This is a genomic window from Burkholderia sp. Tr-20355, assembly GCF_017104685.1.
GTDB classification, from domain to species: Bacteria; Pseudomonadota; Gammaproteobacteria; order Burkholderiales; family Burkholderiaceae; genus Burkholderia; species Burkholderia seminalis.
Window position 1 is genome coordinate 1 of the sequence record NZ_JAAGPK010000046.1, and the last position, 50,195, is coordinate 50,195.

Annotated in this window: 42 protein-coding genes and 1 pseudogene; 22 read left to right on the forward strand and 21 right to left on the reverse strand. The window is 69.4% G+C overall.

Going from position 1 to position 50,195, the window contains the following annotated elements:
• The 3 genes and pseudogenes from G3N62_RS14800 to G3N62_RS14810 form a co-directional block, all read right to left on the reverse strand.
• Nucleotides 1–248, reverse strand: a pseudogene (locus G3N62_RS14800) (hypothetical protein); the annotation flags it as partial.
• Nucleotides 245–1,018: an RNA polymerase sigma factor gene (locus G3N62_RS14805; protein WP_080287995.1), complete on the reverse strand. Its 774-nt coding sequence runs from the start codon at nucleotides 1,016–1,018 to the stop codon at nucleotides 245–247. The pseudogene G3N62_RS14800 and the gene G3N62_RS14805, both read right to left, overlap by 4 nt.
• A gap of 226 nt (nucleotides 1,019–1,244) precedes the next feature.
• On the reverse strand, nucleotides 1,245–1,544 hold the full coding sequence (locus tag G3N62_RS14810) for a YXWGXW repeat-containing protein (protein WP_034191652.1): 300 nt from the start codon (nucleotides 1,542–1,544) through the stop codon (nucleotides 1,245–1,247).
• 324 nt (nucleotides 1,545–1,868) lie between these two features.
• Between G3N62_RS14810 and G3N62_RS14815 the strand changes: the two genes are divergently transcribed.
• The 3 genes from G3N62_RS14815 (at nucleotide 1,869) to yddG (ending at nucleotide 5,069) form a co-directional block, all read left to right on the forward strand.
• The gene (locus tag G3N62_RS14815; RefSeq protein ID WP_124669938.1) at nucleotides 1,869–3,554 is read left to right on the forward strand and encodes a metallophosphoesterase family protein; all 1,686 of its coding nucleotides are present in this window, start codon (nucleotides 1,869–1,871) and stop codon (nucleotides 3,552–3,554) included.
• Between the two features lie 103 nt (nucleotides 3,555–3,657).
• Nucleotides 3,658–3,939: a hypothetical protein gene (locus G3N62_RS14820; RefSeq protein WP_124669937.1), complete on the forward strand. Its 282-nt coding sequence runs from the start codon at nucleotides 3,658–3,660 to the stop codon at nucleotides 3,937–3,939.
• Nucleotides 3,940–4,124: 185 nt separating this feature from the next.
• The gene (gene yddG / locus G3N62_RS14825) at nucleotides 4,125–5,069 is read left to right on the forward strand and encodes an aromatic amino acid DMT transporter YddG (protein ID WP_148094411.1); all 945 of its coding nucleotides are present in this window, start codon (nucleotides 4,125–4,127) and stop codon (nucleotides 5,067–5,069) included.
• 69 nt (nucleotides 5,070–5,138) lie between these two features.
• Here the strand turns inward: yddG and G3N62_RS14830 are convergent, their stop codons facing one another.
• On the reverse strand, nucleotides 5,139–5,771 hold the full coding sequence (locus G3N62_RS14830; protein ID WP_034191268.1) for a LysE family translocator: 633 nt from the start codon (nucleotides 5,769–5,771) through the stop codon (nucleotides 5,139–5,141).
• 118 nt (nucleotides 5,772–5,889) lie between these two features.
• Nucleotides 5,890–6,786, reverse strand: a complete 897-nt coding sequence (locus G3N62_RS14835) for a LysR family transcriptional regulator (protein ID WP_034191267.1) — start codon at nucleotides 6,784–6,786, stop codon at nucleotides 5,890–5,892.
• Between the two features lie 274 nt (nucleotides 6,787–7,060).
• Here G3N62_RS14835 and G3N62_RS14840 point away from each other — a divergent pair, with 274 nt between their 5' ends.
• Nucleotides 7,061–7,906 (forward strand): sulfite exporter TauE/SafE family protein, encoded by an 846-nt coding sequence (locus G3N62_RS14840; protein ID WP_034191266.1) that lies wholly within the window; start codon nucleotides 7,061–7,063, stop codon nucleotides 7,904–7,906.
• 366 nt (nucleotides 7,907–8,272) lie between these two features.
• Here G3N62_RS14840 and G3N62_RS14845 read toward each other — a convergent pair whose 3' ends face one another.
• Nucleotides 8,273–9,223, reverse strand: coding sequence for a LysR substrate-binding domain-containing protein (locus G3N62_RS14845; RefSeq protein ID WP_124669935.1), 951 nt, complete (start codon nucleotides 9,221–9,223; stop codon nucleotides 8,273–8,275).
• A 109-nt stretch (nucleotides 9,224–9,332) separates the two neighbouring features.
• On the opposite strand from G3N62_RS14845, the gene G3N62_RS14850 reads away from it, so the two are divergent.
• The 3 genes from G3N62_RS14850 (at nucleotide 9,333) to G3N62_RS14860 (ending at nucleotide 11,539) form a co-directional block, all read left to right on the forward strand.
• Nucleotides 9,333–10,652, forward strand: a complete 1,320-nt coding sequence (locus G3N62_RS14850; protein ID WP_124669984.1) for a D-serine ammonia-lyase — start codon at nucleotides 9,333–9,335, stop codon at nucleotides 10,650–10,652.
• A 53-nt stretch (nucleotides 10,653–10,705) separates the two neighbouring features.
• Nucleotides 10,706–10,960, forward strand: a complete 255-nt coding sequence (locus tag G3N62_RS14855) for a hypothetical protein (RefSeq protein WP_027791787.1) — start codon at nucleotides 10,706–10,708, stop codon at nucleotides 10,958–10,960.
• Nucleotides 10,961–11,239: 279 nt separating this feature from the next.
• Complete coding sequence (locus G3N62_RS14860) at nucleotides 11,240–11,539, forward strand: DUF4148 domain-containing protein (RefSeq protein WP_069704701.1); 300 nt, start codon at nucleotides 11,240–11,242, stop codon at nucleotides 11,537–11,539.
• Nucleotides 11,540–11,636: 97 nt separating this feature from the next.
• On the opposite strand, the gene G3N62_RS14865 is transcribed toward G3N62_RS14860, so the two are convergent.
• The 3 genes from G3N62_RS14865 to G3N62_RS14875 form a co-directional block, all read right to left on the reverse strand.
• The gene (locus G3N62_RS14865; RefSeq protein WP_034191263.1) at nucleotides 11,637–13,412 is read right to left on the reverse strand and encodes a GGDEF domain-containing protein; all 1,776 of its coding nucleotides are present in this window, start codon (nucleotides 13,410–13,412) and stop codon (nucleotides 11,637–11,639) included.
• A complete protein-coding gene (locus G3N62_RS14870) occupies nucleotides 13,409–14,539 on the reverse strand; it encodes an extracellular solute-binding protein (RefSeq protein WP_034191651.1) in 1,131 nt (376 codons plus the stop codon). The genes G3N62_RS14865 and G3N62_RS14870 overlap by 4 nt, the downstream gene beginning before the upstream one ends.
• A gap of 181 nt (nucleotides 14,540–14,720) precedes the next feature.
• Complete coding sequence (locus tag G3N62_RS14875; RefSeq protein WP_124608847.1) at nucleotides 14,721–15,443, reverse strand: FadR/GntR family transcriptional regulator; 723 nt, start codon at nucleotides 15,441–15,443, stop codon at nucleotides 14,721–14,723.
• A gap of 266 nt (nucleotides 15,444–15,709) precedes the next feature.
• Between G3N62_RS14875 and uxuA the strand changes: the two genes are divergently transcribed.
• The 6 genes from uxuA to G3N62_RS14905 all read left to right on the forward strand — a co-directional run bounded on the left by uxuA (nucleotide 15,710) and on the right by G3N62_RS14905 (nucleotide 22,654).
• A complete protein-coding gene (gene uxuA, locus G3N62_RS14880; RefSeq protein ID WP_176730020.1) occupies nucleotides 15,710–16,771 on the forward strand; it encodes a mannonate dehydratase in 1,062 nt (353 codons plus the stop codon).
• Nucleotides 16,772–16,842: 71 nt separating this feature from the next.
• Nucleotides 16,843–18,153, forward strand: coding sequence for an MFS transporter (locus G3N62_RS14885; protein WP_124669934.1), 1,311 nt, complete (start codon nucleotides 16,843–16,845; stop codon nucleotides 18,151–18,153).
• A 128-nt stretch (nucleotides 18,154–18,281) separates the two neighbouring features.
• Nucleotides 18,282–19,715 carry a PLP-dependent aminotransferase family protein gene (locus G3N62_RS14890; protein WP_124669933.1) on the forward strand — a complete coding sequence of 478 codons (1,434 nt, stop codon included), beginning with the start codon at nucleotides 18,282–18,284 and terminating at the stop codon, nucleotides 19,713–19,715.
• A gap of 101 nt (nucleotides 19,716–19,816) precedes the next feature.
• Nucleotides 19,817–20,212: a hypothetical protein gene (locus G3N62_RS14895; protein ID WP_049031645.1), complete on the forward strand. Its 396-nt coding sequence runs from the start codon at nucleotides 19,817–19,819 to the stop codon at nucleotides 20,210–20,212.
• Nucleotides 20,213–20,417: 205 nt separating this feature from the next.
• Nucleotides 20,418–22,202: a nitrite/sulfite reductase gene (locus G3N62_RS14900; protein WP_124669932.1), complete on the forward strand. Its 1,785-nt coding sequence runs from the start codon at nucleotides 20,418–20,420 to the stop codon at nucleotides 22,200–22,202.
• Nucleotides 22,199–22,654, forward strand: a complete 456-nt coding sequence (locus tag G3N62_RS14905) for a DUF934 domain-containing protein (RefSeq protein WP_124669931.1) — start codon at nucleotides 22,199–22,201, stop codon at nucleotides 22,652–22,654. The genes G3N62_RS14900 and G3N62_RS14905 overlap by 4 nt, the downstream gene beginning before the upstream one ends.
• 79 nt (nucleotides 22,655–22,733) lie before the next feature.
• Here the strand turns inward: G3N62_RS14905 and G3N62_RS14910 are convergent, their stop codons facing one another.
• The 4 genes from G3N62_RS14910 to G3N62_RS14925 all read right to left on the reverse strand — a co-directional run bounded on the left by G3N62_RS14910 (nucleotide 22,734) and on the right by G3N62_RS14925 (nucleotide 28,469).
• A complete protein-coding gene (locus tag G3N62_RS14910) occupies nucleotides 22,734–24,014 on the reverse strand; it encodes an AcvB/VirJ family lysyl-phosphatidylglycerol hydrolase (protein ID WP_124669930.1) in 1,281 nt (426 codons plus the stop codon).
• Nucleotides 24,011–26,605 (reverse strand): bifunctional lysylphosphatidylglycerol flippase/synthetase MprF, encoded by a 2,595-nt coding sequence (mprF, locus tag G3N62_RS14915; RefSeq protein ID WP_124669929.1) that lies wholly within the window; start codon nucleotides 26,603–26,605, stop codon nucleotides 24,011–24,013. The genes G3N62_RS14910 and mprF overlap by 4 nt, the downstream gene beginning before the upstream one ends.
• Nucleotides 26,606–27,036: 431 nt before the next feature.
• Nucleotides 27,037–27,471: a hypothetical protein gene (locus G3N62_RS14920; RefSeq protein ID WP_069704691.1), complete on the reverse strand. Its 435-nt coding sequence runs from the start codon at nucleotides 27,469–27,471 to the stop codon at nucleotides 27,037–27,039.
• An 83-nt stretch (nucleotides 27,472–27,554) separates the two neighbouring features.
• Nucleotides 27,555–28,469, reverse strand: coding sequence for a LysR family transcriptional regulator (locus G3N62_RS14925; protein WP_034191251.1), 915 nt, complete (start codon nucleotides 28,467–28,469; stop codon nucleotides 27,555–27,557).
• Between the two features lie 95 nt (nucleotides 28,470–28,564).
• On the opposite strand from G3N62_RS14925, the gene G3N62_RS14930 reads away from it, so the two are divergent.
• Nucleotides 28,565–29,008: a heme-binding protein gene (locus G3N62_RS14930; RefSeq protein WP_124669928.1), complete on the forward strand. Its 444-nt coding sequence runs from the start codon at nucleotides 28,565–28,567 to the stop codon at nucleotides 29,006–29,008.
• A gap of 4 nt (nucleotides 29,009–29,012) precedes the next feature.
• Nucleotides 29,013–29,789 (forward strand): SDR family oxidoreductase, encoded by a 777-nt coding sequence (locus G3N62_RS14935; protein ID WP_034191249.1) that lies wholly within the window; start codon nucleotides 29,013–29,015, stop codon nucleotides 29,787–29,789.
• 45 nt (nucleotides 29,790–29,834) lie between these two features.
• Here the strand turns inward: G3N62_RS14935 and G3N62_RS14940 are convergent, their stop codons facing one another.
• From G3N62_RS14940 to G3N62_RS14955, 4 genes are read right to left on the reverse strand one after another with little or no spacing between them, the layout of a single operon-like run.
• Nucleotides 29,835–34,022 carry a bifunctional nitrate reductase/sulfite reductase flavoprotein subunit alpha gene (locus tag G3N62_RS14940; RefSeq protein WP_124669927.1) on the reverse strand — a complete coding sequence of 1,396 codons (4,188 nt, stop codon included), beginning with the start codon at nucleotides 34,020–34,022 and terminating at the stop codon, nucleotides 29,835–29,837.
• A gap of 16 nt (nucleotides 34,023–34,038) precedes the next feature.
• Nucleotides 34,039–34,383, reverse strand: coding sequence for a nitrite reductase small subunit NirD (nirD, locus tag G3N62_RS14945; protein WP_034191247.1), 345 nt, complete (start codon nucleotides 34,381–34,383; stop codon nucleotides 34,039–34,041).
• A 31-nt stretch (nucleotides 34,384–34,414) separates the two neighbouring features.
• On the reverse strand, nucleotides 34,415–37,000 hold the full coding sequence (gene nirB, locus G3N62_RS14950; RefSeq protein ID WP_124669926.1) for a nitrite reductase large subunit NirB: 2,586 nt from the start codon (nucleotides 36,998–37,000) through the stop codon (nucleotides 34,415–34,417).
• Between the two features lie 21 nt (nucleotides 37,001–37,021).
• The gene (locus G3N62_RS14955) at nucleotides 37,022–38,347 is read right to left on the reverse strand and encodes an MFS transporter (protein ID WP_059556614.1); all 1,326 of its coding nucleotides are present in this window, start codon (nucleotides 38,345–38,347) and stop codon (nucleotides 37,022–37,024) included.
• 608 nt (nucleotides 38,348–38,955) lie between these two features.
• Between G3N62_RS14955 and cobA the strand changes: the two genes are divergently transcribed.
• From cobA to G3N62_RS14990, 7 genes are all read left to right on the forward strand, one after another.
• Nucleotides 38,956–39,717 (forward strand): uroporphyrinogen-III C-methyltransferase, encoded by a 762-nt coding sequence (cobA, locus tag G3N62_RS14960; protein ID WP_049030155.1) that lies wholly within the window; start codon nucleotides 38,956–38,958, stop codon nucleotides 39,715–39,717.
• A 120-nt stretch (nucleotides 39,718–39,837) separates the two neighbouring features.
• On the forward strand, nucleotides 39,838–40,434 hold the full coding sequence (locus G3N62_RS14965) for an ANTAR domain-containing protein (RefSeq protein WP_034191244.1): 597 nt from the start codon (nucleotides 39,838–39,840) through the stop codon (nucleotides 40,432–40,434).
• 5 nt (nucleotides 40,435–40,439) lie between these two features.
• Nucleotides 40,440–41,492 carry a CmpA/NrtA family ABC transporter substrate-binding protein gene (locus tag G3N62_RS14970; protein ID WP_034191243.1) on the forward strand — a complete coding sequence of 351 codons (1,053 nt, stop codon included), beginning with the start codon at nucleotides 40,440–40,442 and terminating at the stop codon, nucleotides 41,490–41,492.
• 124 nt (nucleotides 41,493–41,616) lie between these two features.
• On the forward strand, nucleotides 41,617–42,216 hold the full coding sequence (locus G3N62_RS14975; RefSeq protein WP_124669925.1) for a uracil-DNA glycosylase family protein: 600 nt from the start codon (nucleotides 41,617–41,619) through the stop codon (nucleotides 42,214–42,216).
• A 61-nt stretch (nucleotides 42,217–42,277) separates the two neighbouring features.
• Nucleotides 42,278–43,060 (forward strand): YkgJ family cysteine cluster protein, encoded by a 783-nt coding sequence (locus tag G3N62_RS14980; RefSeq protein WP_124608838.1) that lies wholly within the window; start codon nucleotides 42,278–42,280, stop codon nucleotides 43,058–43,060.
• 91 nt (nucleotides 43,061–43,151) lie between these two features.
• Entirely contained in the window at nucleotides 43,152–44,093 is a 942-nt protein-coding gene (locus G3N62_RS14985; protein ID WP_059556617.1) for a helix-turn-helix transcriptional regulator, read from the forward strand.
• 126 nt (nucleotides 44,094–44,219) lie between these two features.
• Nucleotides 44,220–44,918: a fumarylacetoacetate hydrolase family protein gene (locus G3N62_RS14990; RefSeq protein ID WP_124669924.1), complete on the forward strand. Its 699-nt coding sequence runs from the start codon at nucleotides 44,220–44,222 to the stop codon at nucleotides 44,916–44,918.
• A gap of 55 nt (nucleotides 44,919–44,973) precedes the next feature.
• Here the strand turns inward: G3N62_RS14990 and G3N62_RS14995 are convergent, their stop codons facing one another.
• The 4 genes from G3N62_RS14995 to G3N62_RS15010 all read right to left on the reverse strand — a co-directional run.
• Nucleotides 44,974–45,519: a DUF4303 domain-containing protein gene (locus tag G3N62_RS14995; RefSeq protein WP_124669923.1), complete on the reverse strand. Its 546-nt coding sequence runs from the start codon at nucleotides 45,517–45,519 to the stop codon at nucleotides 44,974–44,976.
• A 124-nt stretch (nucleotides 45,520–45,643) separates the two neighbouring features.
• The gene (locus G3N62_RS15000; protein ID WP_124669922.1) at nucleotides 45,644–46,855 is read right to left on the reverse strand and encodes an MFS transporter; all 1,212 of its coding nucleotides are present in this window, start codon (nucleotides 46,853–46,855) and stop codon (nucleotides 45,644–45,646) included.
• Between the two features lie 227 nt (nucleotides 46,856–47,082).
• Nucleotides 47,083–48,663: a trypsin-like peptidase domain-containing protein gene (locus tag G3N62_RS15005; protein WP_206141249.1), complete on the reverse strand. Its 1,581-nt coding sequence runs from the start codon at nucleotides 48,661–48,663 to the stop codon at nucleotides 47,083–47,085.
• Between the two features lie 215 nt (nucleotides 48,664–48,878).
• A partial coding sequence (locus G3N62_RS15010; protein ID WP_241013100.1) for a PLP-dependent aminotransferase family protein occupies nucleotides 48,879–50,195 on the reverse strand: 1,317 nt, incomplete at its 5' end.

Consider the following 50,195-nt stretch of genomic DNA (forward strand, 5'->3'; position numbering starts at 1 on the left):
CCACGCCGGCGCGCGCGCCGCGGCGCGGGCGCCGTCGCGACGATACGCTCGACCAGCGACGGCGCGGGCGGTGCGACCGTGTCGCACGCGAGCCACGCATCGAGGTCGGCCGCGTCGTCCAGCGCCAGCAGCGCTTCGCGCGGGTTCGCCTGCGCCCATGCTTCGGCGGCCGCTCGCTCGCCGGCCGGCCAGCGCCGCGCGTCGGAGCCGTACGCGGCGACGATGGTACGAAATCGTTCGGGTGTCATCGCTTGTCCTCGCTAGGTGGGTCGCCGGCCAGCTGCGCGCGCAGGTTGCGCCTCGCACGGGCAAGCAGGCTTTCCAGCGCATCGACGGTGATGCCCATCAGGTTGGCCGCTTCCACATTCGACATTTCCTGATAGTACTGGAGCACCAGCGCTTCCCGCTGCCTCGGCGGCAACGCGGCCAATGCCTGCCGCACGCGCGCGTCGCGCGAACGCAACTCCGCATGCGCGGCCGGCTCCGGTTGCGTGTCGGGCACGTCCGGCAGCGTATCGACGGGCTCCTCGCGGCGGCCGCGCAACCGGTCGTAGCAGAGATTCAGCACGACGCGATGCAGCCACGTATCGAAGCGCGCCTCGCCTTCGCGCCAGCGCGGCGCATGGTTCCAGATTCGCAAGAACGTCTCCTGCGCGACGTCCTCGGCTTCGTTCCGGTCGCCGAGCATGCGCGTCGCCAATGCGAGCAGCCGCGGCAGCTTGCGCGCGACCAGCACGCGCACTGCCGATGAATCGCGCGCGCCGACGCGCGCGACGAGTTCCGCGTCCGGATCGCGGTCGTCGCGATCGTTCAACGCCGCCCGCTCCGTCTCGCGGCGCGCGGGCGCCGCCCTGTGCCGGCAGGGATACCCGCCGCCCGGCTGAAGCTCATCGTCGTGCTCTCCTTGCATGCGTCGGGCCATCACCGGACGGCGCCACGCCGACTGTTCGTCGACGCCGTGCGCATCGCACACGGCGTCGGCCACGTCCGCTTCATCGACATCCGGTTCGCGCGGCATATCGATCCTGTCTGCCGGCCGCGCGACCGGCGGCCGGCGCGCTCAATATACGACGACCGGCGCGGGCCGGTAATACACCGGTCGGGCCGGCACCACGACGCAGCCGGCCAGCACCACGGCTGCGGCCGCCAGGATCACGATGGTTCGGAAAGGCATCGCTTCGACTCATGATGTTGCATGAAGAATCCGTCGCGCCGGCACGGCGTGCCGCGCGACGTCGTACGCATCAGGCCCAGTGGCCGGGCACCCAGCGCCAGGCCGGCCCGCGCGCGGCCCAATGCCCCGGTACCCAGTGATAACCGACACGCACCACTTGCCAGTGGCCCGGAATCCACACGTAGCGCCCTTGCCGCCAGTGCCAGTGCCCCTGGTCCCAGACGTAGCCCGCACGCGGCGCGGGCATCACTTCGACGCGTGGCGGCGGCGGGGCGACAGGCGCGACGATCACGGCCTGCGCGAACGACGCGGATGCCGCCAGCGCGGCCACGCAGGCCACGGCAAATCGCAATGGAACGGAAAGTTTCATGAAAGACTCCGAAGTAACGGGCATCGACCGGTTGCGGCCGTTCATGCGTTAAACGGCGCGGGCGAAGCGATTCCGTCGCGGAATCCGCAAATAAATTCCAGACGGACCGAACGGGATTCGGCGCGGGTCGGACGCCACGCCGCGCGATCGCGCGCGTATCGGCTGCCGCCCAGCCGGGTTGCGGCGCTGTCACAACGCGGCAAAACTGCCCTTCGACAATGCATGCGACCGGGATCCCGCTCGTTTCCGGTCCATGCCCCGGCCGCGCTCGCGCACGGCCCCACGGTTCCACCTCTCGCGTCCCCACCCACGAAAACACCGACCATGTCGAACCAGGACACTCTCCCTGATCAGCCGAACGAGCTGGCCGCTTCGGTATCGCGTCGCGGCTTCCTGAAACTTGCCGGCGTCTCCGGCCTCGCCACCGCCGCCGGTGGCCTCGCAGCCGCGCGCGCCGCCGCGTCGAATCCGGACGGCACGCCCGAACAGGTCCACCTGACGTGGGGCAACGACCCGGCGTCCGAGGTCGTGATCTCGTGGGCGTCGCTCGCGCCGGCCGTCAATCCGCGTGCGCGCATCGTCGCCGACGGCGAGCCGCCGCGTACCGTGCACGGCGTCCAGCGCCTGTACACCGACGGCCTGAACGGCGAAACCGTGTTCACGTACCACGCGCGCGTGCACGGGCTGAAACCCGATACGCGCTACCGCTACGAGATCACCGCCGACAACGACGGCAACGCCGCGCAGCCGTTCTCCGCCAATTTCTCGACGGCGCCGCGCGGCCGCGCGCCGTTTCGCTTCACCAGCTACGGCGATCTCGCGACGCCGAACGGCGCGTGGGTGCTGTCGTCGCCGCAAAGCCGGTTCGCGGTGCAGGCCGTCGAGCAGTTCCAGCCGCTGTTCCACCTGCTGAACGGCGACCTCTGCTACGCGAACCTGAACCCCGCGCACCAGCCCGAGGTGTGGCGCGATTTCGGCAACAACAACCAGACGTCGGCCGCGAATCGCCCGTGGATGCCGTGCCCGGGCAATCACGAGATCGAGTTCAACAACGGCCCGCAGGGGCTCGACTCGTATCTCGCGCGCTATTCGCTGCCGGAGAACGGCACGCACTTCCCGGGCCGCTGGTACAGCTTCCGCGTGAGCTCGGTGCTGTTCGTGTCGCTCGACGCCGACGATGTCGTGTACCAGGACGCCGCCGCGTTCGTCGGCGGCCCGGCGCCGCTCGTGCCGGCCGCGAGCACGGGCCGCCCGCCGATCGAACCCGGCACGTCGTTCTACGTGCGCGGCTACAGCAACGGCGAGCAGACGCGCTGGCTCGAACGCACGCTGCGTCATGCCGCGCATGACGACGACATCGACTGGATCGTCGTGCAGATGCACCAGGACGCGCTCAGTTCGTCGAAAACGGGCAACGGTTCGGACAAGGGCATTCGCGAAGCGTGGCTGCCGCTGTTCGACCGCTACGGCGTCGATCTCGTGCTGTGCGGCCACGATCACGACTACGAGCGCAGCTACCCGGTGCGCGGCTGCAATCACCGCGCGGGCGTCGACGCGACCACCGGCGAAGTGGTCGAGACGCTGCAGCCGCGTCCGGTCGGCTCGAACGACCCGGACCGCACCCGGTTCGACACGAGCCACGGCACGATCCACCTGATCCTCGGCGGCGGCGGCACCAGCGCGCCGCTCGACGTGTACGGCGAGAATCCGTCGACCGGCTTTGCGCGTGCGAAGGTGTTCACGAAGCCGAACCGGCCGGTGCCGGGCACCGCGCCGAACACGTTCGTGCGCCAGCCGGCCGATGCGCTCGAGGATGCGATCTGGTCCGCGCGCCGCGACACGGGCACCGGCTACGGGATCGCCGTGTTCGACCATGACCCGGGCAAGCCGGGCGGCCACACGACGATCACGATGCGCTACTACCACGCGCCGGGCGCCGACCAGCACCCGAGCGCGCAGTACGAACTGTTCGAAACGATCGAACTGAGCAAGAAGCGGCACGAACGGTGATCGTGCGGGCGCCCGCCGCGGCGGGCGCCGGTTGCACGGCCATCGAGGGACGGGATGCCGCGGCACGGGTTAGACTGCGCGGCTCGCCCCCCGGCCCACGAAGATGAGTTTCGAATACCGCATCCACACGATCCCGTCGGCCAACGCATTCGATGCCATCGCGAATGCGCTGCGGCAAGCGCATCGCGGCATCGACATCGATCGCAATCGACAACGGCTCGAGGTTCGGGGCGACACCGCCGGCTGGCCGCTGATCGGCCTGACGACCGACGAAGAGGGATTCTTCCTCGTCACGACGCTCGGGCCGACACGGGATGCGATGCTCGACTCGATCGGGCGCGCGTTGTCGGCGATCGGCGCCGCATGGCGTATCGACGACGCGTGATCGACTCGCGCACCCGAATCGGCCGTACACGCCAGTCCGGCTGCATCGCCGCAACGGCATCGCCCCGTTAAAATGCGCGGTTCCGTCGAAATCATCCCCATTGCATCGCCGCGCGCGATGACGACGCGCGCGAGCGGCCCCGTATCATCCGAAATCGAATTGGCATGTTGAAACAGGTAGGACGCATGAAACGCAAGAGCAGGGCAACGCTCGCCGGGCTCGGCGCGGTATTGTTATGGGCCTCGGTGGTCGCGCTCGTTCGCGGCGTCAGCGAAAGCCTCGGCGCGACCGGCGGCGCCGCGATGATCTATACGGTGGCGTCCGTGCTACTGGTGTTTTCAATCGGCTTCCCCGACCTGAGCAGGTTCCCGAAAAGCTATCTGCGCTGGGGCGGCCTGCTGTTCGTGTCATACGAGCTGTGCCTCGCGCTGTCGATCGGCTATGCCAGCAACGGGCAGCAGGCGATCGAAGTCGCGATGGTCAACTATCTGTGGCCGAGCCTCACGCTGGTCGCCGCCATCGTATTCAACAAGCAGCGCGCGAACCTGCTGGTCGTACCGGGTGTCCTGCTGTCGATGCTCGGCATCTGCTGGGTGCTCGGCGGCGACCGCGGCCTCGATCCGGCCGGCATGCTGCGCAACGTCGCGGACAATCCGCTGAGCTACGGCCTCGCATTCGTCGGCGCGCTGATCTGGGCAGCCTATTGCACGGTGACGGCGCGCCTCGCCGGCGGCAAGAACGGCGTCACGCCGTTCTTCATGCTGGTCGCCGCGGTGCTCTGGATCAAGTTCGCGATCGAAGGCGGCGGCGGCATGACGTTCAGCTTTCACGCGGTCCTGTATCTCGTGCTGGCAGCGTCGGCGCTGGGGTTCGGCTATGCGGCCTGGAACACCGGCATCATGCATGGCAACGTGACGGTCATCGTCGGTGCGTCGTACTTCACGCCGGTGCTCGCCGCCGCGCTCGCCGCGACGCTGCTGCATGCGCCGCTGTCTGTCGAATTCTGGCAAGGCGCGTTGATGGTGTGCGGCGGATCGATCCTGTGCTGGCTTTCGACGCGCAGCCGACGCAACGACAAGGCCATGCCCGTTCGGGTCGGCAAGAAGGCCGAAGGCAATTGCCACGGTTGATGCTGCCCGGCGCGATCGGCGCAAGGCCGGCCGGCAGCCGGCCGTTCCCCAAGCGCCCGCCTTCGCGCGCTAGCTTCGCGACTCCAGCGCGATCCGCACGGCGAGTCCGGCCAGCACGGTACCCATCAACCAGCGCTGGGCCGACGCCCAGAGCGGCCGCCCCGCGAGAAAGCCCGCGATCGAACCGGCCATGCACGCGATCAGCGCGTTCACGCTGACGCTCACCGCGATCTGCACGCAGCCCAGCACCAGCGATTGCGCGAGCACGCTGCCGTGGCCCGGCGACATGAACTGCGGCAACAGCGACAGATACATCACCGCGATCTTCGGGTTCGCCAGGTTCGTGACGAAACCCATCGCGAACAGCCTGACGCGGCTGTCGTGCGGCAATTGCCGGACCTGGAACGCGGAGCGGCCACCGGGTTTCAGTGCCTGCCACGCCAGGTACGCCAGATACAGCGCGCCGGCGAAGCGCAGCGCGTCGTATGCGTACGGCACGGTCATCACCAGCGCGGTGATGCCCAACGCCGCGCACAGCATGTAGAACACGAACCCCAGCGCGACGCCGCCGAGCGACACGAGCCCGGCGCGGCGGCCCTGGCAGATCGAGCGCGACACCAGGTAGATCATGTTCGGTCCGGGCGTCAGCACCATGCCGAGCGACACGAGTCCGAATGCAAACAGGGTGGGCAAGGCCGGCACGGCAATCTCCTTCGGCGCAACGATGACGAGGTCCGATCAATGTATTGCATTCCGGCAATCATCGGCATGAATAAACTGCACGTCGCCCATGAGCGCCGTTCATCGCACCGGCTGCGCGCTACCTGCCCTTTTTCGCGCGTGCGTGGATCGCCTTCCCTGCCTTCGCACGTTGTGCGTCGACGAGTTTCACGAATTCATCGGTTACCGCGTTGCCGGCCGTATTCCAGGCCAGCCGCACGGAACGATGCAGCCGCGGCGACAGTTCCAGCACGCGGCCGCCGAACGGCGTGTACGTGAGCGTGATGCGCGGCACGATCGATACGCCCATGCCGGCCTCCGCCATCGACAGAATGGTGCGCATCTCGACCACGTTGAACGCGGCCCGCAGCGGCGCGCCGCCGCGCGCGAAGTAATCCGCGATCAGCGGCCCGCATCCGGCCTTCGAAAAAATGAACGGCGCCGCGGACAACTGCCTGGCCGACACGCGCTTGCGGCCGGCGAACATGCCGTCCGCCGCCACCGCGACGAAATCCTCGTCGAGCAGCGGCAGGTTGTGCGCGAACGTCTTCGTGCCGGCCACCACGCCGACGTCGGCGGTCCCGTCATCGATCCATCCCTCGACTTCGCTGTCCGTGCCTTCGAGCAGCACCGCCGATACGCCTTCGTGCAGGCCCTTCAACGCCTCGAGCGCGGGGACGACGAACGCCAGCGAGACGCTGGGCAGCGACGCGACCACCAGCCGCCCCTCGAGCTTGCCGCGCGACAGGCTGAACTGCTGGCGCAGTACCTGCGCTTCACGGACGACGCGCTGGACGTAGGGCCACAGGCGTTCGCCCGCCGCCGTCAGGACGACCGGCTGCCGGTCACGCCAGAGCAGCTTGACCTGCGTGAGATCCTCCAGCTCGGTCAGCGCATGACTGATCGCGGACTGGCTGCGGCTGAGCCGGTCCGCAGCGGCCGTGAGCGATCCGAGTTCGACTACGGCCGCCAGGGCCTGCAACTGGGCTAGCGTCATCGGATTTCCTTGTTTCCATGACATGTACTTGCTGCATGAAGCGGCAATTCCTCATGAATTATATTGAATCGCGTCCATCGTACGGAACACCGTGCCCGCGCCACGCCGCGGTCGAGCCGGACATCGCCGGCAGCGCTCGGGTAAGATGTCCGCGCGACTCGCCGTGCCCTTGCATGCGCACCGGCCGGCAGTCGATTAGCCCGGTTGAACCACGCCGCCGCGTTGCTCATGCTCGCCGGCGCGACCTGCCGGATCGGCCCCGACATGCCACGCCATGATTCATTTCAATCTGACTGAAGGTGTACTGGTTTCCAGCCTGCAGGCGCTGTCCGTGCTCGACCTGGCCGGCATCGCCGTTGCGTTGCTGCTGGGCGGGATGGCCAAGGGCATCACGGGAATCGGCGTGCCGCTGATCGCGATGCCGATCCTCAGCCAGTTCCTGCCGATCCGGCAGGCGGTGCTGCTGCTGTCGATGCCGATCATCCTCGGCAACATTCCGCAGGCGCTGGAAGGCGGCCAGGTACTCGCGACGGCCAGGAAAATCGCCGCGCCGATCGCAGGCACCGTGATCGGCAATATCGTCGGCGTCGCGATCCTGCTGTCGCTCAATCCGGGACACGCGCAGGCGGCATCCGGTGCGCTGCTGATCGTGGCCGCGGCGCTAATGCTCGCCGCGCCGAAACTCAACCTGCCGGAAGCGTGGCAAAAACCAGTCGGGTTCGCGCTCGGCTTTGGCGCCGCGCTGATGGAAAGCATCGCGTCGGTTCCGGGGCCGCTGCTCGCGACCTACCTGATCTCGGCCGGCGCGACCGGGCGCGTGTTCACGAAGCAGATCGCGATCATCCTCGTGGTGTCGATCGTCACGCTGATCACGACGTTCAGCGGCGCCGCGCATGCGAGCGGCGCCGACCTGGCGATCTCGGCGGCGGCCAGCCTGCCGGCCATCGCCGGCATGTGGCTGGTTCGCCCGCTGCGGGACAAGATGTCGCCGAAGATCTTCCGGATGGTCGTCCTGCTGTTCGTGCTCGTCGCGGCCTCGCAGATGATCTGGAAATCGGGCGTGTTCCGGCCCGGCTCGCCTGTCGCCCAGGGCGACCACGCGCGCGCGGTCCGGCAATAGCGGGCGGCGCGCCGTCATCGATCGCGCATGCGTTCTGAAAGCTGCAAGGCGTAGTATTCGCGGACCCGGCGTATCGCCCCCACCGTCAATGCCGACGATACGCTGCCGACTGTGCTGTACGCGCGCCGATGCCGACATCCGCGCCGCCACGTTTTCAGAGGCACGAAATGGAAACCTATGTGTTGCTGGGCTGCGGGTTGGGCCTCGGCCTGTTGATCGCGATCTGGGGCATCTGGTCGCTCGGATAAGGTAACCGAGCCCGTCCATGCGCAAGCCATCCGTATGCCGCCGGACGGGAAACCGTCATTTTAAGCAATACCACCGTCGATTTCTTCGCACTCCGATCGAGTTATCCGGCGGCATCGTTCATGCAAGCCGCCCCTTCTTCGGCGACACGCTCGACCGGGCCTCGCCGAAACGCACGCATTCGGCCTTGAGCCAGTCCGAAAACGCGGCGGTACGCGGATCGTCCGGGTTGCGTGACAGCAGCATGTAGCGCGCCGGCGCACGCACATGCACGCCGAACACATCGACGAGCCGTCCGCTCGCAAGCTCGTCGTGCACGAGCGCCGCGCGCCCCATCGCGACACCCTGATGGTTCAACGCGGCCGTGATCGCCAGGCTGGAAAAATTGAACTGCGGCCCATCCAGATGCCGGAGCCACGCCGGCCGGACGGCCTCCAGCCATGTACGCCACTCGACGAACTCGGAAGCGCCGACCCACGGTGCGGCATCGTGCAGCAACACGACGCCGTCCGGCGACTCGCCGCTGGCGAATGCCGGATGCCGCGCCAGATACGCCGGCGTGGCGACCGGGAACAGGATTTCGTCGAGCATCACCTCGGCATGCAGTCGACCGTATTGCACCGGGTCGTAGCGCACGGCCACGTCGATGTCGCCGGTCTCCATCGCCTCGCGATCCAGCACCTGGAACTCGGCCTGCACACGCACCGACACGTTCGGCTGTTGCCGGTGAAACGCGGTCAGGCGCGGCATCAGCCACTGCAATGCCAGCGATGGCAGGCAACTGACCCGCAGCGGCGCGTCCGACATGCCGAGCGCCTGAAGCGTGCGCTGGATATCGCCGAACGCACTCGACATCGTCCCGAGCAGAATCGCGCCCTTCTCCGTCAGCCTCAACCCGCGCGCCTGTCGCACGAACAGCGGATAACCCAGCCGGTCCTCCAGATTCCGGATCTGCTGGCTCACGGCGCTTTGCGTGAGGTTGAACGCCTGCGCCGTCTTCGTGAAGCTCAACAGCCGGCCGGCCGTTTCAAAGCAGTGCAACGCACCGAGGATCGAACCGTCCAGTCGCATATGTATAAGTCTAGCTAATGCATTGATTAGAAATCGGCGCTTTTGCGCGGTCGCCTTGAATCGTAGCATTCCAGCCCTGAATCTCGCTCAACGAACGCAAGGCCGCCCCGTGACCGCCACACCTCAACCCGACGATCTATTAGCCAGACTGCGATCCCGCCAACCGCTGCTGTGGCTGAACCCTGAAGCCGGCCGGCCGTTGCCGCAGGACGCGCCCTCACCCGACGCCATCGCTGCGGCCGAAGCGAGACTGGCGCGCTGCGCGCCGCTGATGGCCGAGCTGTTTCCCGAGCTCGCGGCCACGGCGGGAACGATCGAATCGCCGCTGATGCCGGCGGACACCTTGCAGCGCGCGTTGTCGCACGCGGACGACGCGCACGGCGCCTGGTTCATCAAGCGCGACGATGCATTGCCGGTCGCCGGTTCGATCAAGGCGCGCGGCGGTTTTCATGAAGTGCTCGCGCTCGCCGAGTCGATCGCGATCGAACACGGGTTGATCGCCCCCACTGCCGACCGGCGGATCCTCGCGTCGGCCACCGCCCGCGCGTTGTTCGCCACCCATACCGTCGTCGTGGGCAGCACCGGCAATCTCGGCCTGAGTATCGGCGTGATGGCCGCCGCGCTGGGGTTCGAATCGGTCGTCCACATGTCGACCGACGCAAAGCCGTGGAAGAAGGCGCGCCTGCGACAACGCGGCGTCCGCGTGGTCGAGCACGACGGCGATTACGCGCAGGCCGTCGCCGCCGGTCGATCGCAGGCGCGCGCTCAACCGCGCTGCCACTTCGTCGACGACGAAGGCTCGCTGATGCTGTTCCTCGGCTACGCCGCGAGCGCCCGGCATCTGGCCGCGCAGCTCGCCGAATCGGGCCGCCGCGTGGACGCCGCGCATCCGCTCTTCGTCCATCTGCCGTGCGGGGTCGGCGGCGCGCCAGGCGGCATCACGTATGGCCTCAAGGCGCTGTTCGGCGAGCACGTGCACTGCTTTTTCGCCGAGCCCGTCGCGGCGCCGTGCATGCTCGTCCAGCTCGCTGCCGGTGCGGGCACGCCGGTGTCCGTCTACGACATCGGGCTCGACAACCGGACCGAGGCCGACGGCCTGGCGGTCGCGCAAGCGTCGCATCTGGTCAGCCCGCTGATGGCGTCGCAACTGTCGGGCGTCTTCACGGTCGGCGACGCGCAGCTCTACGCGCAGTTGCGCGCGGTTCAACGCGCCACGGGCGTGGAACTGGAACCGTCAGCCGCGGCCGCCGTCGGCGGGCCGGGCTGGCTGGCCCGGTCGGCGGCCGGCAGAGACTACCTGCGCCGCCACGCGATCGACATGCGCGCGTCCACGCACGTCATCTGGGCAACCGGCGGCTCGCTCGTTCCGCCGGAAGAACACCGCCGCTTCCAGTCTCACGCGGAGGCGCTCGCCGCCGCCGGCGCGTGACGCGTTCCGCCCGGCGCCCAGCCCGGTTCCCGAAGACCGGGTAGACTGTCCGGATGGAACAATGCCGTTATTGCCAGAGAATCCGCGATGAATGGGATTGCCACGGCGACGAATGCCGCCGGGCAATCGCCAAGGCGCTGCGCCGGCAGCGTGCGGGCCTGCCGATGGTGCCCGATCGCATCCGCAACGAACTCCCGTCCGGCGCGCCGACCCAGCAGGTGATCGCCGTCCTGTCGCGGCAGCGCCTGCGCGCGCGCCGCGGCAACGAGGAACGCCGCGAGCGCAAGGAAATCGACGACGACGTCTGAGCCGGCCGCCCCGCAGCCTGCCCGCACCGTTCCCGCTTCCCGCTGCCGCCGGGCGCCCGCCCGTACGCGCCATCCACGCCGCGCCCCGGTCGCCTTTCCGTTGCACACCCGGCAATACACAATGGGGACGGAAGATATTTTTCGCGGAATTATTGCCTCGCCTGCAACGATCTTTCGCTGAAACTCACGTTTACCCTAGGTCGACCGGCGCCTACGATGTAATCAACCGCTTACGACATGGTGTCGAACGCGGAAAGCCAATAAACATCGGAGGTCATCATGAAATCGCTCGTTTCCGCAGTCGTTGCCGCTGTCGCCCTGTCCGCTTCGTTCGGCGCATTCGCCCAAAGCACCGTGACCCGCGCCCAGGTGCGCAACGAACTGGTCCAGCTCGAACAAGCCGGCTACAAGCCGGGCCTGTCGAGCCCGTACTACCCGGCCGACATCCAGGCCGCCCAGGCCCGCGTGCGCGGCGCCGACAACAGCGGTTACGGCGCACAGCCGGCCGCGACCGTCCAGGGCGGTGCACCGGCCGTGAAGCCGCAAAGCGCGCACGACTCGGTCTACTTCGGCCACTAAGCCTGCCGCCGCGCGCATCGCGCGCAGTGCGGCCATGCGACGAGCCCGTCCCTGACGGGCTCGTCGCGTTTGCAGCCCCAGTTTCGCCGCCCGATCGTCAGCGGCTGCCGCCCGATGCGACCCGGTCGCCTGCGTCCGTCGCGACGCCGCCTCGGACCAGATCCTGATAGCGCACGCACACGCACTGCGGGCACGCCTTCGCCGCGTACATCGCCGCATCGGCCTTGACGAGCAGTTCCTCGGCCGACGCGCCGTCGGCCGGATACTCGCTGACACCGATGCTTGCACCGACCGCCACGCGCCGATCGCCGAACTCCAGCTCCTCGGCCATCACGATCTGGATGCGCGCCGCGACGTCGCCGATCACCGCCGGCGAACGCACGTCCGCGATCAGCACGATGAATTCGTCGCCGCCGAGCCGCGCGACCATGTCGCCGCTGCGCAGCGCGCGGCTCAGCCGCTTCGCGACCGCGACGAGCGTGCGATCGCCGGCCGAGTGCCCGTGCTGGTCGTTGATCTGCTTGAAGCGGTCGAGATCGACGAACATCACCGCCAGCCCTTCGCGTACCGCCGCCGCATGCCGGATCGCAGCTTCGAGATGCTCCATGAACAGCAGGCGGTTCGGCAGCGCGGTCAGCGGGTCGTGGCCGGCGAGGTGCGCGAGTTCCTGCTGCTTCGCACGCAGCATCGCGACCTGCGTGCGGATCTCGACGCGCATGCTGTCGAAACAGCGCGCGAGTACGCCGATCTCGTCGGCGCGCGCGATCGGCAGCCGCTCGGCGGCCGAATCGTCGAACACGTGGGTCGCGGCACGCGCCAGCGTCTGCAGCGGCCGCGTGATCGCACGCGCGAACAGGATCGCGAGGATCGCCGCCAGCAGGCTCGACACGAGCACCATCCGGACGATCCGCTCGCCGAGCACGCCGGCCGGCGCCAGCACGTCCGCGAGCGGGCGCGCCATGCCGAGCACGACGAAGCGGTTGCCCTCGTCGTGCCCGAACGGCGTGCGCGCGAACGCGAACATCTGGCCCGGCGCCTCGTCGGGCTGCGCGAGTCCATTGAGCGTCACGTTCGTTTGAGCATGGTCGAACAACGCGCGGGTGGCGGTGAAACGGTCCTGCATCAGCACGCGCCGGCCGCGGTCGAAACCGAACGTCTGCGCCGGATCGGGATGCACGAGAAAATCACCCCACTCGTTCGCGAGATAGACCGCATAGTCTTCCGGCAGGTCGCGCTCGAGCCGGTCGAACACGCGCGACAATTCGACGTCGACGACGAGCGCGCCGACCGTGCGGCCGGACATGTCGACCACCGGTGTCCCCACGCGCAGGATCGGCAGCCCCTCGGCCTCGTGCGATCCCGTCTCGTGATTGATCACGATCGGTGACAGGTAGATGTGGCCGGGCGCCATCGCGAGCGTGTCGAATACGTAGGAAAACTGCCCTTTCTCCTGGAAGGCGCTTTCGGGCAGCACGACGATGCCGCTCGCATCGCGAACGACACGGATACGTTCGATCCCGAAATGCCCGCTCGCGATCAGGCGGATCTGCAGGTACTCCGGATGATTTGTCATGAAGCTCCGGTACACCTGCTCGAGCCGCGTGCGGCGTGCGATGTCCGGCTTGTCGTCACCCGCGACGAACGCGGACGACGGCAACTGCGCGAGCACGAGCGCGTCGTCGGCAACATCCGCCAGCGCGGTCGTGAAGCGTTGCCCGAGCAGTTGCGTCGACATCAGCAGGCTGTGCTGCGCTTCCTGCACGAGCATCGCGCGATTGGCGCGATACGCGTAGTAGCCGGTCGTGCCGGACGCGATCACGCCGATGCAGGCGAACAGCACCGACAGCTTCGACACGAGCCCGAGCCGGATCATTTTCCGAACCGCTCCGGCCGGTCGCCCGACACGATACGGCTCCACAACGATTCGCGGCGGGCAATGTTCTCGACGGGCTGGAGCCACACAAGATGCTGGTGCCCGGTGTCGAGCCCCGACGGCGGCTCGAGCGTATTCGCGAGCCCCTGGCGCTCGGTCAGCAGCGCGCCGATCGCCGGTTCGAGCATGTAGTTGATCCACGCGAATGCCAACCCGGGGCGTTGCGCGCCGCGCGTGACGGCCCAGCAGTCGAGCCACGCGAGCGCGCCTTCTTCCGGGATCACGTAGCCGACGTCCGCGCCCGCGCGCCGCAGCAGTTCGACCTGCTGCGTGCCGTAGTTGCCGAACATCAGTGCCGCGCGATGCTGGACGAACAGCGCGGTCGCCTCCTCGGGCAGCGTGTAATACGTCAGCAGGTTGCGGCGCAGGTCGATCAGCTTGCGCGCGACCGCGAGCGTCTGCGCGGACGACAGCCGGAACGGATCGGAATAGCCGAGCGCGAGCGCGGCGAACGAGAAATTGTGCTGCGCGCTGTTGAAGTCGAGCACCTTGCCGCGGTAGCGCGGATTCCACAGCTCGCGCATCGAGCGCGGCGCGGCCGGCACCTGCTTGCGGTCGTAGATCAGCCCCATCGACGAATACGTGAACGGGATCGCGTAGGTCGTGCCGTCCTGCACGAGCCCGCCGATCGTCGCGACCTGCTGGAAGTTAGGCAACTGGCGCCGCCGGTTCGGAATGCGCTGCAGGTCGATCGGCGCGAGCAGGCGTTCGCGCGCATAACGCTGGATCTCGGCCGTATTCGCGGCCAGCACGTCGTACGGCGGCGGCGACGCGCTGTGCATCCGCGACCACAACGCTTCGTCGGAGTCGACGAACGTCACTTCGACGCGCGCGCGAAACTGCGCCTCGAACGCGCCGACGATGTCGCTGTCCGCATAGCCGGGCCATGCGAGCACGCGCAGCACGTTGTCGTTGACGGTTTCGGGAGAGGCGGAGAACGCCGGCACGACGGGTGCCAGAAAGCCTATCGTCAATATGATGAGCAGGCTGCGCACGGCGCCGCGTGCACGCTTGCGTGCACCGATTCCCCTGATCAATCGGACCCCGCGTGAATCGCCCGGCTGCATTCGACTGTCCTTTTTCGAGTCGATGCGATATCCCGCAACGAGACCATAAATCGGACGGTCGCGCAATTGGAAGAAGCCGTACGCGGCGCGCATGTTCGCCGGCACCGGCGACGGCGGCGACATGCGGCATGCGGCATGCGGCGTGGCTACAGCGGCCCGCGTCGCGCCGCGGAAACCCGCGTCAGCGCCAGGCCTGCGTGAACTCCGCGATCACGCGCGACAGGTGTGCACGCATCGCGTCGCGCGCACCTGTCGCGTCTCGCGCCATGATCGCCGCGAAGATCCGCTGATGGTCCTCCTGCGACGCCTCGCGCAGCGCGGTCGAGTGAAAGTGCTCCTCGATCTTGTCCCACAGCGGATCGCTGCGCGCGCAGTCCCACATCGCCGTGACCATGTGCAGCAGCACCGTATTGCCGGTCGACTCCGCAATCCGCAGATGAAACTGGCGGTCGGCCGCGTCGTACGCGGCCTTGTCGGCCATCTGCTCGCGCATCGTCGTCAGCGAGAGAAACAGGCGGTCGAGATCGGCGTCCTTGCGTTCGGTCGCCGCGAGCGCCGCGACTTCCGCTTCGATCAGCCCGCGCGCGCGCAGCGTCTCGATCGGCCCCGGGCCGCGCGGCATCTCGAACGTCACCGGCCGTGCGGCGTCGGCCGCGGACACGTAGATGCCGGAGCCGATCCGCACTTCGACGATCCCCTGCACCTCGAGCGCGATGATCGCCTCGCGCACCTGCGTGCGACTCACGCCGAACTGGTCGGCCAGACTGCGCTCCGACGGCAACCGCGCGCCGGCTTCGAACGCGCCGGCGGCCACCATCGCGTGAATCTGCCGCGCAAGACCGATATAGGAGCGGTCCGCGGCATCGGTGTCGCGGCTGGCGGGCAGGCTGGAAAGATCGGTCATCGAAAGGCTCGCAACAGGCTGGCCGGCGCCGTCGCGGCACCGGATCCTCAAAATGGTACACCAATTTCAACCCGCACCTGATTCGGCTTGTCGGCCCGTCCTGCCGCGCAATCGCGGATGCTGTCTGTCCTCCTTGCGATATCCTCACAACTGGTAAACCACTATCCAGCCTAACTGGCATACCAATCATAATCCGCTCACCGGCACCGGGCCGCACGCTGCGGCCCGGTCGTCCGTGCATGAACCGCCAGCCAGGAGCCGCTCCAGTGAAGATGTCTTTCCGTTGGTACGGCGAGTCCGATCCGGTCTCGCTGCAATACATCCGCCAGATCCCGGGCGTCACGCATATCGTGTCCGCGATCTACGACGAACCGGTGGGCGAAGTCTGGCCCGCGCACAAGATCGAAACGCTGAAAGCAACGATCGAGCGCGCCGGCCTGCGGTTCGAAGTCGTCGAATCGGTGCCCGTGCACGAGGACATCAAGCTCGGCAAGCCGGGGCGCGATCGTCTGATCGACCACTACCGGCAGACGATCCGCCATCTCGGCGCGGCCGGCATCCGCGTCGTCTGCTACAACTTCATGCCCGTGTTCGACTGGACGCGCACCGAGCTGTCGAAGACGCTCGCCGACGGCTCGACCTGCCTCGCATTCAGCACCGACGCGGTCGACCGGATCGATCCGAACGACGGCATCGCGCTGCCCGGCTGGGATTCGAGCTACCGGCCCGAACAGCTGCAGGCCCTGCTCGCCGACTATCGCGACGTCGACGAAGCCGCGCTGTGGGCGAACCTCGAGTACTTCCTGAAGGCGATCATCCCTGTTGCCGAGGAAGCCGGCGTGAAGATGGCGATCCACCCGGACGATCCGCCGCGCCCGATCTTCGGGCTGCCGCGCATCGTGAAGCACCGCGACGATCTCGCGCGGATCCTGCGCATCGTCGACACGCCCGCGAACGGGCTGACGCTGTGCTCGGGTTCGCTCGGCGCGGGCCCGCAGAACGACGTCGAGGCGCTGGTGCGCGAGTTCGGCGCGATGGGCCGCATCCACTTCGCACACATCCGCAACGTGAAGGTCGACGCGAACGGCGATTTCGAGGAAACCGCGCACCTGTCGCGCTGCGGCTCGCTCGACATCGCCGCGATCGTGAAGGCGTATCACGACACCGGCTTCACCGGCTACGTGCGCCCCGACCACGGCCGCATGATCTGGGGCGAAACGGGCAAGCCCGGCTACGGCCTGTACGACCGGGCGCTCGGCGCGGTCTACCTGAACGGCCTGTGGGAAGCGCTCGCGAAGTTCGACCGCACGCCGCACGCGTCGCGGTAATCCGCCCATCGAGGCAGCCGGCGCAGCGGATCGCCGGCCGCCCGTCACGACATTCCGCACGGAGACACCGCATGCCACGCATCCGATGGGCCATGATCCTGATGTGCTTCCTGGCCAACGTCATCAACTTCATCGACCGCGCGAACCTCGCGATCGCCGCGCCCAGCATCCGCGCCGACCTCGGCCTCGACGCGGTCGGCATGGGGCTCGTGCTGAGCGCGTTCTTCTGGACCTATGCGTTCCTTCAACTGCCGGCCGGCTGGTTCATCGACAAGGTCGGCGTGCGCGTGAGCCTCGCGCTGGCCGTCGGCTGGTGGTCGGTGTTCACCGTCGCGACGGGCGCCGCGCGCGGCCTCGCGCAACTCGTGGGCGTACGGCTGATGCTCGGCGTCGGCGAAGCGGCCGCGATCCCGTCGTTCGCGAAGGTCGCGTTCAACTGGTTCCCGCGCAGCGAGCGCGGGCTCGCGAGCAGCATCTTCGACAGCGGCTCGCGTGTCGGCTCCGCGCTGTCGCTGCCGCTCGTCGCGTGGCTGATCTCGATCGTCGGTTGGCGCGGGTCGTTCGTGATCACGGGCGGCATCGGCATCGTGTGGGCACTCGCCTGGTGGTTCGTCTATCGCGACCCCGAACGCTACCGCGCGATCGCACCCGATGCCGTCGATGCGCTGCTCGCGCAACGCGGCGCACCGGCCGTTGCGGCCGCAACCGATGGCCCGACCGTATCGTGGCTCGACCTGTTCCGCTATCGCACCGTGTGGGGGATGATGATCGGCCTGTTCTGCCTGAACTTCGCGATCTACTTCTTCATCACGTGGTTCCCGAGCTACCTGCTGCAGTCGCGCGGCTTCTCGCTCGCGTCGCTCGGCACGTGGGGCATGCTGCCCGCGCTGCTCGCGATTCCCGGCGGCTGGCTCGGCGGCTACGTGTCGGACAGCCTGTTTCGCCGCGGCTGGAGCGCCACCGCCGCGCGCAAGACCTGCCTCGTGCTCGGGATGCTGCTGTCGTCGTCGATCGCCCTGTCCGCGCTCGTCGAAAACACGTGGGCGTGCCTCGGACTGTTCGCCCTCGCGTATGCCAGCCTGTCGTTCGCCGGCGCCAACGTGTGGACGCTCGTCGGCGAAATCGCGCCGACGCCCGCGCACGTCGCGTCGATCGGCGGCATCCAGAACTTCGCGGGCAATCTCGCGGGAATCTTCATCACGACCTTCACGGGCGTGATGCTGTCGATCACCAAGGGCTCGTTCGTCGTGCCGCTCGCGGCGGCCGGCGCGCTGTGCGTGGTCGGCGCGCTGTCGTACCTGTTCGTCGTCGGCAAGGTCGAGCCGCTGCCGCCGCTGCGCGGCCGTGCGAACGGGCGGAATGCGGCGCCGAACGCGGCCTGACACTGCCGGAACGCGCGGCCGGTGCCCCGCGCTTTCCTTTTCGGGCCGCCCGTCGGACAATGACCCGCGCCCGCCGGCGCGGCGCCACTCCGGCCCGCGCGCGGCGACGGCGCGCCCCGCCCACGCCGATGAAACGCTACGAAACCCTCGCCCATACGATCGCCGACGACATCCGCAACGGCAACCTTGCCGTCGGCACGCGCCTGCCGTCGCTGCGGCAGATCATCGCGCAGCACGGCGTGAGCCAGTCGACGGTGTTTCGCGCGTATTACCTGCTCGAACAGTGGGGCTTGATCCGTGCACGCGAACGCTCGGGCTATTACGTCGCGCCGGGCGCCACGCCGGCGGCGAACCCCGCCGCGAAGCGCCGCGCGAGCCGCGCCGGCGCCACGCGCAAGGTCGACATCAGCAGCCTCGTGTTCTCCGTCCTCGACGCGGCCACGCAGCCCGGCATCGTGCTGCTCGGTTCCGCGTTCCCCGCGCCGCAGCTGTTTCCGCTGCCGCGCCTGGCGAAGTCGCTCGCGCAGGCCACGCGGCTCGTGAGCCCGTGGAGCACGGTCGTCGACCTGCCGCCCGGCAACGAGGCGCTGCGCCAGCAGATCGCGCGCCGCTATCTCGCCACCGGCATCTCGCAGCCGATCGACGAGATCGTCGTCACGAACGGCGCGCTCGAGGCGCTGAACCTGTGCCTGATGGCCGTGACTCGGCCCGGCGACGTCGTCGCGGTCGAAGCGCCCGGGTTCTATGCGGCGCTGCAGGCGATCGAACGGCTCGACCTGCGCGCGGTCGAGATTCCCGTCGATCCGCATACGGGCCTCGATCTCGATGCGCTGGCAAACGCGCTCGACCGGCACGCCATCCGCGCGTGCTGGTTCATGACCAATTTCCAGAATCCGACCGGCGTCACGCTGTCCGCCGAAAAGAAGCGTGCGCTCGTCGACCTGCTCGCGGCGCGCGAGGTGCCGCTGATCGAGGACGACGTGTACGGCGAGCTGCATTTCGGCCCCGACTATCCGCTGCCCGCGCGCGCGTTCGATCGACACGGTCTGGTGATGCACTGCAGCTCGTTCTCGAAGACCCTCGCGCCCGGCTACCGGATCGGCTGGGCCGCCGCCGGCCGCTTCGCCGAGAAGGTGCAGCGGCTCAAGCTGATGACGACGCTGTCGGCCAGCATTCCCGCGCAGGCCGGCATCGCGAACTATCTCGAGCACGGCGGCTACGACCGCCACCTGCGCAAGCTGCGCGGCGCGCTGCACGCTCAGCTCGACCGGATGGACGACGCGTTGCGGCGCTGGCTGCCGCCCGGCGTCGAATGGGTGCGGCCCGACGGCGGATACTTCCTGTGGCTCGCGTTTCCCGACGCGATCGACGCGATGGAGTTGCACCGCCAGGCGATCGCTCGCGGCATCAGCGTCGCGCCGGGCCCGCTGTTTTCGGCCGCGCACGGCTTCGAGCGCTGCGTGCGCGTGAACTTCGGTCATCCGTGGAGCCGCGACATCGAGCGTGCGATCCGCGTGCTCGGCGAACTGGTCGCGCAGCCGCCGGTCCGCAAGGCAGGCTGATCGTTCACGGTACGCGCGGTGCGTGCCGCCCACGTCGCGGCCATGCAGGCAATCCGCGCGCGGGTTACATTGCGGATCCCGCCGCACCTTCACGATCTCCCATGAGCCAACTGCCTTACCTCGACCACGACGCCCTGTTGAAACTGACGGCCGAAGCGGCGCACGTCACGCAATCGTGCACGTGCACGAAGACGTCGCTCGCCGGATGGACGACCCTGCCGCTGTCGCTTCAGGATGCGCAACTGACCGAAATCGCCACGCTCGTGCCGCCCGGCGACGCCGAGCCGACCTATGCGGAGCATCACCCGGCCGGCACGCGCTACGCGTCGGACGACGCACCGATCGCCCTGCGCCATTTCCCGTACAACCGCTGCAGCGTCAGCCGCTGCCGCTCGTGCGGCCGCTTGTTCCTGCGCTATCAGGAAGGCGGCGGCTACTTCATCGACCAGCGCATCCGCGCGCTCGATCCGGCGCTCGTCGTCGACGCCAGCGTTTGATCGCGCAGCGGGCATGGCCGCATGCCCGGTCTCCCGCGCCGGCGCCTGCGTGTCGCCCGCCATCTGCTGCGCCTTTTTCGTCCCGTTCTGCTGCTTGTCCCGCCGCACCGCGTTCCCTACGCTGTCTCCCGTTGCCTGACATCCGTCGCAACGCCTGTCCGAGCCGCGCGCAATCCGCGCCGCGGCGCTTCTCGCGTATCACGTCATGTACCGATATACCGATTTCGACCGGGCGCTCGTGCACAGCCGCGCCGCCCAGTTCCGCGACCAGCTCGAGCGCTGGCAGCACGGCACGCTGAGCGAAGACGCGTTCCGGCCGCTGCGGCTGCAGAACGGCTGGTATGTGCAACGCCACGCGCCGATGCTGCGCGTCGCCGTGCCGTACGGCGAGCTGTCGAGTGCGCAGCTCCGCGTGCTGGCGCGAATCGCGCGCGACTACGACGTGCCCGACGACGCCATCTACCGCGCCGCATGCGACGCGCAGGCGCTGCTCGGCACGTTGCGCCTGCCGACCCGCAGCGCGCACTTCACGACACGCACCAACGTGCAGTTCAACTGGATTCCGCTCGCGAAGGCGGCCGACGTGATGGACCTGCTCGCGACCGTCGACATGCACGGCATCCAGACGAGCGGCAACTGCATCCGCAACATCTCGTGCGACGAGCGCGCGGGCGTCGCGCCGGACGAGATCGCCGATCCGCGCCCGTTCGCCGAAGTGATGCGCCAGTGGACGACGCTGCATCCCGAATTCGCGTTCCTGCCGCGCAAGTTCAAGATCGCGATCACCGGTGCGACCGAAGACCGCGCGGCAACTGACTGGCACGACGTCGGGTTGCAGCTCGTGCGCGACGACGCGGGCGAACTCGGCTTTCGCGTCAGTGTTGGCGGCGGAATGGGCCGCACGCCGATGATCGCGACGCTGCTGCGCGCGTTCCTGCCGTGGCAACACGTGATGAACTACATCGAGGCGATCGTCCGCGTGTACAACCGCTACGGGCGCCGCGACAACAAGTACAAGGCCCGCATCAAGATCCTCGTGAAGACCGAGGGGCAGCGCTACATCGACGACGTCGAGGAAGAGTTCCGCCAGATCGTCGTCCTCGACGGCGGCCCGCACACGATCCCGCAGGCCGAATTCGATCGCGTGGCCGCGTCGTTCGTCCCGCCGCGGCTCAAGTCCCGCACGCTCGACCTCGCCGGCGCGCAGGCACGCGTATCCGCACAGGCGGCCCGTCATCCGGCGTTCGCGCGCTGGCTCGCCCGCAATGTCGCCGCGCATCGCGATCCGGCGCTGCGCATCGTCACGTTGTCGTTCAAGCGCCGCCTGCAGGCCCCGGGCGACGCCTCGCCGGACCAGCTCGACGCGCTCGCCGATCTCGCCGACCGCTTCTCGGCCGGCGAGGCGCGCGTCACGCACACGCAGAACGTCGTGCTGCCGTGGGTGCATGTCGACGATCTGTTCCTGCTGTGGGAAAACGCCCGCGCGATCGGGCTGGCGAGCGCGAACGTCGGGCTGCTGACCGACATGATCGCGTGCCCGGGCGGCGATTTCTGCGCGCTGGCGAACGCGCGCTCGATCCCGATCACCGACGCGATCACCGAGCGCTTCCAGGATCTCGACCTGCTGCACGACATCGGCGACCTCGACCTGCACATCAGCGGCTGCATCAATTCGTGCGGCCATCATCACAGCGGCCACCTCGGCATCCTTGGCGTCGACAAGGACGGCGCGGAGTGGTACCAGGTGACGCTCGGCGGGGCGGACGGCTCCGCCGCGAGCGGCCCAGCGCGGCCGGGCAAGGTGATCGGCCCGTCGTTCTCGGCGGACGAGATCGTCGATGTCGTCGATGCGATCGTCGGCGCGTACCTCGACGCGCGGATCGACACGAACTGCCGCAGCGAACGATTCATCGACACGGTGCGCCGCATCGGCGCGGAGCCCTTCAAGGCCGCCGCGAACGACGCGCGCCACCGGGCGGAGCACGCATGAACCAGGAAACCTCCATCGCACACGCACGCATCCGCCTGCTGACGCCGGCCGACCACGCCGACGACACGCAGCCGCACGACGACGCGACGCTGACGATCGGCAACGACGAGGAACTGGCGCCGCTCGCCGCGCAAATCGCGCAAGCCGCCCGCATCGACCTGCAGTTTCCGTCGTTCACGGACGGACGCGCGTACAGCCAGGCGTACCTGCTGCGCAAGCGCTTCGGCTTCGCCGGCGACCTGCGCGCGACCGGCGAGGTGCTGGTCGACCAGTTGCTGCTGATGGAACGCACGGGGTTTTCGAGCGCGGTGCTCGCCGACGACACCGAAATCGCGGCCGCACGGCGGCAACTCGACCGGTTCCCGGGCTTTTATCAGCGCGACGCGAGAACGGCCACGCCGCCGCACGACACGGCGGCGACGGCGGCGACGGCGGCAGCGGCCGGAAAATGAAACGGGCGGCACGCTGGCCGCCCGTACGATGAACCGGCAGGATTCCGGCCGGTGCCCGCGGCAACGCGGGCGCCAGCGTTCAGCGCGCCGCCACCGGCTTGCCGAACCCGCCGAGAATCTTCTTCTCGAGCGCGATGTAGTCGCGGCCGAAGTGGTGATCGCCCTGCGTCTTGATCACGTCGGCGCCCGTGTTCGCGAGCGCCGGGCACATCGTGTCCTTCTCTTCCGCGCCGTAGAAGCACTGCACGAGCTGCGGCGGCACCTTCGCGATTTCCGGCGCGACCTTCAGCGCCTTGTCGCTCGCGGGCATCCCGAGCCAGCCCGTCACGCGGATCTGGAAATCGGCGGACGGCGCAAAGCCGAGCAGCGACATCACCGCGACCTTGTCGCGCAGGTCGGCCGGCAGCCGGTTGTACGCGAACGGCATCACGTCGGCGCCGAACGAGTAGCCGACCAGCGCCACGCGGCTTGCATGCCAGCGCGCCATGTACGTGCGCATCACGCGTGCGAGATCGCGGCTCACTTGCGCGGGCGGCTTCTCGCTCCAGAAATAACGCAGGCTGTCGATGCCGACCACCGACATGCCGTCGCGCTGCAGCGCCTCGGCGATCGTCTTGTCGAGATCGCGCCAGCCGCCGTCGCCCGAGATCACGATCGCCAGCCGGTCGCTGCCGCCCTTGGCCGGCAGCTCGACGAGCGGCAGATCCGACACGTCGAGTTCATCGCCGCTGCCGCTGTCGCGCAGGTGCGACGTGACGAGCGAGACCAGCTTCGTGTTGTCGCCCGCGGCCGCCGTTTCGACGAAGCCCGGCATCGCGCGGCGCACGATCGTCGGATCGGGCGGGCACGGCTTGAAGCGCGGATCGAGCTTCGCGGCCGGGGCGACCGACACGACGCCGGCGATCGTGTTCTCCGGCGCCATCGACAGGATCTGCTTCGCGATCGCGCCGCCCTGGCCCACGCCCGCGACGATCGGCGTGAAATAACGCGACGACTGCGCGAGACGTTCGAGCTGATGGCTGACCGCCTCGGCGTCGCCGTCGAGGTGGTGGCAGGTCTCCTGCTTCGCGGCGAGATTCATCGCGTAGCGCTCGGTATCGACGCCGACCGTCATCGCACCGGCTTTCGCGAGCGCGTCGGCCGCCTGCTGATCGGCGGCATTCCAGCCGGCCTCACGCGAGAACAGCACGACGAATCCGCGCAGCGGCCCGCTCGGTTTGGTCACGGTAACGGGCCCATAACGGCCGCCCGACACGGTTTCGGCTTTCACGGCGGCCGGCTGCGTGGCGCACGCGGCGCCGGCCAGCATCATTCCCGCGCAGGCGGCTGCCGCCCGCGCGATTCCCTTCTTCAAACTCATGAGCGCCGACCTCCAGCCAGCAATGACAGATCCGCCAGCGTGACGAACACGCCGACCGAGCCCGAGGCCGCGAGATAACGCGGCTCCCAGTGCGGTTCGAACTTGCTCTTGAAAGCGCGCAAGCCGCGGAAGTTGTAGAAGCGGCCGCCGAAGCGCCAGACCATCAGGCCGAGCCGGTGCCACGGCGACGGCATCTTCGCCGCCCCCATTCCCGAGAACGGCGCGATGCCCAGGCTCAGCTTGCGGAAACCCGCTTCCTTCAGATGCAGCGCGAGCTGCGTGAACAGATACTCCATCGCGTACGGCGACGCGTCCGGCAGATGGCGCATCACGCCGACCGTCGCCTCGGTGTTGAGGTCGGTCGTCATGAACGTGACGAACGCGATCGGCTTGTCGGCCTGCCGCACGAGCATCACCGACTGCGTCGCGAGATAGCCGTCGTGGAACGCGGCCACCGAGAAGCTTTTCTCGCGCGCATCGCGGCTATCGAGCCAGCCGTCGGAAATGTCGCGCAGCGCCGGCAGCGCGGCCGGCACGTCGCCCGGCGCGATCACCTCGACCGTCAGCGCGTCCTTGTCGCCGCGGCGCAGCGCGTAGCGCAGGTGGGAGCGGTTCGAACCCTTCAGGTCGAACCGGTCGAGCGCGATATGCGCTTCCTCGCCGAGTTTCATCAGCGTGAGGCCCGCGTCGAGATACAGCGGCAGCGCGTTCGCGCGCACCTGGTAGAACGCCGCGCGGCCGCTGTGCGCGTGTGCGAGCGCGATGAACTTGCTGATCAGCGCCGGCCATTCTTCACGCGGCCCGACCGGGTCGTGCAGCGCGGCCCACGTGCGGCCGTTCTTCGCGTACATCAGGAACGCGCGGCGCGATTCGGAAAACAGGAAGGACTTGTCGCCCATCAGCGCGAGGCCCGCGTCGCTGCATTCCTGCGCGCGGATGATCTGCTCCGCGTCGATCAGGTCCTGCTCCGCGGGTTTCACGAAACGCCCGGGCGCCGGACGCAGCAGTTGCCACAGCGCGAACAGCGCGACGAACACGCCGGCCGCGAGCGTCGCTCGAAGCGCGCGCGGCGCACGCGCATCGAAAGAGAAATGCGACCACAGCTCGCGCGTGTACGGTACGTCGCGGAACGCGAAGAACAGCACCCACACGGCCAGCATCAGCACCATCGTCACCGACACGAACCAGCTCACCGTGAAGCGCTCGGCGAGCAGCGACGAATGACGGTTGAAGCGTCGGCGGCTGACGAGCAGCAGCACGAGCAGCGTGCCGAGCACGCCGGCCTCGACGAACGCGAGACCCTTCGCGAGCGACAGCGCGAGGCTCGCGAGCGTCAACGCGAAGGTCATCCACCATGCGCCGTCGAGCCGCCGCAGCAGCCCGCGCGCGACGAACAGCAGCGCGACGCCGAGCACGCTGCAGATCACCTGCGAGCCTTCGAGCACCCACAGCGGCACGATATGACGCAGGATCGCGATCCGATGCCAGAACGCCGGCGTCGCGCTCGAGATCACCAGCATCCCGCCGACCGCGAACGTCACGAGGCTCAGGAACACCGGTGCGAGCTGCGACACGCGCACGGCCTGCCGCGTGACGAGCCGGCGCCGCAGCGCGCGGCCCTCGAAACCGGCCAGCAGGCCGGCCGACAACACGAGCGGCACGCCGAAATAGATCGCGCGATAGGCAATCAGCGCGGCGACCATCGCGTGCGCGGGCACTTCGCGGCCGAGCGTGAACACCATCGCGGCTTCGAACACGCCGATCCCGCCCGGCGTATGGCCGATCATCCCGAGCAGCAAGGCGGCCGCGTAGACGGTGATGAAGGTCGGGAAACCGACCGGCGCGGCCGGCAGCAGCACCCACAGCGTCAGACCTGCCGCGACGACGTCGAGCACCGCGTAGACGACCTGCGCGACGAGATCGCGCCGCGCGGGCACGTCGAACGACAGCCACTTGAAGCGCGTGACGACCGGGCGCGCGGTGTGGCCGCACATCGCGACCATCGCGGCCAGCACCACGAGCAGCGCGGCACCGGTCCACGTGAGCACGCCGGGCGCCACGTGCAGCATCGCGGCAAGCGCCTCCGGCACGCAGACCATGCCGACCGCCGTCATCAGCACCATCGCGAGCGCCAGCGTGCCGCTCGTGAAGACGGTCATCCGGCCGATCTGCGCGGGCGTCACGCCCGATACGCCGTACACGCGCGCGCGGACCGCGCCGCCCGTCAGTGCGCCGAAACCGGTTGCGTTACCGAGCGCGGAGCCGGCGATCGCGCCGATCCACAGCGCGACGCGCGGTACTTTCGCGGCGACATAGCGCAGGCCGACCGCGTCGCGGGCGACGAGCGCGAGATAACTGAGGGCCGTCGCGGCGAGCGACGCGCCCCACTCGCCGGCGGACAGGTGACGCAGTTGGCGGATCACCGACCGGTAGTCGACGGATTCCGACAGATGCTGGAAAACCACGATCAGCAGCAGGCCGATGCCGAGCGCGAGCAGCGGCGACAGCACGCGCTCGTTGCGGATCAACGCCCGGGCACGGGCGATCACCGCCGCGGCGCGGCCGGGCGAACCAGAGTGGCGGGAAGACATAAATTGTTCAGTGGTGGTGCATAGCGTGTCGCGGCGCAGGCAAGCCAAGCGGCGACGTATCTGGTTGTTCTGCGTGGGCGGTCAGCCGAAGACGGGGCCCGGCGGCGCCTGGATCAGAACTTACGAGTATACGGAATTTATATTACAGAATCTTTCAGGTTCGCATTGTGCGCTTTTGTGGCTCGCCGGGCGAGCTGACAACACATAAAAAATCGTGCACCGCACAAACGCAAGGTGCGCATCATACCGGGAACACGGGCAGTTTTTTCATCGGATGAATGACTTGTGATGCATTTGGGAAAAATCTGCCGGACGGGGCGCGGAGGGCGAGGACGAAAACATGATGGCGCGGGGCGTTTCGGGAATGGGGCCGGGATGATTCGACCCGCCCGCCCCCGCGCTTTGCCAGTGAAGAAACGCGCGGCCCGCCATCACCTCCCCCGCTCACGCTCCCCCAACGCGATTGCCTTGTAGTCGTAAGTCGGATAGAACTCCGTCCGATAGGCGCCCCACGCCGTATCCTCGAGCACGCGATTGACCTCGCGCAGCCGCGACGCCGGCAGCCGCAGCACGACGATCTGCCCGATCCCCATCGTCACGGTCCAGCTCACCACTTCGACGCCCGGCGGCGGAAACGCCTTGTAGAACCCCTGCTTCGCGAGTTGCGCATTCAGCTCGGCGAGCGGGCGCGACTGGTCGTGTTTCAGGAAAACCGTCAGGAGTATCGCGTTATCCGGCGTCGCAGCGGCCGAGCCCGCCGGCACGGTCGACGTCTGGCCGACGGCCGGCGCGCTACCGGTCGCGGCACCGGCCAGCGCTGCGGCGATCACAAGGGTTCGAATCGGGAAAAACCGGGCTGCCGTCATGACGCGACTCCGTGGCTTCGTGGCTGGAGCCGCCATCATGCGCCGCCTCGGCCAGCGCTGCAGTCAGCCGGCCGCTGCGGCAATCACGCGGCGTCCGCGCCGTCGCGCTCGCGCAACACGTCGATGAGCGCGCGCAGCTTGGCCGGCACGTGCTTGCGATTCACGTAGTACAGCCACATCGGCGGCAGCGTGCGGCACACGCCCGGCAGCACCTCGACGAGCGAGCCATCAAGCAGATCCTGCTCGATGCGCTCGCGCATGAACGCGAATGCAATGCCGACACCCGCGCGCGCAGCATCGATCACCGCGTCGGCATCGTTCGTCACGAACACGCCGTCCGGATCGAGGTCGACGTCGCGCGGCCCGTCTTGCAGCAGCCATTTGTGCAGGCGTCCGCTTTCCGAGAAACGGAACCGGATGCACGCATGACGCCCGAGCGCCGCAATCGACGCCGGCACGCCATGCCGTGCCAGATAACCGGGCGACGCGACCAACGCACACGTCAGCGCCGGCGCGATGCGCACGCCGATCATGCCCGGCTGCAACCGGTCGGCCAGCCGGATTCCCGCATCGAACCCGTCCTTCGCGATGTCGACCAGTTCGTTCTCGTAGCGGATCTCGAGCCGGACTTTCGGAAAACGCTCGCGAAACGTGGCGAGTACGGGCGCGATCACGAGCGAGCGCGCCAGCGGCAGCGCGGTCACGCGCAACACGCCGCTCGGCTCGCTGCGCGCGTCCTTCAGCTCGTCGCGCGCCTGCATGACCTGCCGGTACGCGGGCTCCGTCTGCCGCCAGTAGCGCTGCCCGGCTTCCGTCAGGCTCACGCCGCGGGTGCTGCGGTTGAACAGCTTCACGTTCAGCTCGCCCTCGAGCTGCCCGATCGCGAGACTGACGGCAGCCGGCGTCAAGCCGAGCGCGGCGGCGGCCCGCGTGAAGTTGCCGGCCGTCGCGACGGTCATGAACACGTGCAGCCCGGCCATCGGATCGCGTCTGCCCATCATTAGAAAAACTTGAAACTCTTTCGAGCGGAATGCGGATTCTCCCATATACCGCAACTGCCTACACTGACGCTGTCGTCTCACCGGAGCTTCGCATGTCACCCGTTACCGCCGCGCTGCCGCTCGCAGCCGCCCGTCGCGCGATCGATGCGGCCCTCGCGCACGCCGCGTCGCTGCAGGTCGACGGCGTCGCCATCGCCATCGTCGATGCCGGTGCAAACCTGCTCGCCTTCGTGCGCACCGACGATTGCTTCCTCGGCGCGATCGATCTCGCGCAGCGCAAGGCGCTGACGGCAGTCCGCTTCCGTACATCGACCGATGCGCTCGGCGCGATGTCGGGCGACGGTCCGCTGCACGGCATCGAGCACAGTCACGGCGGGCTCGTCACGTTCGGCGGCGGCGAACCGCTGATCGACGGCAACGGGCGCTGCGTCGGCGCGATCGGCGTCTCGGGCGGCAGCGTCGATGAAGACACGGCGATCGCGCGACACGGCCGCGACCGCTTTCCGGCAACGCTCCACCTCCCAACCACAGGGTAAGCCCATGACACAGAAGCGCATCCTCATCACCGGCGCAGGCACCGGGTTCGGCCGCGAGGTCGCCTTACGGCTCGCCGCGCGCGGTCACGACGTGACGGCCGGCGTTCGCGTCACCGCCGAAATCGACGCACTGACGGCCGCCGCCGCGCAACGCGGCGCCGCGCTGCGCGCGATCAAGCTCGACGTCACGTCGGCGCACGATCGCGCCCGCGCGGCGGAACTCGACATCGACGTGCTCGTAAACAACGCGGGCGTCGGCGAGGCCGGTGCGCTCGTCGACCTGCCGGTCGAGATCGTCCGCGAGCTGTTCGACGTGAACGTGTTCGGTCCGCTCGAACTCACGCAGCAGATCGCGCGCGGCATGCTCGCGCGCGGGCACGGCAAGATCGTGTTCGTGTCGTCGATCGCGGGCCTGATCACGGGGCCGTTCACGGGTGCGTATTGCGCGTCGAAGCACGCGGTCGAAGCGGTGGCCGAGGCGATGCAGGCGGAACTGGCGCCGCACGGGATCCGCGTCGCGGTCGTGAACCCCGGCCCGTACCGCACGGGCTTCAACGACCGGATGATGGAAACGACGCGGCGCTGGCGCGATCCCGCCGTGCATACCGTGACGCCCGAGCGGCTGACGTTCCCGCTCGAACAGCACGACCCGGAGGAAATGATCGCGAAGATGGTCGACGTGATCGACAGCGACGGCGGCGCGTTCCGCAACCTGCTGCCGGAATCGTCGGAAGCATTCGTACGCGCCGAACAGGCGCGCGCATGGGAACGGCAGCAATGACGAGCCGGGCGGCAGGCGCCGGACGGCGCGCCGCCGCTCGCGCGGTCAGTACACGTCGCGCATGTAGCGCCGAGCCTTCGCGAGCCGCGCGACATAGTCGTTCGCGGCTTCGTCCGACATCCCGCCGTGCTCGGCAACGACGGCCTTCAGCGCCGCATCGACGTCCCTGGCCATCCGCGCGGCGTCGCCGCACACGTAGAAGTGCGCGCCTTCCTCCAGCCACGCGAACAACTCGGCGCCCTGCTCGCGCATCCGGTCCTGCACGTAGATCTTGTCGGCCTGGTCGCGCGAGAACGCGAGATCGAGCCGCGTCAGGAAGCCGCTGTCGTGCATCGCACCGAGTTCGTCGCCGTAGTAGAAGTCGGTCTGCGCGTGCTGCTCGCCGAAGAACAGCCAGTTGCGCCCGCGCGCGCCGCGCGCCTGCCGCTCGTGCAGGAACCCGCGGAACGGGGCGACGCCGGTGCCGGGGCCGACCATCACGATCGGCACGTCGCCGTTCACCGGCGGCCGGAAATGCGCAGACTTCTGCACGAACACCGGCACGCGTCCATCGTCCGCGCGATCGGCGAGGAACGTCGACGCGACGCCTTTGCGTGCGCGACGGCCGTTGTGATAACGCACGGCCGACACGGTCAGGTGAATCTCGCCCCGGTGCGCGCTCGGGCTCGACGCGATCGAATAGAGGCGCGGCTGCATGCGCTTGAGCATGCCGACCAGCTCCGTGCCCGACAGATCGACCGGAAACGCGTGCAGCACGTCCGCGAGCTGCTGCCCCCACAGCCATTGCTTCAGGTCGCCCTTGCGATCGTCGCCGAGCAACGCCTTCAGCGCACCGTTCGCGCTGCGCGACGCGATGAACGCGAGCGTATCCGGATGCGGACGCGTGATGTCGAAGTGGCGCGCGAGCGCGTCGCCGAGGCGGATCTCGCCGACGCCCGCCACCGACACCGGCGCATCGGCCTTCAGCGCGGTCACCGACAGCAGTTCGTCGACCAGTTCCGGGCAGTTGGTCGGCCACACGCCGAGCGCATCGCCGGTTTCGTATTCGAGGTTCGCGCCGTCGGTCGACAACGACACGTAGCGCGTGTCCTTCACGGCGCCCGGGCGATTGAGCCGCACGTTCGCGACGAGCTTCGACGGCGCCGGCTGCGCCTTCGTCGGCAGCAGCCCCGGCGGGCTCATCCCGCCGGACGGCACCGCGTGCAGCGCCGCGTCGGCCTCCTTGATCCGCGCGACGACGCGTTCGAGCCACTGGTCGGCATCGTGCTGGAATTCGACGTCGCAATCGACGCGCGCGCACAGGCGCGCCGCGCCGAGTTCCGCGAGCCGCGCGTCGAGGCGGCGGCCGTGGCCGCAGAACTGGTCGTAGTTGCGGTCGCCGAACGCGAGTACCGCGAAATGCACGCCGTCGAGCCGTGCCGCGCTGCCGGCCCGCAGCGCGTCCCAGAACTCGCTGCCGTTGTCGGGTGCGTCGCCGTCGCCGAACGTGCTCGTCATCAGCAGCACGTATTGCGCACCGGCAAGCGACGCGACTGGATAGTCGGACATGCACGCGCTGCGGATCTCGAAACCCGCGTTCATCAACCGCGTCGCGTAATCGTCGGTCAGCGATTCGATGTTGCCGGTCTGCGACGCCCACAGCAGCACGACCTTCGGTCGCGTGCGCACGATCCGCACGCCGCCGGATGCGGCGGTCTCGGCCGGCAGCGCGGCGGTGGCGGCAACCTGCTCATGCGCAGGCAGCGAGCGGCTGAACAGGCCCGCGAGCATCCCGTCGAGCCAGAGCCGCACCGGCGGCGTCAACGGCGCGGCGGCCGGCAGCACCGGCACACCGCCCTCGCGCCGGCCGGCGCTGGCCTTCAGCCCGCTGACGAGGCCCGCCACATACAGCCGTTCGGTATCGGTCAACGGCGGCGGCGCGAGATCGGCGACGCCGAGCGCGGCCGCGAAAGTGTCGATGTCTGCCATGTCGGATTCCTGTGAAGCAGCAGCCTGCACCGGCGCCGGCGCGGGCCCCGCGTCGTCGGCGCATGCATCGGGTTGCGCCGTGTCGTCATCGGCGGACGCGAACGCATCCGTGTCGACGCGCCGCAGCGCGACCGCGCAATATTTCAGTTCGGGTTGCTGCGATTCCGGATCGATCGCGTCGTTCGTCACCGCGTTGACGCACAGGTCGTCGCCGTACACGTCGTTCCAGTGCATCGGCGCGAAGCAGTTGCCGCGCCGCACGCGTTCGGTCACGACGGCCGGCAGCACCGCGCGGCCGCGCGCCGAACGGATTTCGACGCCGTCCTTCGCCGCAATGCCGAGCGCGCGCGCATCGTCCGGGTGCAGTTCGACGAACGGGCGCGGGTTGAGCTTGTTCAGCATCGCGACCTTGCCCGTCTTCGTCATCGTGTGCCACTGATGCTGCAGCCGCCCGGTGTTCAGCACGATCGGGAACGTGTCGTCGGGCAGTTCGGCCGGGTCGACGTGCGGCCGCGCGAAGAAGCGCGCCTTGCCCGACGGTGTCGGGAATGCGATGCGCGGCGCATCGCCGCCGTCGGCGGCCGTGCGCGGCGTCTGGCTCACGCCGTCGTTCAGGTAGCGGACCGGATGCCGCTCGCGCGCGGTGCCCGGCGCGACCGGCCATTGCACCGGGCCGTCGCGCAGCGCCGCATGGCTCGCGCCGCGCAGGTCGTAACCGGTCGCCGGATTCGAGAAGCGCACGATCTCGTCGAACACGTCGGCCGCCGACGCATAGTCGAAGGCCTCGCCGAAGCCCATCGCACGCGCGACTTCCGCGACGATGCGCCAGTCGGGCAGCGCGTCGCCGGGCGGCGCGACCGCCGCGCGCATCAGCGTCATGTTGCGCTCGGAGTTGACCATCACGCCGTCGCCCTCGGCCCACAGCGCGCCGGGCAGCAGGATGTCCGCGTAGCGGTTGGTCTCGGTGTCGAGGAACGCGTCCTGCGCGATCACGAGCTCCGCGGCCTGCAGACCGGCGATCACGTTCCGCCGGTTCGGCACGGTCGCGACCGGGTTCGTGCAAACGATCCAGCACGCCTTGATGTCGCCGGCCGCCATCCGTTCGAACAGGTCGACCGTGCCCTTGCCGGCGTCCTTGCGCAGCGTGCCGGCGGGCACGCGCCACAGGTCCTCGACGAAGCGGCGGTCGTCGTCGGACAGCACCGAGCGCTGGCCCGGCAAGCCCGGCCCCATGTAGCCCATCTCGCGCCCGCCCATCGCGTTCGGCTGACCGGTCAGCGAGAACGGGCCGCTGCCGGCGCGGCAAATCCTGCCGGTTGCCAGATGCAGGTTGCAGATCGCGTTGGTGTTCCACACGCCGTGCGTGCTCTGGTTGAGCCCCATCGTCCAGCAGCTCATCCATTCCTGCGCATCGCCGATCCATTGCGCGGCCGTGCGCAGGTCGGCTTCCGCGAGCCCGGTGATCGCGGCCACGCGTTCGGGCGTGTAGTCGGCGAGAAACGCGGGCATCGCGTCCCAGCCTTCCGTGTATGCGTCGATGAACGCGGCATCGGTGCGGCCGTTCGCATGCAGCAGATGCAGCAGCCCGTTGGCGAGCGCGAGATCGGTGCCAGGCCGGATCTGCAGGAACAGGTCGGCCTTGTCGGCGGTGCCGGTGCGGCGCGGATCGACCACGATCAGCTTCGCGCCGGCCTTCACGCGGTCCATCATCCGCAGGAACAGGATCGGGTGGCAGTCGGCCATGTTCGCGCCGATCACGAAAAACAGGTTCGCGCGATCGAAGTCCTGGTACGACCCGGGCGGGCCGTCCGCGCCGAGCGACTGCTTGTAGCCGGTGCTCGCGCTCGCCATGCAGAGACGCGAGTTCGACTCGATGTTGTGGGTGCCGACGAAACCCTTCGCGAGCTTGTTGACGAGGTATTGCGCCTCGATCGACATCTGCCCCGACACGTAGAACGACAGCGCGTCGGGGCCGTGCGCATCGAGCACCGCGCGCAGCCGGCGCGCGGTTTCGGCGATCGCGTCGCGCGCCGGCAGCGGTACGAGGTCGTCCTCGCGCGCGCGGCGCACGAACGCGCGGTCGAGCCGTCCCGAGCGGCGCAGCGCCACGTGCGCCGACGATCCCTTCGTGCACAGCCGCCCGAAGTTGGCCGGATGGTCGGCGTCGCCGGAGACCTTGACGACTTCGCCGTCCTCGACGTGCAGCACCATTCCGCAGCCGACGCCGCAGTACGGGCACACGCTCTTGACGGGGGTGGCGGTCATGCGCGCTCCGGGACGGTCAGGCCGCGATCCATACGAAACCGTCCTCGACCCGCGACGGATACGCATTCACCGACTGCTCGGGCGCCTCCAGGCATTCGCCGGTGCGCAGGTCGAAGTGCTGCTTGTACAGCGGCGACGCGACCACGATGCGCTCGCCGAGGCTGCCGATCAGCCCGCGCGACATCACGGCCGCCTGCGATACCGGATCGACGTTGTCGATCGCGAACACGCCGCCGTCGGCATGCGCGACGTGGAATACCGCGACCTGCGCGCCGTTGACGAGCGCGCACACGCCGGTGTTCGGCACGATGTCGTCGAGCGCGCACACGCGGGTCCAGGATGGCGAAAGACGATCGTTCATGACGGGCTCCTTGAAGTGATGCGGATATCGGTCAGGCGGTTGCCGGTTCGGTCGCGCTGTCGGCCACGACGGGAATCGGCACGCGCTTGCCGCCCGCCCGCTCACCGGGTGTCGCGGGCCGGATCTGGCCGCGCGTCTCGACGAATTCGATGGTCGTGTCGGGCGCGTCGCTGTTCACGAAGTGGCGGAAACGCTTGCGCGTATCCGGATCGGTGACGGCCCGCTTCCATTCGCATTCGTAGGTGTCGACCACGTGCTGCATGTCGGCTTCGAGTTCGGCCGCGATCGCGAGCTTGTCGTGCACGACGACGTCGATCAGGTAGTCGAGACCGCCTTCGAGGTTGTCGCGCCACACGCTGGTGCGCTGCAGCCGGTCGGCGGTGCGCACGTAGAACATCAGGAAGCGGTCGACGTAGCGGACCAGCGTGTCGCGGTCGAGGTCGGACGCGAGCAGCTCCGCATGGCGCGGTTTCATCCCGCCGTTGCCGCACACGTACAGGTTCCAGCCCTTTTCGGTCGCGATGATGCCGACGTCCTTGCCCTGCGCTTCCGCGCATTCGCGCGTGCAGCCGGATACGCCGAACTTGATCTTGTGCGGCGCGCGCAACCCCTTGTAGCGATGCTCGAGGTCGATCGCGAGACCGACCGAATCGCCGACGCCGTAGCGGCACCAGGTCGACCCGACGCACGATTTCACCGTGCGCAGCGCCTTGCCGTACGCGTGCCCCGACTCGAAGCCGGCCGCGATCAGCTCCTCCCAGATCGACGGCAACTGCTCGACGCGCGCGCCGAACAGGTCGACGCGCTGGCCGCCGGTGATCTTCGTGTACAGGCCGTACTTCTTCGCGACCTGACCGACCGCGATCAGCCCTTCCGGCGTGACTTCGCCGCCCGGCATGCGCGGCACGACCGAGTAGGTGCCGTCGCGCTGGATGTTCGCGAGGTAATAGTCGTTCGAATCCTGCAGCCCCGCGTGCGCCTTCTTGAGCACGAACTCGTTGAAGCACGATGCGAGAATGCCCGCCACGGCCGGCTTGCACACGTCGCAGCCAAGCCCGCGGCCGTGCTTCGCGAGCAGGTCGTCGAAGGTCGTGATGCGCTCGACGCGAATCAGGTGGAACAGCGCCTGGCGCGAATACGGGAAGTGCTCGCACAGATGGTTGTCGACCGCGAGGCCCTGCTTCCGCATCTCGGCCTTCATGATCTGCGTGACGAGCGGCACGCAGCCGCCGCACGACGTGCCGGCGCCCGTGCACGTCTTCAGCGCGCCGAGGCTCGTCGCGCCGCCGGCGACCGCCGCGCAGATCTGCGACTTCGACACGTTGTTGCACGAGCAGATCTGCGCGGCCGCGGGCAGCGCGTCGACGCCGATCGCCGGCTTCGCCGCGCCGTCCGACGACGGCAGGATCAGGAATTCGGGCGACTCGGGCAGCTCGATGCGGTTCAGCATCATCTGCAGCAGCGTGCCGTACTCGGCCGCGTCGCCGACCATCACCGCGCCGTGCAGGAACTTGCCGCAGTCGGATACCACGAGCTTCTTGTAGACCTGGCGGCGCTCGTCCGCATACTGGTAGGTGCGGCTGCCGGCCGTCGTGCCGTGCGCGTCGCCGATGCTCGCGACGTCGACGCCCATCAGCTTCAGCTTCGTGCTCATGTCGGCGCCCGCGAACGCGGCTGCGGCCCCCGCGCCGACCTCGCCGCCAAGCTGCGTCGCGACCACGCGCGCCATGTCGTAGCCGGGCGCGACGAGGCCGTACACCATGCCGTTCCAGGCCGCGCATTCGCCGATCGCGTAGATGTCGGCGTCGCTCGTGCGGCACGCGTCGTCGATCGCGATGCCGCCGCGCGGGCCGGTGTCGAGCCCGCACGCACGGGCCAGTTCGTCGCGCGCACGGATGCCGGCCGAGAACACGATCATGTCGGCGTCGAGATGCGTGCCGTCGGCGAATGCCATCCGGTGCGCGCCGTCCTCGCCGTCGACGATTTCCAGCGTGTTCTTGCCCGTATGCACGGTCACGCCGAGCGCCTCGATCTTCGCGCGCAGCATCCGGCCGCCGCCGTCGTCGACCTGCACGGCCATCAGCCGCGGCGCGAATTCGACGACGTGGGTGTCGAGCCCCATGTCGCGCAGCGCCTTCGCGCATTCGAGGCCGAGCAGCCCGCCGCCGATCACGACGCCGCGCTTCGCGTGCGCGCCGCACGCCTGCATCGCCTCGAGATCCTCGATCGTCCGGTACACGAAGCAGCCTGCGCGATCGCGCCCCGGCACCGGCGGCACGAACGGGCGCGAGCCCGTGGCGAGCACGAGCTTGTCGTACGCGAGCGTTTCGCCCGACGCAAGCGTGACCGTATGCGCGGCGCGGTCGATCGACGCGACCTGCGCGTTCAGCCGCAGGTCGAACTGCGGATGACGCTCGAAGAAGCCCGGCTCGACCAGCGACAGGTCGTGCGCCGACTTGCCCGCGAAGAACTCGGACAGGTGCACGCGATCGTAGGCCGGGCGCGGCTCCTCGCCGAGCACGGTGACCTGCAGCGCGCCCGCCACGCCCGCTTGCGCCGCGACGCATTCGAGGAACTTGTGGCCGACCATGCCGTGGCCGATGACGATGAGTTTCATGGTGAAGGTTCCTTCGCTCGATCAGTTCGCGGCGTTGGCGGCGGCCAGCGCGCGATCGCGCAGCTCGGCTTCGCGTGCCTTGTGTTCTTCGCTGAAGCGCACGGCCATCGCGCACAGCGCGGTCGCGGTCACGACGAGGCCGAGCAGGCTCAGCGTCTGCTGCACGTCACCCACGCCCTTCAGCAGGAAAGCCGCCGCCACCGCGCCGACGTTGCCGCCCGCGCCGACGATCCCCGCGACGCCGCCGAGCGCCTTGCGGTCGATGAACGGCACCAGCGCGTAGGTCGCGCCACAGGCCATGTGCGTGAACAGGCCGAAGGCCAGCATCGCGACGAGTGCGACGCCGACGCTTTGCGCATGCGAGAACCAGATCAGCCCGAGCCCTTCGCCGACGATCAGCGCGCACAGCAGCGCCGCGCGCACGTCGAGGCTGCGGCGCGTGGCGATCTTGTCGGACAGCCAGCCGCCGAGCGCGCGGGCGAACAGCGCGAGCAGCCCGAACAGGCCGACCGCGAAACCGGCGTCCTTCAGCGACAGGCTGAAGTGATTGACGTAGTACAGCGCGGCGATGTTGTGGATGAATACCTCGACGCCGAAGCACGCACCGTAGGTGACGAACAGCATCCACACGCGATAGTTCGCGCATGCGGCGACAAAGCTCGCCCAGCCGCCCTTCTTGCCGCTGTCGACCGTCACGCCCTCCTTGCGCAGCGCGATGATGTCGCCTTGCGGGCAGTCCTGCGTGAAACGCCAGTACGCCCAGGCCATCACGAGCATCGCGACGCCCGGCACGACCAGCGCGACGCGCCACGACGAATCCTCGCCGAGGCCGAGCATCAGGCCGGCGGCGACGAGCAGCGGCATCAGCGCCTGCGTCGCGCCGGCACCGGCGTTGCCCCAGCCCGCCGTCGTCGCGTTCGCGGTGCCGACGACGTTCGGCGCGAACATGACCGACGTGTGGTACTGCGTGATCACGAAGCCCGCGCCGATCGCACCGATGCCGAGCCGGCAGATCAGGAACGACAGGTAGTCGTGCGTGAACGACACCGCGAACACGGGAATCGCGCCAAGCAGCAGCAGGCCGACATACACGCGGCGCGGGCCGAAGCGGTCGCACAACGGGCCGACGAGCAGCCGCACGGCGATCGTCGCGGCCACCGCGGCGATGTTGATGTTGGCGACCTGAGCCGCCGTCAGGTGAAATTCGCGTGCAATGAGCGGCATCAGCGGCGCGCACGCGAACCACGCGAAGAAACAGACGAAGAACGCCATCCACGTCATGTGGAACGCGCGCATCGGCGCGGTGCGGAAGCTGAAGAGATCGATACGGGTAGCTTTGTCGGTCATGTCATCCGCCAAACGAAAAACGGCGTCCTGCGCACCCGGTCTCGTCGAGACCCGATGCGTAGGACGCCGTTGCCCAAGAAGCCCGTTGCCGGGCGCGTCGGTAATCGGTACTGCGGACGAATCGCCGTTGATCCGCCCGAATCGGCTTACGCAAACGCCATGCCATGTTGCCGCCAATCGGGCCCGCAGCCCCGCCGTACAAGGCTTGCCGGCCGGCATGCGGCGCCCGGCGACGCGCGGCGGACGCTGCGCGGTGAGGCAACGAGGCACAGATGTGGTGCGCTGCAGCACTGTCGCCGTGCGACATCGCGGTGCGCACACGTGGCGCACGACGCACGCGATACGGCATGGTGGCTGCCCGCGCGCGGTGCGTGCCGGGCCGTGCACCGGTTGGCCCGGATATTGCTCGATCTCGTGCGCGACACCGGCAACGGCGCCGGTGGGCAGTTCCCGCAAACCCTTGCCCGCCCTTCGGGACAGGCTCCCCCAGGACAACGGCGTCCCTCCCGTGCGCGGCACGGCGGATGCCGGTGTGTTTCGATCGCCCGCCGCCACCGCGCAGACCGTTATCGACCGCCGCACGCACGCATGCGGCAATGGAACACGACATGACGACTGGCAAAGTCACGCTGCTGGGCGCCGGCCCCGGCGATCCCGATCTCCTCACGTTGAAGGCCGTAAAGGCACTCGCCGCCGCCGACGTGCTGCTGCTCGACGACCTGGTCGCGCCCGGCATCGCCGAACTCGCGCCGCGGGCGCGCGTGATCCGCGTCGGCAAGCGCGGCGGCTGCCGCTCCACGCCGCAGGCATTCATCGAGAAGCTGATGCGCCGCTACGCGCTGCGCGGCGCGCACGTGGTGCGCGTGAAAGGCGGCGACGCGCTGCTGTTCGGCCGCGCCGGCGAAGAACTCGCGACACTGCGCGCCGCCGCGATTCCGGTCGAGATCGTCAGCGGCATCTCGTCGGGATTCGCGGCCGCCGCGAGCCTCGGCGTCTCGCTCACGCACCGCGCGCACTGCCAGGGCGTCACGTTCGTCACCGCACACCGCCAGGATCACGGCGAACCCGACTGGGCGCGGCTCGCGGCGACCGGCACGACGCTCGCGATCTACATGGGGATGAGCCGCATCGACCGCATCGCGTCGGGCCTGCTCGCCGCGCTGCCGGCGTCGACGCCGGCAGCGGCCGTGCAATGGGCCGGCACGCCCGACGAACGCCGCTGGACCGGCACGCTCGGCACGCTTGCGCACGGCATCGACGCCGCGCGGCTCGGCAGCCCGGCCGTGATCCTCGTCGGCGGCGCGATCGGCGAAGCCGCCGCGCAGGATGCGGATGCCGCGGTCGGCACGGTGTTTTCGCGGGCCGCCTGACATGCACGGCTTCGCACGGCTTCGGCCGCTCTCCGTTCCCGCCGCCAACGGCCACGCGCGCGGCCTGCATGCGTCGTTCGCGCGCGGCCCCGCGGCTTCACCGCTCCTGTCGCCTGCCTCATGAGTTCGCCTGCCCAGCCCCCCCGCCTGCGCGTGCTGCTCGTTACCGACACCGACAAGCCGATCGGCGAGCTCGGCGACGCGCTCGCGCGCCTCGGCTACGAGATGCTGAACGACGTCGCGACACCCGCGCGCCTGCCGGCAGCCGTCGAGGAGCAGCGCCCCGACGTCGTGATCATCGACACCGATTCGCCGTCGCGCGACACGCTCGAACAACTTGCGGTGATGCACACGACCGCGCCGCGCCCCGTGCTGATGTTCAGCCACGACGCCGACCAGGAACTGATCCGAGCGGCGGTCGGCGCGGGCGTCAGCGCGTATCTCGTCGAAGGCTTGTCGGCCGAGCGGCTCGCCCCGATTCTCGAAGTCGCGCTCGCGCGCTTCTCGCACGACGATGCGCTGCGCCGCCGGCTGGCCGACGTCGAGCGCGAACTCGCGGAACGCAAGCTGATCGACCGCGCGAAACGCGCGCTGATGGACCAGCGCAAGCTGTCCGAGCACGACGCGTACGCGGCGCTGCGCAAGCGCGCGATGGATCAGGGCCTGCGCATCGTCGACGTCGCGCGCCAACTGCTCGACGCCTCACCCCAGTCATGAGTGCCATGGATACCTCACCTCCCGCCGCGCCGGAACGCGCCCATCTTCGCCTCGGGTTCGTCGCGCTGAGCGACGCGGCCCCGCTGATCGTCGCGCAGCGCCTGAACCTCGGCGCGCGGCACGGCCTCACGCTCGAGCCGAGCCGCCAGCCGTCCTGGGCCGCCGTGCGCGACAAGCTGCTGAGCGGCGAACTCGACGCCGCGCATGCGCTGTACGGCCTCGTCACCGGGCTGCAGCTCGGCATCGGCGGCCCGCAGGCCGACATGGCCGCGCTGATGGTGCTGAACCGCAACGGCCAGGCGATCACATTGTCGCGCGGCCTCGCCGACGCGTTCCGCGACACCGGCAGCCTGCGCGACACGTTCGCGACGCTCGGCCGCAAGCCGCTGCTCGCGCAGACGTTCCCGACCGGCACGCACGCGATGTGGCTGAACCACTGGCTCGCGTCGCACGGCGTCGATCCGCTGCGCGACGTGCGCAGCGTCGTGATCCCGCCGCCCGAGATGGTCGCCGCGCTCGCCGGCGGCGAGCTCGACGGCTTCTGTGCCGGCGAGCCATGGCACGCGGTGGCCGACGCATGCGGCGCGGGCCGCACCGTCGCGGTCACGAGCGAGATCTGGCCCGATCATCCGGAAAAGGTGCTGGCGGCGCGGCGCGACTTCGTCGCGCTGTATCCGGCCACCGCGCGAGCGCTGATCCGCACGCTCGTCGATGCGTGTGCGTGGCTCGACAGCGCCGCGCATCGCCGCGAGGCCGCCGACTGGCTCGCGTCGCCCGACGCGCTCGGCGTGCCGGCCCGCTTGATCGCGCCGCGCCTGCTCGGCGACTACGGCGCCGGGCCGTTCGCCACGCCGCCGCTGCCGATCCGCTTCCACGACGGCGGTACCGTGAACCGGCCCGATCCGCTCGAAGGCCGCTGGTTCCTGTCCCAATACCGGCGCTGGGGGATGCTCGACGGCCCGCACGACGATGCGGCGATCGCCGCGGCAATCGCGCAGACCGCGTTGTATGATGCTGCGGTCGCCGAAGGCGGCGCATCGGGCCCGTCGCGCGCGTAATGCGCGCGCCTGAAGCCGAAGGCGCGCTCCCGGGCCGCGCCACACCGCTCCGGGCCACCCGGCGGCGGCCGGCAGGCACCGCCCGGGCGACACCGCATGACCACTCCGTCCCCGATCCGAATCGATGCCGAAACGTACGCGCGCGCCGCTCGACGTGCTGCTCACCGAAATCCGCGCGTGCCGTGCCTGCGAAGCCGACCTGCCGCTCGGCCCGCGCCCCGTTGTGCGCGCCCATCGCGACGCACGCATCCTGATCGTCGGGCAGGCGCCGGGCGCACGCGTCCACGCGAGCGGCATCCCGTGGGACGACGCGAGCGGCAAGCGGCTGCGCGGCTGGCTCGACGTCGACGCCGACACCTTCTACGACGAAGCGCGCTTCGCGATCGTGCCGATGGGTTTCTGCTATCCGGGCCGCGGCGCGAGCGGCGACAACCCGCCGCGCCCGGAGTGCGCGCCGCTGTGGCTCGACCGGCTGCTGGCCGAACTGCCGTCGATCCGCCTGACGCTGCTGGTCGGCCAGTACGCGCAGCGGCATTTCCTGCGCGACACGCGCCAGGCGACGCTGACCGACACCGTGCACGCGTGGCGCGACTACGGCCCCGGCGTGGTGCCGCTGCCGCATCCGTCGCCGCGCAACCAGGCGTGGTTCAAGCACCACCTGTGGTTCGACGCCGAAGTCGTGCCCGAACTCCGCCGCCGCGTGGCACCGCTGCTCGGCCGATGAACGCAATCACCGGCGGCCTCGCCACGCCTCGCGTCCCGCCCGATGTCCCCGCCATCCCCTCATGAATACCACCTCGACCGACCTCGACTTTGCCTGCACCGGATGCGGCGCATGCTGCCGCGACCTGCGCATTCCGCTGACGCTCGACGAGGCGATCGCATGGCTGCAACGCGGCGGCCACGTGGAACTGCTGTGCGACGCGATGCCGTGGCCCGTCGAACCCGAGCCCGGCGACGCCTTCGCTGCCTACAAGCGCGCGCGTTCGACGCCCGCGACGAGCGGTTCGCTGCCCGTGCGCATCACGGCCGTGCTCACCGCGTCGCATGCCGGCCCGTGCCCGAACCTGCGCGACGACCTGCGCTGCGGGATCTACGACGAACGCCCGCTCGTATGCCGGATCTATCCGGCCGAAGTCAATCCGTTCGTGCCGCTGATGCCCGGCGGCAAGCAATGCCCGCCCGACGCGTGGCGGCACGCGCCGCTGGTCCGCGGCGGCATGCTCGTGGACGCGGCAACGCACGAGACCATCGCACGCTCGCGCGCGGCGAGCGAAGCCGAGACGCCGTTGCGCGCGCGGCTGTGCGCGGCGCTGGGCATCGACACCGCGGCCGTCGCCAATGAAGGCTTCATGGTTCATGCGCCGCCGGCCGCCGCGTTGCTCGCCGCGCTGACCGACCTGCGCACCCCGTTGCCGGCCGAAACCGGCGCCGCAATCGAATGGACGCTGGTGTCGAACCGCGCGCCCACGGTGGAAACGCTCGTGTCGGTCGGTGCATCGAGTATGCTCGCCGCCCGCGGCACGGAGCCGCACGCCCGCTATCTCGGCTTCCATCCGGACGCCTGATCGCCGCGCCGCCACGCGCCCGCACGTTCCGGCCGCGCCCGGTTCGCTGTACCATCGCGGCTCAACCGCGTCATCCACAGCAGAATCCCTCATGCCCTCCACCGCCCCGCCGCGCCTGTACGGGATGCCCGAACGCAGCGACCGGCTCGACTTCTACATCCGCGACCAGGCGTCGCGGCAGGCGATCACCGAGCCGCACCGGCACGCGTATTTCCAGATCCAGTTCAACCTCGGCGGCGACACCGAGCAACGGATCGGCGGCGTCACGCGGCCGTTTCCGCGCGGCGCGCTCGCGTTCGTGCTGCCGCACCGCGAGCACCTGATCCCGCATCCGGACGGCGCGCATTTCATCGTGATCAACTTCAGCCAGGCGTTCCTGCGCGCCGATCTCGACGTCGATCCGCTCGATCTCGAGGACGTGCCCGCACACCGCTTCCCCGAGCTGACGCCGTTCCGCTTCCAGGAGCATCTCGACTTCATCCTGACCGGCGACACGTTCGACGAGGCACGCCGCCTCGCGCTGTGCATGCTCGACACCGATCGCGTGCGCACGTTCGGCTCGACCACGTTGCTGCGCGGCTATCTGCTGCAGCTGATCGGGCTCGTCTGCACGCAGTATGCGGGTGCGCTCGACAAGCTCGCGCAGCGCGGCGCCCAGCGCGCGGGCCGGCGCGACGCGCTCGCGCGCGTGCTGCGGCACGTCCGCGCGAACCTGACCCGCGAGGACCTGACGCTCGCCGCGACCGCCGAGGCCGCGTTCCTGTCGCCGAACTATCTCGCGCACCTGATCCGCAAGGAAACCGGCAGCACGTTCACCGATCTCGTGACCGAGCGCCGGATCGCGCTCGCGCAATCGCTGCTGGCCCACACGAGCCGGCGCATCGCGGACATCGCGCGCTCGGTCGGCTTCCGCGACGAAGGCTATTTCGCGCGGCGCTTCCGGGCGCGCGTCGGCGTGTCGCCGAAGGCCTACCGCGACGCGAACGCCGCGCTCCCGGACGGCGACGATGCGCCGGCGGCCGCCGACACGTAGTTTTGTCCCGGTAAAACGCAGTTGCGTCGCATCCGGCCGCCCGCGCGTCGGGTATCGTTGCACGCATGCCGACCCGGGCGCCGCACGGGCACCGGTATCCGTCTTCCCACCGAACGAGGCCATCCGATGTCCGCCTATGTCATCGACGCCGCCGAGCGTCCTTCCGTCGAAGTCGACCAGTCGTCCGCGCGCTTTCCGGTGCGCCGCGTATTCTGCGTCGGCCGCAACTACGCCGACCATGCCCGCGAAATGGGCGCCGATCCCGACCGCGAACCGCCGTTCTTCTTCACGAAGCCGGCCGACGCGATCGTCCCGGCCAGCGGCACCGTCGCCTATCCGCCGCTGACGAACGACCTCCATCATGAAATCGAGCTGGTGGTCGCCATCGGCAAGGACGGCCGGTCGATCGACCCGGCCGACGCGCTGTCGCACGTCTGGGGCTACGGCGTCGGTGTCGACCTCACGCGCCGCGACCTGCAGGCCGAGGCGAAGAAGCTGAGCCGCCCGTGGGACTGGGCGAAGGGTTTCGACGCATCGGGCCCCGTGACCGCCCTGCGCGCGGCGTCGGCCACCGGCCACCCGGAGACGGGCCGCATCTGGCTCGCCGTGAACGGCAACACGCGCCAGCAAGGCGATCTGGCCGACATGATCTGGGCCGTGCCCGACGTCATCGCCTACGTGTCGCGTTCGGTCGAGCTGAAGGCCGGCGACCTGATCTTCACCGGCACGCCGGCCGGCGTCGGCGCGCTGCAGCCGGGCGACCGCGTGACGGGCGGCGTCGACGGCGTCGCGACGTTCGAATTCGTGGTGGGCGCGAAGCCGTAATGCGGCACGCACGGCGGCCGCCCGTCCGGGCCGCCGTGCGGTATCCCGATGCCGGTCAGCCGTAACGGCGCAGGAATGCGTCGGCGACGGTCGGCGGATTCAGCACTTTCGCCGATGCGTTTTCCAGCGCCTCGGCCGCGTCGTCGTCGCTGATCGACACGAACGGCGTGATGGCCGCCCTGTCCTCGCCCGTACCGAACAGGCCCTCGCGGTCGAGCAGCCGCAATGCCTCGATCATGTCGGTCTGCAGTTGCCGCGAGAATGCCGCGAATCGCGACTGGACGAACCGCGGGCTCAGCACTTCGTCGGCCAGCCTGCCGCAGATCGCGTTGAACGGCGAAGCCTCCGCCGCCTCGTACGCCCATTCGGCGGAGCCCCACGTGCACCACGGCGCCGGATCGTCGTCCGCGATCGCCCGTTGCGCGCGGATCCGGCGCAGCCCCTCGATCGAATTGGCGGCCGGCACCACCGTCATCGCGCCGCTGTCCGTATAAAGCGCGAACGCGTAGAAATGTTCGTCGGGGTGCAACGCCCGCAGCGCCTTGAAGGTCGCCCTCGCGGCATCGGCAATGTCCCGCTGGAAATCTGAAAAATCGCTCATCGCTTCCTCGCCCAGGCACCGTTCGCGCGTCGGCGAATACGGCTCGCGGAGGGTGCATCGTCTCCCGGTATTCGACGAATTGTCCGCCAATCGGCCGCGCCACGGTACCGGGCCGCACCCGCGGTCAGCGTGCGGTGTCCCGCGCATCGAATATCCTCACGCAGATCGCGGCCGCCAGCGCGATCGCCGTCGACAGCAGCATCATCGCGAGCGGCGCGTAACCCGCGTTGCCGGCGGTCAGCACCGCGCCCGTCAGCGACGACCACGCGGCGCCGCCGGCGATCGTCATCGCACCGGCCAGCCCCGACGCGGTGCCCGCCAGCTCCGGGCGCACCGACACCGCGCCGGCATGCGCGCCGGGATTCGTCAGCCCGTTGCCGATGCCGACCAGCACGCACGGGCCGAACCACGCGAGCGGATGCGGCGCGCCGCCGAACACGAGCGCAAGCGCGATCAGGGGCCCCGCACACGCGACGACGCGTCCGCACAGGATCGTCGTGGCCAGTGCGTAGCGGCGCGCGACACGCGCGGCCAGAAAGCTGCCGCCGACGAAACCGGCCGTGATCGTCCCCATGCAGAAGCCGATCTCCGCCGGCGGGATGCCGAACAGCGTTTTCGCGGCGAGCGGCGCGCCGGCCAGGAATGCGTAGAACGCGCCCGTCGAGAACGCCATGCAAAGCGCATAGGCCCAGAAACGGCGCGCGCGCAGCAGCGCCGGATAGGCACGAAGCTGCTGCCGGAAGCTCGATGAACGCTGCGTATGGGTTTCGACGAGATCGAACGCGCACCAGCCGAACAGCGCGATGCCGGCCGCGCCGAGCAGCCAGAAGCTCGCCCGCCAGCCGGCCGCCTGGTCGAGCGCGCCGCAGAGCGTCGGGCCGAGCATCGGCGCGAACGCGGCCGCCATCGCCGCATAGCCGATCCGGCTCGCCGCGCGCGCGCCGCCGCCGGTATCGCGGATCGTCGCCATCGACACCGGGTAGACCGACGTGATCGCCGCCTGCATCACCCGGCACGCGAGAAACACGCGGACATCGGCCGCCATCGCGCAGCCGAGCGAACCGAGCGCGAATATGCCGACGCTCGTCAGCACGACCGGCCGCCGCCCGAACCGGTCCGACAGCGGTCCCATCACGAACTCGAGCGACGCGGCCACCGCCGCGTAACCGCCGAGCGACAGCGCGACGAGCGCATAGTCGGTGCGCAGGTCGCGCGCGATCGCCGGCAACGACGGCAGGAACAGGCTCAGCGGCAGCACCGAGAGCGCGCAGAGCAGGATCAGCGTCGCCTGTCGCGGCGACGCCGGGGCGGAATCGATCGGCGGGTTCGATGACAAGCGGATGCCCTCCATGCACGTGCCCGACGGCCGTGCGCAATGCAAAAAAAAGCCCCCGAACGAGTCGGGGGCGCATGGGTGCCGGCGCGGTGCCGCTACCGGACCCTGCGCCTGTGGACTACGACGATGAAGCAAGCCGTTTTCATGCCGAATGGCTCCTGAATGCCGGGCAGACCGCCCGTGATATCGGACGATGTTAGGCGGACGACGCCGGCCGCGTCAACGCCCTAACGCGCGCGCACCGACACGAACTTCCGCGCGTTGTTGCGCTGGATCAGCACGGCGATCACGTTGCCGCCGCTCGCTTCGAGCGACTGCACGTCGTCCGGCGTCTCGAGCAGCGTGTCGTTGAGTTCCAGGACGACGTCGCCCGGCTGGATGCCCGCGCTCGCGGCCGGCCCGTGCACCGCGTCCACCATCATCCCGACCGCGAGCCCCGTCGAACGGCGCTCGTCGTCGCTCAGCGCGTGCATCGTCAGTCCCAGCCGGTCGCCCCGGTCGCCCGCCCCCGGGCCCGATCGTGCCGCAGCCTTCGGCGCGGCCATGCCCGCCGTCGCGGCCGGTGCGTTCCCGGCCGCGTCATCGGCGCCCGTGATCGTCAGCATCACCGGGGCGCGGTTGCGGATCACGCGCAGCGGCGCCTTCTCGCCGGGCGGCAGCGCGGCGGCCAGGTCGTTCAGTTCGGCCGAGCGGCCAATCGCCTTGTCGCCGAACTTCACGATCACGTCGCCGGGCTTCAGACCGGCCTCGGCGGCCGGCGAGCCCGGCGCGACGCCGTTGACGAGCGCGCCCGCCGGGCGCGGCAGCCCGAATGCCGCGGCCAGCCCGACGCCGACGTCCTGCACGTCGACGCCGAACGCGTTGCCGGACGACGCCCCGGGCGCGGACGCCTGAACCTGTTGCGCCTGCATCTGTGCCTGCTGTTGCGCCTGCCACTGCGCGCGCACCTTTGCCGCGAATGCGATCGGAATCGCGAACGTCATGCTCGCGTAGCGATCGTTGCCGGTGTAGACCTGCACCGCGATGCCGATCACGTCGCCCGCGCGATTGAACACGGGGCCGCCCGAGTTGTCGGGATTCGGCGAGATGTCGGTTTCGAAGAACGGGAACGTGCTGCCGTCCGGCAAGCGGTGCGACGTCGCGCTGACGATGCCGGCCGTGACCGTGTTGCCCGCCCCGTCCGGCGCGCCGATCGTCATCACCGGCTCACCCGCGCGGACCTTCGACGCATCGCCGATGCGCACGAACGGCAGTTTCGTCGCGCTGACGCGCAGCAACGCGACATCGCTTTGCGGATCGACGGCCAGCACGGTCGCCTTGAATTCGCGGCGGTCGGTCAGCCGCACCGTCACGTCGGTCGCCTCGTCGACCACGTGGGCCGACGTGAGGATCAGGCCGTCGGCGCTGACGATGAAGCCCGAGCCGCTACCCGACACCGCACGCGGCGCCGTATCGGGTGCCGGCGTCTGCGGCGCCTGCGCCCCCTGCGCGGGCGGCGGCGCGTCGTGCCGGAAAAATGCGGCGAGCGGATCGTCGGGATCGAGCATCGCGAAGGACGGACCGCCCGTTTGCTGGTCGGGCGCGGCAGCCATGATGGTCACGACGGCCGGACCGTAGCGGTCGACGATCGCCGGAAAATCGACCGGCATCGCGTAAGGCGCGGCGGGCGCCCGCTGCTTCATCGCGCGTGGCGCGGCGGGCGGTGCGAGGGGGGCGGCAACGGCAGCGGGCGGCGGCGAAAAAACGGCAAGCACGCCCCCGATCAACGCGGTGCGAAGCACGGCGCGAGCAAGCGTCTGGCAAACCACGGTGCACCTCCCCCGGCAGTCGCGGCGCCGGCCTGCGCGAAACGCGCAGGCGCCCGACAAGCACCGGTACACGCATCCATTTATAGTCCACGCGGCCTGTTCGAACAGATGAATCGAAACCCGTATGCCGGATGGGGCGGCGGGCGCGGAGCCGCGATGGCGTTCGTTCCGGACAAAGTGCGCGGTTCGTCAATCCGCACAAGTCCGGCAACGAATCAACTCCCGGCCACCCGCTCCGCGAGCGCCGACAGCATCCGCAACATCGGCTCGAACGCATCGGCCGACGTATTGCCGAACCCGAGCACGAGCCCATTGCCCGCCCGCCCCGCGTCGATCGAAAAGCCCGACAGCGGAAACGGCCCGATGCCGTGCGCGCGGGCCGCGTCGACGATCGCGCGGTCGCGATAGCGCGCCGGCATCCGCAACGCGAGATGCAGCCCGCACGGCCCGCCCTCCACCTGGTGCGGCACGCCGAGGCTGCTGTCGAGCGCGGCGAGCAACAAACGCCGCCGGTCGCGATACAGCCGGCGCATCCGCCCGAGATGCCGGCCGTACTCGCCGGTCTCGATGAAATCGGCCAGCGCGAGCTGCACGTGACGCGTCCCGCCGCGCAGCATCTCAGGCAACGCCGGCCGCACGGCGGCCAACAGCGCCTCGGGCAGCACGAGAAAACCGATCCGCAACGCCGGAAACATCGTCTTGCTGAACGAACCGAGATAAACGACGGGCGAATCGGGAGCAAGCCCGTGCATCGCGCCGATCGGCTCGCCGGTGTGACGGAATTCGCTGTCGTAGTCGTCCTCGATGATCCACGCGCGATGCCGGCGCGCCGCATCGATCAGCGCGAGCCGGCGCGAAATCGACAGCACGGCGCCGGTCGGGAACTGGTTCGACGGCGTCGTGTAGACGAGGCGCGGCGTCCGTTCGCGCCAGTCGTCCGCTTCCGCGCGCAGTCCCTCCGCGTCGACCGGCATCGGCACGACCTCGAGATCGGCCGCCTGCATCGCCGTACGCGCGCCGCGATAGCCGGGCTCCTCGACCCACACCGTATCGCCCGGGTTGGTCAGCAGCTGCGCGCACAGCGCGATCGCGCCCTGCGCGCCTTCCGTGATCACGATCTGCTCGGGATCGCAGCGCACGCCGCGCGTCACGGCCAGATGGCGCGCGATCGATTCGCGCAGCGCGCGCTCGCCGAGCGGGTCGCCGTATGCCAGCAGGTCGCGGCCGGCACGGCGCAATGCGCGGTCGATCGCGTGCCGCCACGCGTCCACCGGGAAATGCGACAGCGCGGGCACGCCCGGCCGGAACCCCTCCGACTCGCCGGCGCCGATGAGGCTCGGGCGAATCCGGCCGAGCCGCTGGGCGACCGCCGGCGGCGCCGCCCGCCTGCGCGGCGGCGCCCGCCGCCGCAGCCCGCCCACGCGTGTGCCGCGCCGGTCGCCCTGCACGACCCCCTCCGCGACCAGCTGCTCCTCGCCCCCGCCCGTCGTTGTCCCCCGCGCTCCTGTCCCCCCCCCCCCCCCTCGCCGCCA

Bases quoted from the DNA above. Each gene is read 5' to 3' on its own strand.
- G3N62_RS14820 (WP_124669937.1), top strand. From the start codon at position 3,658: ATGAGTTTCGAATACCGCATCCACACGATCCCGTCGGCCAACGCATTC.
- G3N62_RS14955 (WP_059556614.1), bottom strand. From the start codon at position 38,347: ATGACCGACAAAGCTACCCGTATCGATCTCTTCAGCTTCCGCACCGCG.
- G3N62_RS14920 (WP_069704691.1), bottom strand. From the start codon at position 27,471: ATGACGGCAGCCCGGTTTTTCCCGATTCGAACCCTTGTGATCGCCGCA.
- G3N62_RS14855 (WP_027791787.1), top strand. From the start codon at position 10,706: ATGGAACAATGCCGTTATTGCCAGAGAATCCGCGATGAATGGGATTGC.
- G3N62_RS14815 (WP_124669938.1), top strand. From the start codon at position 1,869: ATGTCGAACCAGGACACTCTCCCTGATCAGCCGAACGAGCTGGCCGCT.
- mprF (WP_124669929.1), bottom strand. From the start codon at position 26,605: ATGTCTTCCCGCCACTCTGGTTCGCCCGGCCGCGCCGCGGCGGTGATC.
- G3N62_RS14940 (WP_124669927.1), bottom strand. From the start codon at position 34,022: ATGACCGCCACCCCCGTCAAGAGCGTGTGCCCGTACTGCGGCGTCGGC.
- G3N62_RS14885 (WP_124669934.1), top strand. From the start codon at position 16,843: ATGCCACGCATCCGATGGGCCATGATCCTGATGTGCTTCCTGGCCAAC.
- G3N62_RS14970 (WP_034191243.1), top strand. From the start codon at position 40,440: ATGGATACCTCACCTCCCGCCGCGCCGGAACGCGCCCATCTTCGCCTC.
- nirD (WP_034191247.1), bottom strand. From the start codon at position 34,383: ATGAACGATCGTCTTTCGCCATCCTGGACCCGCGTGTGCGCGCTCGAC.
- G3N62_RS14805 (WP_080287995.1), bottom strand. From the start codon at position 1,018: ATGCCGCGCGAACCGGATGTCGATGAAGCGGACGTGGCCGACGCCGTG.
- G3N62_RS14975 (WP_124669925.1), top strand. From the start codon at position 41,617: ATGCCGAAACGTACGCGCGCGCCGCTCGACGTGCTGCTCACCGAAATC.
- G3N62_RS14810 (WP_034191652.1), bottom strand. From the start codon at position 1,544: ATGAAACTTTCCGTTCCATTGCGATTTGCCGTGGCCTGCGTGGCCGCG.
- yddG (WP_148094411.1), top strand. From the start codon at position 4,125: ATGAAACGCAAGAGCAGGGCAACGCTCGCCGGGCTCGGCGCGGTATTG.
- G3N62_RS14980 (WP_124608838.1), top strand. From the start codon at position 42,278: ATGAATACCACCTCGACCGACCTCGACTTTGCCTGCACCGGATGCGGC.
- G3N62_RS14930 (WP_124669928.1), top strand. From the start codon at position 28,565: ATGTCACCCGTTACCGCCGCGCTGCCGCTCGCAGCCGCCCGTCGCGCG.
- nirB (WP_124669926.1), bottom strand. From the start codon at position 37,000: ATGAAACTCATCGTCATCGGCCACGGCATGGTCGGCCACAAGTTCCTC.
- G3N62_RS14925 (WP_034191251.1), bottom strand. From the start codon at position 28,469: ATGGGCAGACGCGATCCGATGGCCGGGCTGCACGTGTTCATGACCGTC.
- G3N62_RS14845 (WP_124669935.1), bottom strand. From the start codon at position 9,223: ATGCGACTGGACGGTTCGATCCTCGGTGCGTTGCACTGCTTTGAAACG.
- G3N62_RS14890 (WP_124669933.1), top strand. From the start codon at position 18,282: ATGAAACGCTACGAAACCCTCGCCCATACGATCGCCGACGACATCCGC.
- G3N62_RS14870 (WP_034191651.1), bottom strand. From the start codon at position 14,539: ATGCAGCCGGGCGATTCACGCGGGGTCCGATTGATCAGGGGAATCGGT.
- G3N62_RS14900 (WP_124669932.1), top strand. From the start codon at position 20,418: ATGTACCGATATACCGATTTCGACCGGGCGCTCGTGCACAGCCGCGCC.
- G3N62_RS14990 (WP_124669924.1), top strand. From the start codon at position 44,220: ATGTCCGCCTATGTCATCGACGCCGCCGAGCGTCCTTCCGTCGAAGTC.
- G3N62_RS14995 (WP_124669923.1), bottom strand. From the start codon at position 45,519: ATGAGCGATTTTTCAGATTTCCAGCGGGACATTGCCGATGCCGCGAGG.
- G3N62_RS14835 (WP_034191267.1), bottom strand. From the start codon at position 6,786: ATGACGCTAGCCCAGTTGCAGGCCCTGGCGGCCGTAGTCGAACTCGGA.
- G3N62_RS14860 (WP_069704701.1), top strand. From the start codon at position 11,240: ATGAAATCGCTCGTTTCCGCAGTCGTTGCCGCTGTCGCCCTGTCCGCT.
- G3N62_RS14840 (WP_034191266.1), top strand. From the start codon at position 7,061: ATGATTCATTTCAATCTGACTGAAGGTGTACTGGTTTCCAGCCTGCAG.
- G3N62_RS14910 (WP_124669930.1), bottom strand. From the start codon at position 24,014: ATGAGTTTGAAGAAGGGAATCGCGCGGGCGGCAGCCGCCTGCGCGGGA.
- G3N62_RS14895 (WP_049031645.1), top strand. From the start codon at position 19,817: ATGAGCCAACTGCCTTACCTCGACCACGACGCCCTGTTGAAACTGACG.
- cobA (WP_049030155.1), top strand. From the start codon at position 38,956: ATGACGACTGGCAAAGTCACGCTGCTGGGCGCCGGCCCCGGCGATCCC.
- G3N62_RS14985 (WP_059556617.1), top strand. From the start codon at position 43,152: ATGCCCTCCACCGCCCCGCCGCGCCTGTACGGGATGCCCGAACGCAGC.
- G3N62_RS14875 (WP_124608847.1), bottom strand. From the start codon at position 15,443: ATGACCGATCTTTCCAGCCTGCCCGCCAGCCGCGACACCGATGCCGCG.
- G3N62_RS14935 (WP_034191249.1), top strand. From the start codon at position 29,013: ATGACACAGAAGCGCATCCTCATCACCGGCGCAGGCACCGGGTTCGGC.
- G3N62_RS14965 (WP_034191244.1), top strand. From the start codon at position 39,838: ATGAGTTCGCCTGCCCAGCCCCCCCGCCTGCGCGTGCTGCTCGTTACC.
- G3N62_RS14865 (WP_034191263.1), bottom strand. From the start codon at position 13,412: ATGATCCGGCTCGGGCTCGTGTCGAAGCTGTCGGTGCTGTTCGCCTGC.
- G3N62_RS14905 (WP_124669931.1), top strand. From the start codon at position 22,199: ATGAACCAGGAAACCTCCATCGCACACGCACGCATCCGCCTGCTGACG.